This is a genomic window from Prosthecobacter debontii (genome assembly GCF_900167535.1).
Lineage (GTDB): Bacteria > Verrucomicrobiota > Verrucomicrobiia > Verrucomicrobiales > Verrucomicrobiaceae > Prosthecobacter > Prosthecobacter debontii.
Map to the genome: position 1 here is coordinate 114,584 of NZ_FUYE01000010.1, position 57,671 is coordinate 172,254.

39 protein-coding genes (1 of these 39 cut by a window edge) are annotated in these 57,671 nt (G+C 56.1%); 19 read left to right on the forward strand and 20 right to left on the reverse strand.

Annotation, left to right across the window (positions count from 1 at the left end):
* The first annotated feature begins 520 nt into the window (after positions 1-520).
* Positions 521-1,045 (forward strand): hypothetical protein, encoded by a 525-nt coding sequence (locus tag B5D61_RS15600; RefSeq protein ID WP_078814339.1) that lies wholly within the window; start codon positions 521-523, stop codon positions 1,043-1,045.
* Between the two features lie 526 nt (positions 1,046-1,571).
* Here B5D61_RS15600 and B5D61_RS15605 read toward each other — a convergent pair.
* Entirely contained in the window at positions 1,572-2,810 is a 1,239-nt protein-coding gene (locus tag B5D61_RS15605) for a nucleoside permease (protein ID WP_078814340.1), read from the reverse strand.
* A gap of 216 nt (positions 2,811-3,026) precedes the next feature.
* Here B5D61_RS15605 and B5D61_RS15610 point away from each other — a divergent pair, with 216 nt between their 5' ends.
* The gene (locus tag B5D61_RS15610) at positions 3,027-4,154 is read left to right on the forward strand and encodes an Lrp/AsnC family transcriptional regulator (RefSeq protein ID WP_078814401.1); all 1,128 of its coding nucleotides are present in this window, start codon (positions 3,027-3,029) and stop codon (positions 4,152-4,154) included.
* Positions 4,155-4,279: 125 nt separating this feature from the next.
* Here the strand turns inward: B5D61_RS15610 and B5D61_RS15615 are convergent, their stop codons facing one another.
* Together B5D61_RS15615 and B5D61_RS15620 are read right to left on the reverse strand one after the other, a co-directional pair.
* A complete protein-coding gene (locus B5D61_RS15615; protein ID WP_078814341.1) occupies positions 4,280-6,121 on the reverse strand; it encodes a VWA domain-containing protein in 1,842 nt (613 codons plus the stop codon).
* Between the two features lie 20 nt (positions 6,122-6,141).
* Positions 6,142-7,056, reverse strand: coding sequence for a DUF58 domain-containing protein (locus B5D61_RS15620; protein ID WP_078814342.1), 915 nt, complete (start codon positions 7,054-7,056; stop codon positions 6,142-6,144).
* A gap of 223 nt (positions 7,057-7,279) precedes the next feature.
* Here B5D61_RS15620 and B5D61_RS15625 point away from each other — a divergent pair, with 223 nt between their 5' ends.
* The 9 genes from B5D61_RS15625 (at position 7,280) to B5D61_RS15675 (ending at position 21,985) form a co-directional block, all read left to right on the forward strand.
* Positions 7,280-11,326 (forward strand): beta strand repeat-containing protein, encoded by a 4,047-nt coding sequence (locus B5D61_RS15625; protein WP_078814343.1) that lies wholly within the window; start codon positions 7,280-7,282, stop codon positions 11,324-11,326.
* A 78-nt stretch (positions 11,327-11,404) separates the two neighbouring features.
* The gene (locus B5D61_RS15630) at positions 11,405-13,417 is read left to right on the forward strand and encodes an ATP-dependent helicase (protein ID WP_078814344.1); all 2,013 of its coding nucleotides are present in this window, start codon (positions 11,405-11,407) and stop codon (positions 13,415-13,417) included.
* Positions 13,418-14,392: 975 nt separating this feature from the next.
* Entirely contained in the window at positions 14,393-14,824 is a 432-nt protein-coding gene (locus B5D61_RS15635; RefSeq protein WP_078814345.1) for a DUF3806 domain-containing protein, read from the forward strand.
* A gap of 161 nt (positions 14,825-14,985) precedes the next feature.
* Positions 14,986-15,675: a leucine-rich repeat domain-containing protein gene (locus B5D61_RS15640; protein WP_078814346.1), complete on the forward strand. Its 690-nt coding sequence runs from the start codon at positions 14,986-14,988 to the stop codon at positions 15,673-15,675.
* Positions 15,676-16,351: 676 nt separating this feature from the next.
* Positions 16,352-16,855, forward strand: coding sequence for a hypothetical protein (locus B5D61_RS15650; RefSeq protein WP_139373293.1), 504 nt, complete (start codon positions 16,352-16,354; stop codon positions 16,853-16,855).
* A gap of 762 nt (positions 16,856-17,617) precedes the next feature.
* On the forward strand, positions 17,618-17,974 hold the full coding sequence (locus B5D61_RS15660) for a hypothetical protein (RefSeq protein WP_139373294.1): 357 nt from the start codon (positions 17,618-17,620) through the stop codon (positions 17,972-17,974).
* Positions 17,975-18,113: 139 nt separating this feature from the next.
* A complete protein-coding gene (gene rsmA, locus B5D61_RS26830) occupies positions 18,114-19,457 on the forward strand; it encodes a 16S rRNA (adenine(1518)-N(6)/adenine(1519)-N(6))-dimethyltransferase RsmA (RefSeq protein ID WP_078814351.1) in 1,344 nt (447 codons plus the stop codon).
* Positions 19,458-19,635: 178 nt separating this feature from the next.
* The gene (locus B5D61_RS15670) at positions 19,636-20,457 is read left to right on the forward strand and encodes a sugar phosphate isomerase/epimerase family protein (protein ID WP_078814352.1); all 822 of its coding nucleotides are present in this window, start codon (positions 19,636-19,638) and stop codon (positions 20,455-20,457) included.
* A 28-nt stretch (positions 20,458-20,485) separates the two neighbouring features.
* On the forward strand, positions 20,486-21,985 hold the full coding sequence (locus B5D61_RS15675; RefSeq protein WP_078814353.1) for an arylsulfatase: 1,500 nt from the start codon (positions 20,486-20,488) through the stop codon (positions 21,983-21,985).
* Positions 21,986-21,995: 10 nt separating this feature from the next.
* Here B5D61_RS15675 and B5D61_RS15680 read toward each other — a convergent pair whose 3' ends face one another.
* The 4 genes from B5D61_RS15680 to B5D61_RS15695 all read right to left on the reverse strand — a co-directional run bounded on the left by B5D61_RS15680 (position 21,996) and on the right by B5D61_RS15695 (position 28,351).
* A complete protein-coding gene (locus B5D61_RS15680) occupies positions 21,996-22,724 on the reverse strand; it encodes a 3-keto-alpha-glucoside-1,2-lyase-like domain-containing protein (protein ID WP_078814354.1) in 729 nt (242 codons plus the stop codon).
* A 59-nt stretch (positions 22,725-22,783) separates the two neighbouring features.
* Complete coding sequence (locus B5D61_RS15685) at positions 22,784-24,172, reverse strand: sulfatase (RefSeq protein WP_078814355.1); 1,389 nt, start codon at positions 24,170-24,172, stop codon at positions 22,784-22,786.
* Positions 24,173-24,235: 63 nt separating this feature from the next.
* The gene (locus B5D61_RS15690; RefSeq protein WP_078814402.1) at positions 24,236-26,566 is read right to left on the reverse strand and encodes a prolyl oligopeptidase family serine peptidase; all 2,331 of its coding nucleotides are present in this window, start codon (positions 26,564-26,566) and stop codon (positions 24,236-24,238) included.
* A gap of 66 nt (positions 26,567-26,632) precedes the next feature.
* Positions 26,633-28,351: a hypothetical protein gene (locus B5D61_RS15695; protein WP_078814356.1), complete on the reverse strand. Its 1,719-nt coding sequence runs from the start codon at positions 28,349-28,351 to the stop codon at positions 26,633-26,635.
* 166 nt (positions 28,352-28,517) lie between these two features.
* Between B5D61_RS15695 and B5D61_RS15700 the strand changes: the two genes are divergently transcribed.
* The 6 genes from B5D61_RS15700 to B5D61_RS15725 all read left to right on the forward strand — a co-directional run bounded on the left by B5D61_RS15700 (position 28,518) and on the right by B5D61_RS15725 (position 36,875).
* Positions 28,518-29,387, forward strand: a complete 870-nt coding sequence (locus B5D61_RS15700; protein ID WP_078814357.1) for an MYG1 family protein — start codon at positions 28,518-28,520, stop codon at positions 29,385-29,387.
* Positions 29,388-29,639: 252 nt separating this feature from the next.
* Positions 29,640-30,833 (forward strand): MFS transporter, encoded by a 1,194-nt coding sequence (locus B5D61_RS15705; RefSeq protein WP_078814358.1) that lies wholly within the window; start codon positions 29,640-29,642, stop codon positions 30,831-30,833.
* 190 nt (positions 30,834-31,023) lie between these two features.
* Positions 31,024-32,397 carry a glycosyltransferase gene (locus tag B5D61_RS15710; RefSeq protein ID WP_078814359.1) on the forward strand — a complete coding sequence of 458 codons (1,374 nt, stop codon included), beginning with the start codon at positions 31,024-31,026 and terminating at the stop codon, positions 32,395-32,397.
* Positions 32,398-32,436: 39 nt separating this feature from the next.
* The gene (locus B5D61_RS15715) at positions 32,437-34,509 is read left to right on the forward strand and encodes an HAD-IIB family hydrolase (RefSeq protein ID WP_078814360.1); all 2,073 of its coding nucleotides are present in this window, start codon (positions 32,437-32,439) and stop codon (positions 34,507-34,509) included.
* A gap of 240 nt (positions 34,510-34,749) precedes the next feature.
* Positions 34,750-35,364, forward strand: coding sequence for an N-acetylmuramoyl-L-alanine amidase family protein (locus B5D61_RS15720; RefSeq protein ID WP_078814361.1), 615 nt, complete (start codon positions 34,750-34,752; stop codon positions 35,362-35,364).
* A 17-nt stretch (positions 35,365-35,381) separates the two neighbouring features.
* Positions 35,382-36,875: an NAD(P)H-hydrate dehydratase gene (locus B5D61_RS15725; protein WP_078814362.1), complete on the forward strand. Its 1,494-nt coding sequence runs from the start codon at positions 35,382-35,384 to the stop codon at positions 36,873-36,875.
* A 16-nt stretch (positions 36,876-36,891) separates the two neighbouring features.
* Here the strand turns inward: B5D61_RS15725 and B5D61_RS15730 are convergent, their stop codons facing one another.
* The 5 genes from B5D61_RS15730 to B5D61_RS15745 form a co-directional block, all read right to left on the reverse strand.
* Complete coding sequence (locus B5D61_RS15730; protein ID WP_078814403.1) at positions 36,892-37,404, reverse strand: FmdB family zinc ribbon protein; 513 nt, start codon at positions 37,402-37,404, stop codon at positions 36,892-36,894.
* Between the two features lie 56 nt (positions 37,405-37,460).
* Positions 37,461-39,194, reverse strand: coding sequence for a tetratricopeptide repeat protein (locus tag B5D61_RS15735; protein ID WP_176159468.1), 1,734 nt, complete (start codon positions 39,192-39,194; stop codon positions 37,461-37,463).
* A 71-nt stretch (positions 39,195-39,265) separates the two neighbouring features.
* Entirely contained in the window at positions 39,266-39,370 is a 105-nt protein-coding gene (locus B5D61_RS27085) for an AURKAIP1/COX24 domain-containing protein (protein ID WP_133796641.1), read from the reverse strand.
* A gap of 32 nt (positions 39,371-39,402) precedes the next feature.
* Positions 39,403-40,293, reverse strand: coding sequence for an ATP phosphoribosyltransferase (gene hisG / locus B5D61_RS15740; RefSeq protein WP_078814364.1), 891 nt, complete (start codon positions 40,291-40,293; stop codon positions 39,403-39,405).
* 154 nt (positions 40,294-40,447) lie between these two features.
* Complete coding sequence (locus B5D61_RS15745) at positions 40,448-41,989, reverse strand: sulfatase (RefSeq protein ID WP_078814365.1); 1,542 nt, start codon at positions 41,987-41,989, stop codon at positions 40,448-40,450.
* A 259-nt stretch (positions 41,990-42,248) separates the two neighbouring features.
* On the opposite strand from B5D61_RS15745, the gene B5D61_RS15750 reads away from it, so the two are divergent.
* A complete protein-coding gene (locus B5D61_RS15750) occupies positions 42,249-45,176 on the forward strand; it encodes a serine/threonine-protein kinase (protein WP_217698992.1) in 2,928 nt (975 codons plus the stop codon).
* Between the two features lie 49 nt (positions 45,177-45,225).
* Positions 45,226-45,957 (forward strand): RNA polymerase sigma factor, encoded by a 732-nt coding sequence (locus tag B5D61_RS15755; RefSeq protein WP_078814367.1) that lies wholly within the window; start codon positions 45,226-45,228, stop codon positions 45,955-45,957.
* Between the two features lie 28 nt (positions 45,958-45,985).
* On the opposite strand, the gene B5D61_RS15760 is transcribed toward B5D61_RS15755, so the two are convergent.
* The 8 genes from B5D61_RS15760 to B5D61_RS15795 form a co-directional block, all read right to left on the reverse strand.
* A complete protein-coding gene (locus B5D61_RS15760; protein WP_078814368.1) occupies positions 45,986-46,444 on the reverse strand; it encodes a NanQ anomerase/TabA/YiaL family protein in 459 nt (152 codons plus the stop codon).
* Positions 46,445-46,568: 124 nt separating this feature from the next.
* On the reverse strand, positions 46,569-47,558 hold the full coding sequence (locus B5D61_RS15765) for a L,D-transpeptidase (protein WP_078814369.1): 990 nt from the start codon (positions 47,556-47,558) through the stop codon (positions 46,569-46,571).
* A gap of 73 nt (positions 47,559-47,631) precedes the next feature.
* The gene (locus B5D61_RS15770; protein WP_078814370.1) at positions 47,632-48,066 is read right to left on the reverse strand and encodes a YciI family protein; all 435 of its coding nucleotides are present in this window, start codon (positions 48,064-48,066) and stop codon (positions 47,632-47,634) included.
* A 180-nt stretch (positions 48,067-48,246) separates the two neighbouring features.
* Positions 48,247-50,475: an NADP-dependent isocitrate dehydrogenase gene (locus B5D61_RS15775; protein WP_078814371.1), complete on the reverse strand. Its 2,229-nt coding sequence runs from the start codon at positions 50,473-50,475 to the stop codon at positions 48,247-48,249.
* Positions 50,476-50,602: 127 nt separating this feature from the next.
* A complete protein-coding gene (locus B5D61_RS15780; RefSeq protein WP_078814404.1) occupies positions 50,603-52,054 on the reverse strand; it encodes a sulfatase family protein in 1,452 nt (483 codons plus the stop codon).
* A 21-nt stretch (positions 52,055-52,075) separates the two neighbouring features.
* A complete protein-coding gene (locus B5D61_RS15785) occupies positions 52,076-54,058 on the reverse strand; it encodes a metallophosphoesterase family protein (protein ID WP_139373295.1) in 1,983 nt (660 codons plus the stop codon).
* Positions 54,059-54,125: 67 nt separating this feature from the next.
* Positions 54,126-55,004 (reverse strand): cation diffusion facilitator family transporter, encoded by an 879-nt coding sequence (locus B5D61_RS15790; protein ID WP_078814406.1) that lies wholly within the window; start codon positions 55,002-55,004, stop codon positions 54,126-54,128.
* A 155-nt stretch (positions 55,005-55,159) separates the two neighbouring features.
* A protein-coding gene (locus tag B5D61_RS15795) for a beta strand repeat-containing protein (protein WP_078814372.1) crosses the window boundary here: on the reverse strand, positions 55,160-57,671 show its 3' portion. 356 nt of this gene lie beyond the right edge of the window; only the last 2,512 of its 2,868 coding nucleotides appear in the window; its start codon lies beyond the right edge, outside the window — the gene reads right to left on this strand; it ends in the stop codon at positions 55,160-55,162.

A 57,671-nucleotide genomic window follows, 5' to 3' on the forward strand; every position in this document is an offset into this window, starting at 1 on the left:
CGCTGAGTGACGGCAGCACATCAGGCAGTCCCCAGGAGCTACTTGAGTCGCTAGATGCCGACTGGTTGACCACGCAGATCACCGAATATCGAGGGGATGCCGATGGCAGTCACTACACCGTGACGAGGAAGAGGCTATTTGGGACTAAGAGCCGAACGTTCACTCCCATATGGCACCAGGAGCGGCACGGTTGGACGGACTCGGGTGTTGGCAGCAAGGCCGTTCACTATTTTGTCCCTCGCTCGTGGATTGTTAATCCGCCATACACGTCGGAGGGAATGCTCATCTCATTGTGTAAGAAGGCTTGGATAAGTAATGGCTTGCCCTTTTACCCGGTTGATCCCCGACGGACGTTTTGCCGAGTTTGCACATCACACCATGAAAGTTGGAACAACCAACAGACCTAACACAAAGGCGAACAAAACAGATGTAGTCAATGACTCGTATGGCACCGGTCGTGTCATCGACGTTTCGCCGCTCGCTGTCGTCTGCCCTCGATCATCAAACACCTCACCCACCCATGCATTGGCGTGAGCCCATAGAAACCATCCAAGCCCGAGAACGGTTTTGGAACCAGCCCAGAATCACCGCCCCGATCATGCTGGCGGTGACGGCCTTGGGCGCATTCGGTGGAGCACTCCTCGGCACCCTTGCCATCCGCGTCCTGACCGGCGGTTGGCACTGGCCGACAGCGCCCTTGCTGGGCACCATTTTCGGAGGGTTCTTCGGATTGGCCGTCTCCTATCCCCAACGTCTTCAGGTTTCGACGCAGGAGATTGAACTTCGTTCCGATGACTTTTCGGTGCGGGATGAGACCCAAGAGCGTCAACTGCGCTATGACCAACTCCGTGGCTACTCGCTCATGGAGTCCCTGAGCGACGGCCATCGTCTCCGCCTGCTGGTGCTTTATCCGCAATCTGGACGCGCCCTGTCGATAGGCCTCCCGGAGAGTGTGACGGACGCACAGATTCACGCTTACCTGAGTGACCATGCACCCTTCGTGACCATCATTGATGATGAAGCCCTCCAATGCCCCGCGTCATGATGCCAGATGTCTGGCATCCTGGCTCGTTTTGGCGGGGTTGGGCAGGTTTTTCCGGCCATGGGCATGCTTTCCTGGAATCAGGGCCCGTTGTCTGAAATCCAGGCTAGTTTTTGCCAGACATGGCTAGTTTTTTCAGAAACTAGCGTGCTTTTCTGAAATCATGGCTAGTTGTTCCGAAAGGTAGCCATGGTTCGAAAAAAACTAGCGATGGCCAAGAAAAACTAGCGTGACTTCAGCCTGTTTGATTCGGGTTTCGCTCTTCGGTGATGTCTTCAAACTCTTCAATGATTTACAACCATCCAGGAAGCGCATGGAGAGGAGCGCGGACACTTTGTCCGCCATCTCCAAATGGCGGCGAAGCCGCGAAGAAGATGGTGCGGGCAGGAGTGCCCACGCTCCTCTCGCGGTAAGTCGGCTTCCTTGCCGAACACGACCGAGCGTGCGTTGCTCGATACCACGGGCTGAAAAAGAAAAACCGGTGGCCTAGAACCACCGGTTTTCAAAAGTCAGGTCCGTGCGCAGGGCATCAGTGCGACACCTCCGCCGGAGCATCCAGATCCTTCGGCGGCCAGAAGGCGAACAGAAGGAGCAGTGCTGCGGCCAGAGACATGCCAGTGGGCCACAAGAAAAGCTCTTTGTAGTTCACCACACCGTCCGTAGTCAGATGGCCCTGAAGAGGAATGAAAACCAATTTGGCAGCGAGATCGCCCACACCGAGCACCAGCAGGTTGAAGAGTCCTTGAGCACTGGAGCGAACGTCTTTCGGGAACGCGGCATCAATGAAGATGTAGAGGGTGGCAAAAAAGAACGCGTAGCAGATTCCGTGTAAGACCTGAACGGCGATGATCATGGTCTGATTCTGGGGCATGAAGGCAAAGACGGCGAAGCGTGCGGCATGACCGAGAACGCCTAAGATCATGGTCGTTTTCCAGCCCATGCGGGAAAGGAACCAGCCCAACATCGCCATCGTCAAGATTTCAGCCACCTGCCCGATGCTCATCACCGGCATGATCCACTTGGCCTCAATGCCGACCGTCGAACTGCCCAGGAAACCTCCAGCCATCAAGAAGTAACCGTTGTGAATCGTCGAGTCGATAAAGGTGACGATGAACAACACCAGGATAAACGGCTTCTTCAGAAAAGTAACTGCACGCAACCAAGCGAAGCTGCCTTCACCCTTCGCCGCAGGCTTCGGTGGAGTGTGAGGCAAGCCCAGGCTGTAAACCGCCAGCACTAAAGACGCGATCCCTGAGACGAGGAAAATGTTGCGGCTCGCCGCGACGGCCTCAGCTCCAGCTTTTCCCTCAAGCACAAAATAGAGCGGCCAAGCTGCGAGCATCCATCCGATCGTCCCCCCCATTCTGACCAGGCCGAACTCTTTCTGAGCATCCTTCAGGTGAGTGAAGGCAATGGAGTTAGAAACCGAAATGGTCGGCACGTAGAGAATCGAATGCAAAAGCATCAATCCAAAGAAGGTGGGGAAATCCTTCACCCAATACATGCCTAAAATCGCCAGGCCACCGACCAGATGGCTAAACGCCATGAACTTCTCCGCAGCGAAATTCCGGTCGGCAAATTGGTTGCTGAAGAAGATTCCCAAAAACGAGGCAATCACGAAGGCAGTTCCAACCCAGGTGATTTGAGTTTCTGAAAAAGCCAAACCATCCTTGCCCATGTAGCCCCAAATCAGCGGCAACCACGCCCCCCAGATGAAGAACTCCAGGACCATCATGACGAATAGCTTCTTGGCAGCGGGGGATTTCATAGAATAAGGAGGGAAAGCGCAGCAGAGTAGGAAGCTGAACCAACGCTGGCAAGACAGGATTCCTGGCAAAGCATTTCCGTTTTCATTGCCGTCACCCTTGGACCAGTTTGGCAAAGAGCACGCCGCTCTTGTCATTCCCGCACTCCGGGCTAACAGTCGCGCCCCACCTGCGTATTGTCTGACCGATACGCCATGCTTTCCGATCCTTTTTTAAACATGACCGCCGAAACTACCCCCATCGAACATACCGAGGAAATCAATGCCCGCATCCTGGCGGTCAGTGAGGACCGGGTGAAAGGATTTCACCGGCACCCGTTCCAGTTCATTGCCGAGGAAAGCGGCGTGCCCTTCGAAACGGTCGTCGAACGCATCCGCGCCATGCTGAAAGGCGGCGTGATCCGTCGCGTCCGCCAGACTTTGCTGGCCAACAAGCTGGCTGAAGGTGCCTTGGTGGCCTGGAAAGTGCCGAACGACAAGCTGGATGCGGCCTTTGACTTCATGTTCAAGCAGGACCCCTTCAGTGGTCACGTGGTGCTGCGCTCCACCGACCGTGAGGTCAGTGGCAGTGACTACAAACTCTGGACCACTCTGAAGACCCCCCAAGGCACCGACATGCGTGAGCATGCCGATGTGCTCAAACGCCTCACAGGTGCGGAAGAATACCTGCTCATGCCTGCCCACGGCATCTTTGCCCTCGGCGTCGGTCACGTGCGCCGTAAGACGATGGAGCCCGGCGAAAAAGCGGATGAACCCGCCAAGATGATGACCACTAACATCGCCGATATGGATGAAGAGGAGTGGAACGTGCTTCTGCATCTCAAAGGCGAACTCTCGGCGGAAGAAGTCGGCCCTGAACCTTGGGCAGGTCGTGCGGAAGCGGCAGGCACCACGCTGGAGCGCTTCTGTGAAGTGGCCAAGAACCTCGATAAGAAAGGCGTCATCGGTCGCTTCTCCACCTTCCTGGAACACGTCAAGCCCAGCCAGGCCGGCGTGCGGGTGACCCGCTTCAACGGCCTTTTCCACTGGAAAGTGCCCGATGGCATGCAGGAGCGTGGCGGTGGCGAAGTAGGCCGCCATACCATCATGACCCACTGCTACTGGCGCGAGGGAGGTCCTCGTTTTGGCAACGTCAATATCATGGGCGTGGTGCACGGCACCGACAAAGACCTGATCATGAAACACAAGGAAGCCATTGATGCCCACCTGGCCTCCATCGGCATCCCAGTGGAATACACCAACGTCTTCTGGGGCGGTCGCAGTGAGATCAAGCCCAGCGAGATCAGCCCCATCGTCTATCGCGAATGGCACCAGAAGTGGGCTGGCGTGGAAGGACCTGTGGTCTAGTCCTGCACTGACATTGATTGAGCAATCCTCGTTACATCCCTTTCTCCCTCTGTGGTGAAAGGGATGTTTGCTAATGCGCTCTTTCTAACAAAAAATCCTCGCGAGATTTCATTGTCAGGCACCGCTCAAAACACCGCCTTGCGATGAAATAAAAAGCTCTCGAGAAGCAAGGTGCCGAGCAGACCCCAGATCAGGAATCGCGGCCAATTGCTCACACCGCCAGAGCCCTTGAGCTTGGGCAGAGAACCGGTCACGGCATCCTTGGATCGAGCTGGCAAATTGGTTTCTTGAGCTGAGGCCAGCAGACTGGTTCCCACACGGCCATCGGCGGTTTGCCAAGCGCCAAGCCGATGAATGGGTAGCAGCCCCGCAGGAATGGATTCGGAAGTCTCCGTGAACTGCACGCCATCCCATTCGGTCCACTGGACCAAGCCGGTTTCTTCCAGCAAATCCCCAGGGTGCAGCACCGTCAGCCCCAAGGTCGAGCTGCGCTCCTCAGCGGCCCAATAAAGAGCATTCCCCAGCATCAGGGGAAAGGCAGGCAGAAGTGCCAATTGCTCGGATCGCGACGGGGAAAAAGCCGACACCACCACTCGCTGGCCATTCACCTCTCCGGCAGCGAGCACGGGCTCTGCTCCCGCCATCCACAGAGGTTCAAACGAGGTCTCCAGATTCAGAAGTGAAGTTTGGGTGACGGCTAGGCGCGTGGGCGACACACGATACAGCACGGGATGATCTGGCATCACACTGCGCACGCTGTCATGCGGCAACCCCAGGCCAGGCAGCGGCTTTAGCTTGATCGGCCCTGCGCTTTTCACCGGGTTGAGAGCAATCACAGGGCGCTCCGTCGGCCATGTGTCGGGCAACCAGTGCTCAAAGACATAGACATCCGGCTGATCCTTCATGGGCCAAGAAGATGGCGTGCCGCGCAGCATCTCGATGCGCCCCGCCTCAATCATCGAGGTCAAAGCCAGTTCGGTAAACGGATCAGGCTTCTCAGCCACCCACGCCACCACCAGTGGGCGAGCCTTCGGCAGAGGTGCCGCCACGGCATCATCCCAGCCGAGTTGATCACCTGGAGTCTTCAGACGGATTTCCACCCGCTGACCACGAATCCCCTCCAATGGCAACATGAGCGCACTTGCCTCACCGGGCTTCAGCTCCAGTTCACGGAGTTGCGCTAAACGTCCCGCGACTGTGATCTCCATCGTCGTTGTGACCACCGCAGGATTAGCGGTCGCCGCAGACACCTTCAGGAAGCCCTCATAACGGTCATGCGAGAGCGGTGCCTGTCGGATCTGAAAGCTGGTGATGCCGACATTCACCACCTCAGGCAAAGCGACATTGATGAACTCATAGTTAAGCCCTTCGGTATCGGACCACGCGGTATCCCCCACATGCCAGACCTGGGTTTCCTTTTCCAGAGCAGCCAATCGTCGCACGACCGTGACGGCTTCATCCGCATGCTCTTCCATCGGTTGCGGCTGGATCTCTGCCAATAACCTCAGGCACTCTCGGCGATTCCGGTTTCGTGAAAGCACCACCTGGGCCTTGGCATCGTAAGCCACCAGAGAGATCACCACCTGCTCAGGCAACTGCCTCAGCCGCTGAGCCATGACCTTCTGCGCCTCCTCCACCCGCGTCTGTCCTGCCCCATCTTGAGCATCCATGGAAGCGGAGCGATCCACCACGACAATGACCGCACCAGGGGAATCCGCATCCCCCTGCTCTACCGGACGCGATAGAGCCAGCACCGCCAGCAGGACCACCAACAATGTCAGCGCTAACGACAGCCACTTCTTCACCTTGCGGAGCCAAGCCGACTCCTGATGCTCGCGAGATAACGAGCGGAAAAAGAGTAACGTGGACACCGGAACCCGCCGCGCCTTCTTGCGAAAGAGATACAACGCCAGCGGGATCAACGCGAGCCAAGCCAGATGCAGCAGTTGGGGAGAAAGGAAGTGCATGGGTCAGATCAAACTCCTTTTTACACTCCACCCGCCAAGGCCGACCCATGGTTCAACAGATCGAGGAACCGATCTTCAAACGGTTCCTCGGCACCACACTGCACGAAATCTATGCGATGACTGGCACATTCCCGGGCTAGCTCATCACAAAAAGCATCGAAGGTCTCCACGTAGCGTTGCACGTCGCGTCGAGTTAGCCAGAAACGTCGCCGTTCTCCAGTCTCGACCTCTGCCAGTTCCACTTCTCCTTCCAGACTGGGCTGCCGCTCCTCGGGATGCAAGATCTGAACAAAGTGACATTCCCCAGGCCAAGCCGCGGCGCGCTTCACCGCCTCTGAAGCCGTGTTTACATCTCGTCCAAAGAAGTCAGAAATCACAAAGATCACCCCATAGCGCTGCCGCGTGGGGCGAAACTCGGTAAAACTCCGCTCCAGGTCCGTGAGTCCGCCATATTGCAAGCGGGTAGCCGCCTGGATCACCTTATCGATGTTTCCCTGTCCTCGCAAAGGAGGCAGCTGCTGATGGACCGTATCCCCGATGGAATAAAAGCTCACCCGCTGCTGCCCCGCGAGGCCCAGGTAAGCCAGAGCCACCGCAAAACGCAGAGCCTGCCTCCTCTTCTCGCCATAAGGCTCTGCCATGGAGCCGCTCGTATCCACCAGGATGTGCAGATTCAGCTCCTGCGTCTCTTCATAAAGCCGCACGAAGAGCTTATCGAGCCGTGCATACAAGCGCCAATCAATGGCCCGATAATCCTCACGGGGCGTGTAGTGGCGGTAATCCTTGAACTCTCGGGTGAAACCCGTAGCCGGGGTCGATTGCGCTCCTCTACGGCTTAGCATCCGCCGCTTGCGGAGACGAACGGCCAAAGACCGTAACCGATCCAGAAACACCGCATCAAACAGATCATCGCGGGCGAGAGTTTCAGGGGTCATGGAGAGTGCTTTATAGCTTTGGCTGGGCCGTGTTCAATCAAATACCAGTCCCCCGCAGCCCCCGACTCAAAGGCTGCGACATAAAGATAATATTTAGCAGGTGATAATCCACGATCAGAAATACGAATGAAATGGGGGTATTCTAGGGCTTTCTCCTTTCCAATCGGCATTGTTGCGGTAGGGGCAAGGACTCCTCCCCCCAACCCGCTGGTGCCCCTCCGCCATGTACAAACGCCTCTGGAAACTTTTCCCTCTCGTCCTCTTCGCTCTGACGGCGAGAACTGCGACCGCTCAGCTCTATTGGGATGTGAATGGAACCACCGTTTACTCCGGGAATGCAGGTGGTCTTTGGGATGGTGCGTTCTGGAGTTCCGATGTGAATGGTCTTGCGACTCCCTCAGGTTATGTTGCCAATAGCTTCGTGAACTTTGCCGCCGGCACGGATGGTCTCGGCACCTACACGGTCACGCTACCTGGTAACCAGACGGTCTCGGGTATTAACTTTCTCAGCGGACATGTCACCATCGCTCCGGAGACGACCTCTCCCATTGCCAGCGTGCAGATCCTGACTCTGAGTGGCACGGCTCCCACAGTCAATGTCCAGAACATGGACTCCACGATCAGTTCCCGAGTCACTTCGAGCGGTCTGACGAAAACCGGTTATGGCAAGTTGTCCCTGAATTTCGGAGCCATTGCGTCCAGCGGCTATTTTATCTTCACCGGAGCACCCATCACCGTGAACTCCGGTACTTTAGAACTGACAGGCACTGGCGGCAGTGCTGACCAAATGACGACGAACGGCAGCATCGTCATCAACAATGGAGGCACCTTCCTCTGGGGAGGCAATGCCAACAACATCAGCAACAGCACCCGCTTCACGATCAATGTCGGCGGGACCATGATTGCCAAGATCAGCGACAACGTAGGCTCGATTGAAGGTGCGGGGCATCTATCCTTGCAAGGAGGCACGCTCAATCTGTCCCAGGGGTCTGCTAACACCACCTTTTCAGGTTTAATCACGGGTGGCGGAAACATCTATGCCTCCAGTGGCACGGGCATCCTCACCTTGGCGAATGCTAACACCTTCACGGGAGCCATCGGCAGCGTCAATACCAATACAAATACCGGAGGCATTCGACTCGCGCACAACCGAGCAGCTCAATACGCCACCCTCACGCTCAACAACTTCGACACGTCCAAGATCAACGTGAGCTTTGCTAGCGATATCGGCACCTTCGTTACCGGAGGTTTGACGGGCATCAGTAAACTCACGCTCGAAGATGTCTCGGGGGCACCCATTGACCTACAGGTCGGGAACAATGACGCCTCCACGACCTATCGCGGCTCCCTGAGTGGGTCCGGCGGCCTAACCAAAATTGGCATCGGCATCCTGACGCTCACCGGTGAATACTTGACGGTTACCAACACCACATCGAACACCGTCATCACGACCGCAGGCACAAGCTCACATACCTACACCGGTGACACGACCATCCTCTCCGGCACTCACACCAATGCAGGGATCAGCGGCAACAACAGCAGCAATAATCTCAGCACCCTGAAGCTGGACTTTAACGCCCAATCCACGTCCACCACCGTCAGCGGCAATACCTACACCATGGTGGGCACAGCCCCCACCAGCAACATCATCAGTTCCGCCAGTCGTCTTGTGCTCGGCGGCGGCAGACTCTGGGTGGCGGGCAACAATGCAGGAACAGCCGTCAGCCAGACCTTCAACAATACCCTCATCAAGTCGGGCCGTAACTTTGTCACGGTTACGCAAGGCAGCACGCCCGGCAATACGGTGGTGAACCTTGGAAACATCACCCGTGAGAACGCCGCAACCTTAGAGTTCTTCCTCCCCAATGGCGCAATCAGTCTGAGCAATGGTATCACCACCACCACACCGAATGATGCCAGCGGTATCCTCGGTGCTTGGGCCATCGTCGGCAGTGACTGGGCCATCAAGAATACGGCCGGAAACACCCTCGGCAATGTCGTCGCAGCCGGGTCTGAACTTTACACCGCTTACACCAGCGGCGACATCGTCAGCACGGGCACGACCAATCTCCTGATCAACAACACCGAGGCCACCATCAGCACCGGCGCTGGGGTTACGGACATCAACACGCTCATGCTGCGGGATGCGGGATCAGCGACCCCACGTCTCATTGATATCGGCAGTGGCGAGACCCTTCGCTTCGGTGCCAATGGCGGCCTTTGGAACCAAGGAAGCCTAGCCAACACACTCACCATCGGCAGCACCGTCAATGTCGGCAGTATCACCGCAGGTGGAGCAGATAACACCGATGGTGAACTGGTCATCAATCACTCGGGTAGCGGTGACATGACCCTTCGCTCCTCCATTCGCGACAATGGCACTGGCGTTGTCACGGTGATCCGGACAGGCAACAGCCCAGTCATCCTTTCAGGCACCAACTACCACACAGGTGGCACCATCTTCACCCAAGGCCGCACCCGGGCGGACAGCATCGGTGCCCTGAGCACAGGGTCAGTGACGGTTGTCGCTGGCGGTCAACTTTGGGTCAATGCCTCCGGTGTTTTTAACAATGACTTCTACCTCGCTGGCACGGGTTATGGTGAAGGCACCATCCCTGGAGCTATCCGCATGCGTGGTGGAGAAACGCTCGGCACTTCAGCCAAAACCATCACGCTAACCGGTGACACCCGCCTCGGTGCCGTGAACAGTTCATCGCCGAGCACCCTGGCAGGCAAGATCACGGGTGACTATGCTCTGGACCTCGCGGGAGGTGCCGGTGGCACCAACATCATCGTGCTCAGCCACACCGGCAACGACTTCACCGGCAATCTCTCCATCAACACCAACCTCAACAGTACCTCCGCCTTCAATCTCAGCGCTTTGGTCACTGTGCGGTTAGGCGCTTCCGAGGTCATTCCCCATGGCTTAGGGAAAGGCAATGTCATCATCTCAGGCGGCACGGGCACCGTCTCCACCAACAGCGCCACATTGGACCTCTTCGGTTTTAATGAGACCATCAACAGCCTGATCTCCTATGGCAATCATGCCAATGTCTTCGTGACGAACAGCAAGGCGTCCACCACTTCGACCCTGACCTTGGGAGGCAACGATAACAGCACCTCCACAAGCACTTCGGCCACTTACAACACCTTCTACGGTGGCACGCTTCAAGATGGGGCTGGCGTCCTTGCCCTCACCAAGATTGGCAAAGGCACTCAAACCTTGAGTGGCACGAGCACCTATTCAGGAGCCACCTTGATCCAAGAAGGCACGCTGCAAACTGGAGCCGCTAATGCCTTATCCCCAAACTCCGATATCACCATCAGCGAAGGCAGTTCAAACATCCTCTCGCTGAGCAACGGCCTCGCGGATTACTCGCAAACCATCAAGTCCCTCTCCGGCGGTGGCGTGGTGATTCTCGGCACGGTCGCTGCCGCCGATACAGCCGCCGCTCCTGGGGTTCGTCTCACCACAGGCAGCACGGCCGACACCCTCTATTCGGGTTTGATCGTCGGTGGGGGCGGGCTGGTCAAACAAGGCAGCGGACGCTTCACCCTCACAGGGCCCAACACCTATGTCGGCACCACCACTGTGAATGCGGGCAACCTCCAAATCGGCGTGGCGGGTGTGGGGCAAAGCGGCAGTGGCGCTGTAGATATCACGAGCAGTGGTACCCTTTCTGGCACCGGCACCGTTCGTGGAGCTACCACGGTTTCCGGTCTCCTCAGCCCAGGCGACAATGGCGGCGCTTCTATTGGTCAACTGGTCTTTAGCGATCTCACCGCCAGCAGCCTCACCCTTTCCGGTGGCGGCAGCGCTTCGGCACCACGCCTCCTTTTCACCCTCAATGGCGCCACTGGCAACGTCTCCGACTTGACCGGTGGGATCACGAATCCCAGCCTGCTGGATGGCACCTTTGGTCAGCATGACGCGCTCGAAGTCCAAGGCACCCTCAACCTCACCAGCGGCAGCACCATCAAGATCGAATTGGCCGATGGCTACTCGCCGACTTTGGGGGACGTCTTCAACCTCATGGACTGGGGCACCATCTCGGGCACTCTCAATGCGGGCGGCTTCAACGCCGCCTCCGTCGGTGGCGACCTCGACCTGGAACTCAGCAACGACATGCTGACCAATGGCTGGATCTGGAACACCAGCCAGTTTTTGTCCTCTGGCATCATCTATGTCGCCGCTGTGCCTGAGCCTAGCCGGGTGACCTTCCTGCTCCTGGCCCTTGGCCTCCTCATCATGCGCCGCCGCCGGAATTAAGCCTTTCGCGATTTTGTAGATCCTTGATTTTCCATTGACTCCACGCGTGGCTTTGTGGACGAAGGGGGTTTCCCATCCATGGCTCGCAATTACACCCTGCACACGGCCACTGCCGCCGCGCCCCGCATTGATTATCAGGCGGAGCTGAATGAGCAGCAGTATGCCGCCGTCACCGCACCGCCAGGGCAGACCCTCGTCATCGCAGGAGCTGGTTCGGGCAAAACCCGCACGCTGACGTATCGCGTTGCCTGGTTGCTGGACAATGGCGTGCTGCCCGAGCAGATCCTGCTGCTGACCTTCACCAACAAAGCCGCCCGCGAGATGCTGGAGCGGGTCGCCTCCCTCGTCACGGCCGATACCACCCGTATGTGGGGCGGCACCTTCCACAGCATCGGGAATAAATTCCTGCGCTGGAATGCTGAGCGCCTGGGCTATCGCAAAGGCTTCTCCATCATGGATCGTGAGGATCAGAAGGACCTCATGGAAACCGTGATCAACAGCAGCGGCATCGACACCGCAGGCTTTAAGTTTCCTAAACCCGAGGTCATTGGCGACATCTTTTCTCTCGCCGATAACACCTGCACTTCGGTGGAAGAGATCTTGAAGACACGCTACCCTTACTTCGAGAAAATCGCGGAACAGATCGTGCGCATCCGCAAGCTCTACCAGGACAAAAAGGTGGAGACCAACTGCATGGACTTCGACGATCTGCTGACGCAATCCGTGCGTCTGCTCAAGGAGCATGAAGACCTGCGTGAGCGTTATCAGCGGCAGTTTGAGTTCGTCCTCGTCGATGAGTATCAGGACACCAACAGCCTCCAGTGCGAGTTCGTCGAAATGATCACCGGTCGCGATGGCAACCTCATGGTCGTTGGCGATGACGCCCAGTCCATCTACTCCTGGCGTGGGGCGGATGTGGGAAACATCCTGCAATTCCACGAATACTGGCCGCGAGCCACCGTGCATAAGATCGAGGTGAACTACCGTAGCGTGCCGGAGGTCCTCAGCCTCGCGAATGCCTCCATCGCCAACAACAAAAGCCAGATCCAAAAACAGCTCCAGCCCGCCCGCGAGGCCAAAGGCCAGCTCCCTGCCCTGGTGCCTCTGGACAGCGGCAGCGCCCAGGCCCAGTTCATTGCCCAGCGCATCCTCGAGCTTCAGGATGAAGGCACCGAGCTTAACGAGATCGCCATCCTCTACCGTGCTCATTTCCACAGCATGGAAATCCAGATGGAGCTGACGGCGCGGGGCATTCCTTTCCAGATCACCAGCGGCCTGCGCTTCTTTGAGCAAGCCCATGTCAAAGACGTGGCCGCCTTCATGAAGTTCGCCATCAACCGGCGGGATGAAGTCAGCTTCATGCGCATGGTCAAACTCATCCCTGGAGTCGGCGGAGCCAGTGCGCTGAAGCTGTGGAATGCCTGGCTGAAAACGGACGCCTCCCAGGCCGATGTGATGACCGGCAAATTCTCCGATCTGCTCATCCCCATGAGCGTGCCGAAGAAAGCTCGCGAGACCTGGGATCAATTCGCCTACACTCTGGATGAGCTCATCATCGATGGCGTGCCCCAGCCACCGCCCGCCATGATCCGCAGCATCTATGAGGGTGTGTATGAGGAATACATGAAGTCGAAATTCAAAAACGCCGAGCAGCGCCAGCAGGATCTGGAGCAGCTCAGCAACTACAGTTCTCGCTTCACCGATCCCCTGGAGTTCCTCAGTCAACTCTCCCTGCTCAGTGGTGTGGACACCGACAACAAACCCGATGCTCAGCCCGAGGATCGCGACGCCGTCACCCTCACCACCGCGCATCAGGCCAAAGGCCTGGAGTGGCACACCGTCTTCGCCGTCTGGATGGCCGATGGCATGTTTCCCCATGCCCGTGCCGTGGAGGAAAGCGATGCCGGTCTGGAGGAAGAACGCCGCCTCTTCTACGTCACCATCACCCGCGCCAAGGACGAGCTCTACCTCACCTACCCACTCATCAATCACCAAGCCCGCGATGGCGACATTCTCATGCGACCCAGCCGCTTCATCACCGAGCTGTCCATGGACCTCATGGAGAAATGGAACGTGAGAAGTGGGTGGTGACGCCACTTTGTCTTGGGCCAGAGCAGCACCTGTTGCCTCACTGGGAGTGGAGGCAGCTCGCCTCCACTCGTGCGCAACTCGATCTGATCCAGCCTCGGCCATGAAAAGTCAGGGGCGGGCCGCCCCGACTCCTTGGTGGCGCCACGCATCTTCGAATGATGCGGGCACTCCTGCCCGCAACTCCGGGCCTTGCCAAAACGTACCGATTTCTTCGTCTCCACCCAGGTCGTTAAGTTTTGTCGATAGCCTGAAACACGTTGTTGGTTAACCCTCATCCACCGACCGGATGAATTAACTGCCACAAAAGCAAGCGACAAGTCGTGCTAACAGCCCTGACTCTGATCAGAGGCTGTCTGAAAAGTCCCACGCAAAGAGCGTGACTTGCCAAAGTCACGGCTTGGGGAATGCCGCATTCTCCCGGTTCACCGCGTTCGACGGCACTTGGCAAGTGCCGCTCCTTGAAATGGGACGCACTGACAGGCTTTTTTCAGACAGCCTCTCAGGCGGCAAGTGGTCGGCATACTCCATATGCGGGATACCACGCCGAAGTCTAGTCAGGTCGGCATCCCCTCACATCCTGAAGTCTGCCCGATCCAACTCCCAGCCAAACCACCGCATCGTCATACGGATTGAGAGCGCCCTTCGGAGCCGCCGCCCTCGCACGCCTCCGGGAAGGAGCACTCGATGTGTAGCGCCTCTTTACGTGAGCAATTCTCTCTTACGCGGATCACTCACAATCCCTGCCCTTCACTCACGCCGCCCCATCGCACCAGATAGCCGTGGACACAGGGTCCCTGAGAACCGCATTCAAGAACATCCGCTCAAAGCAACCCCACCTTTGTCCTAATGAAATATTTGGAAAGCCTTAAAATATTGATACTGTATTGGACGATATCGATCACTATGATATCGATATTGTAGCACACTAATTACACTGTTCGGCCAAAGAAAACAGTCCACGCCCCCTACAACACCATGGAGCAGCGAGTCGAAGCACCAAATGATGAGGATTTAGCTCGCATTGAACGCCAGCGAGAATGGGTTCGAGGCCACTTCGAGCCTGCGAGTCAGCCACTCTATGAGGAGTATGATCAGAAGCTGCGCTTACTTGATGCAATCCTTCAGAACGGATGGATTGAGCCATCGGAGACTTGGAAGCTGCAAAGTCTTGGCATCACATTGGGTGACGCATTCGTTCAGCGGTGCGGCTTCGAGTGGGTCAGCGTCGAGGATGAGTATGGACGTGACCCGGCACTAAGGCTTCCTGGAACAACCATAATTCTCTATCCTCTGACCATGATCTCGAAGCGCGTTGAGAGGGGCGAGTCTGTTGATGTTTATTCTCTGATCGACGGAGTCGCCCAGAAAGCTGACGAGTTGAGAGCAAGTTTGCAGCAGCCAACATGAAGCTGCACCACGAACAACCAAGGCCGAACAAGGCGCGGCTGGACAACTGCTGGGGCTGCTCTGTCGGCCATGCTTCCGTAACTTTAACCCGCCTTCCTGTCTCGGAGCGCCACCCCGCCCCGGCGTTCGGCACAGCTTAGAAGTTAGGTCTCACCAGCACAATGATCAATCATATCCCTGAACGTAGCGCGCTGGTGATTCTGGCTGAGCAGGAGCCTTGCGACCTGCGCGTGGCGCTCAGGCGCTATCCCGTCAAGCAACTGACGATTTACGGCACCCCGGAGAATCTGAGCGCACTGAGCGATTATCCAGACATCGAGGAAGTCTCCCTACGCAAGTGCAGGATTGCCGATCTGCGGGCCTTGCGGGGTTTGTCCCGCCTGCGCCGGTTGGAGGTAGCTTTCGGGTCATTGTCGAGCGTGGACGTGGATTTTTGCAGCGGCACCTTGGAATCGTTCGCGCTCTGCCGACTGCGGCACCTCAAGGATCTGAGTACGTTGCCGTTTCTGCCGAAGCTCGAGTATCTGGAGCTGAGCCATCTCCATGGGTTTCGGCCCCCAGATTTCCTCTCGTTCTCGAATGTCCGTCATCTGTCGATCTGGAACACGGATTGGTCCACGCTCGGCTGGATCGAGCATCTGCCGATGCTGGATGCGCTGCACATCTCGCAAAGCAAGATCGAGGATCAGGACTGGCGCCCGATTCTGCGGCTCAAGCGGCTGCGTTACCTCCACGGCATGAAGGATGTCTTCAAAAGCGCGGCGACCAAGGAATTCATGCGGCTCCGACCCGAAGTGCGAGTGGACAAGGGAATTCCCGCAGGCTTAGAAAGACATCCAGAGATGAAGTAATACCAGCGATTTTGGGAGCGGCCCCTTGGTGAGTGCCTAACAAGGCGATAGCGCCCCCACCGCAATAACCTACCTGATGCGTTTTTCCCGTTCGTTTTAGCAACGGCCTCAGCCTCCACCGAACTGCCCAAAGCTGGGGGGAAGTTTGCCTTGGGGGGTTTATGCTGGGGAGTCTGTTGGCTTGCGTCGTGCTGGTGTCGAGTTTGGTCCTACGCCGTCGCTCGGCTTGGTTCCTCCAGACGGCATGGGTTGCGATGATCTTGGCTTCGGGCGCATTGGCCTTTGCAGCTCATGCTTATCAGATCGATTACACCCGATTTCATGATGAGGAGGATGCGGGTTCCTCTCAACGATTCGTGGGCAAATCAGCAGGCCCCCATCAACGGCCCACTAAGATCCTGTGCCAGCCGTGGTAAAAGGCAGAAGGCTATCCACGATTGGCATTGCGTAGGCCAGCAAACACAGCCAATCTCTTAGTCCTAACGATCTAACTTTACCACAATTTCACCCAAGCCGAACATCCATTTTAATGCGCGCCTGTTTCATTTTTTCGATCGTTTGCTTACTGAGTCTGGCTCTTTGCCAATGCACGACCAGCCGATTCAAAGGTGGTGCTTATCAGAGTGCAGACCGCAAGCTTACCTGCCGACTACCCTCGCATAACACTGCCTGGACGATGAAAAAAGAAAGTGGACCCGGTAGCCAAGCGGTGACTTGGTGGGACGATTTCACGGGGGAACTCTACAAAGTCGAGATCCTTGATGCCTCCATGCTGCCTTCCGAGTTTTTGGCCTTACCCAAGCGTGAGCAGATGATGACCAATCTAACGATCGTTTTAAATAACCTCCGATCCGTTTCCGCGCAGTCTCGCCTGATCAGCCAGCGATACCTGGCGGATATCCAAGGAGGTGCGTCTTACGGCTTTTATAATGCCCCAGGAACCTCTCCCATTGTGACAACCCGAGGTACGCCTAACGGCCCCTATCATTCTTCTCGGGCCAATGTCACCCGGGCCGTCATGAGCTTTCGTTCCCAACGCCATCTCGTGATCGTCACCCACATCAACGAACACTTGGGTGCCATCATCAATCCTGAAGCTCCCATCTCCTTCGTAAAAAATGAGGAGCAAAGCCTGCCCAAATTACTTGCATTCGTTCGCTCCATTCAACTGTCTGACTGACGAATGTAAGAGGCCTAACTATGAAGACCGTGTGCCGCAACATCTGCATCATCCTTGGTGGACCCCCAGAGGCCTTGAAGAATCGCCTTGATCGTGTGACGCCCTTCCCAAGCAGCCGGAATGTGCAGATTCATTTGGGAGAAAGAGGCTCCGACTTGATCCTTCTGATCCATGGGTGGACCACTTGAATCTAGCCCGACCAACTCGACCTCGGGTAATTTTCTCGAAGAGCGATATCGCTTCGCCCCCGCCTTTCCAGCTGCCAGTCCTTCCCCATCCGAGCGTTAGTCCTCGTCAGGCCTCTCATGAACGAACCATCACCATCCAAACCCAAAGTGCCCGTAGGGTCGCTCCTTCTCATTGTATGCATGTATGTTCCTTGGTTGTTCCACTTCTTTGGTCCACGCACACTTGCCAACGACGATGCGGGATTGGAATTTCCATTTAGCATCATCATCGCCTTTCTGACTCTCGGATATCTGGTTCTCATCATTGTCTTACCGATTCGTCTTTACCGGCACCGAACGGCATCCCTCGCACATAGAGTCGCCTTTTATGCTGTCATCGGCATCTTCGTCTTGTTTGGCTTTTCCTTTTTTTGGAGTTTCCTAACTTCCTCATTCGCTAGTACCCCTGCACCTAACCATTGATCTCTCTCAATGAGACCTCCATCAGAACCTCATGATGATTTTCAGTGACATCGATAAGCCCCTTTTCCAACGGCCATGCATGCCATCCAATCCTCAACAGAAAAGTTAAGCCATGGATACTAGGCCATCACTTTTCCAGCTCTTCGTGGGGACGGTTATATACAAGATGCCGTATCGCGAATCTCGACGATGTCTGGATCTGATCGCCAACCACGGCCTTCCGATCACCTATCTGGAACTTTCGGCCCATCACCTCGCTGGCGGTCGAATCGGCTCTTGGATCGAGGGCTTGATCTATGCACAAAATCACGGGATCAAAATGAGCGTCACGAATGCAGCCGCACGCGATTTGATCGAAGTCTATGGCTCCAAGCTCACCTTGCTTAACCATATTCAGGCGTTTGAGCGGCTCGGTGTTAAAGATTTGGATTCTGCACCGCTCGATCTCGATAAGATCAAGGAGGTCTAATTAGACGCCATCAGTTGCGATGCCGCATTTTTGCAAACTTTCAAGATCAGTGGCGTCCGTCTTCCGTGTACATCTTCCCGTGAACCCCATCCTTTCCACTTGGCAGCCCTTCCTCATCCATGCGATGGGATGAGGCATCATGAGATCGAAAGGCCTAGGACATCGTCAACCACGCATCATCAGCGGTCAGGAAGTGACCCCACGCAAGAGCATGGGGCAGAACTTCCTGGTGGATGAGGAGATCGCGCGTTGGATCGCGGATCAGATCGAGCCGGATAACGCGGGCTTCGTGGTGGAGCCGGGACCGGGTCTGGGGGCGATGACACAACATCTGGTGGGTCGTCCGCAGAAGCTGCTGCTGATCGAGAAGGACAATCAACTGGCCCCGGAGTTGGTGAAGAAATACGGCCCGCAGGGGGTGGAGGTGCAGCATGCGGATGCCACCCAGGTGGATCTGCGTGAGTGGTATCGCCATGGCGATGTGCGGGTGATCGGGAACTTGCCGTATTCGGTGGGCGGGGAGATTTTGAAGCACATGCTGACGCCGCCGACACCGGTGAAGAGCGCGGTCTTCATGCTGCAAAAGGAGGTGTGCCAGCGGCTGGCTGCCAAGCTGGGAGAGGATTCTTACGGGGGGCTCTCGGTGCTGGTCCAGCGGGACTGGGATGTGGAGCTGCTGCGCATCATCCCGCCGGAAGCGTTTAACCCGAAACCGAAGGTGGACAGCGCCATCGTGCGGATGACGCCGCGCGATCCACGGACGCTGCCGGTGTATGATCGCAAGCTGTTCGAAAAACTGGTGCGGATGGGTTTCAGCCAGCGGCGCAAGCAGCTCAAGAATCTGCTGCCCCCTGCTCCCGGCAGTTGGGAGGGCTTAACGGAGTCGCTGGGCATGCCCGTGACGATGCGGGCGGAGGAACTGTCTGTGCTGCAATGGGTAAACCTAGCCCGCTGGTATGAGGAGCGCCAAACGGCGGATGCTGGGCAAAAGGCGAGCGAGATCTTTGACGTGGTGAATGAGCGTAATGAGGTGATCGGCCAAAAGACGCGCGGCGAGGTGCATGCGCAGGGTCTGCTGCACCGAGCGGTGCACGTGTTTCTGATCAACAAGCGTGGCGATGTCTTCCTGCAAATGCGCTCGCACCTGAAGGATGTGTCCCCTTTGAAATGGGACAGCAGCGCAGCGGGGCATCTGGATGTGGGCGAAAGTTATGCCGCCTGTGCCATCCGCGAGGTGCATGAAGAGGTGGGGATCGAGATCACCGGAACCGAACTGGCCGCGCAACTACCCGCCGGTGAGCATACTGACCATGAATTTGTGGAACTGCACATCGCCCGCCACAACGGCCCGGTGCGCTGCCTGCCCGAGGAGGTGCCCTATGGCGAGTGGTTCAGCCCCGAACAGATCACCGCCTGGGTGACCAAGCGGCCGCAGGACTTTGCCAAAGGCTTCGTGACCTGCTGGAAGGCGTATGTGAAGTGAGGGGGCTATGAAGTAGTAAGCTTTTACGAGGCTCCGACAGCCTCAAGGTCGCACGACTTCGCGTCCCAGACAAACCTCTCTCGTCTGAGGCAAGGTAAGCATCTTTTCGAGCCATCCTCTTCTTAACATCAACTCTCACAGAGTTCACTGGACAAACCCGCTCGCCCCAGGCTTCATCATGGATATGGAACGTCTCTGCATCCACACCATCACCACCAAGCATTGGACCACGGAAGAATGCATCACTCGCTATTCAGCGGCAGGCGTGACGGGGATTACTTTTTGGCGTTACAACCTTGAGGGTCGAGATGTGACTGCGGTAGGCCGTCGTGCGCGGGAAGCTGGGATGAAGGTGGTGAGTCTGTGCCGGGGTGGTTTTTTCCCCAGCAAAACCGCGGAAGGACGCCAAAAAGCCCTGGATGATAACCGCCGGTGCATTGAGCAGGCTCGAGAGCTGGAAGCGCCGATGATCGTCCTGGTGTGTGGTGCGGTGCCTGGGCAATCGCTGGAGGAATCACGAAAACAGATTACGGACGGGATCGCCGCCGTGCTGCCCGAGGCAGAAGCGGCGGGGGTGAAGCTGGCCATCGAACCCCTGCACCCGATGTATGCCGACGACCGCAGCGCGGTGAATACCATGCGCCAGGCCAATGACATCTGCGATGCGTTAGGCTCGCCTGAGAATGTGGGCATCGCAGCGGATGTGTATCACATCTGGTGGGACCCGGAGCTGAAGCATCAGATCGAATTCACGTCCGCACAGAAGCGCCTGTTTGCCTTTCATATCTGTGACTGGAAGACCCCCACGGCCGATCTCCTGAATGATCGGGGACTCATGGGAGAGGGCTGCATCCCCATCCGTCAGATCTCCGATTGGGTGGATGCCACGGGTTTTACCGGGCATCGTGAGGTGGAGATTTTTTCCAATCTCTACTGGGCCATGGATCAGGCAGAGTATCTGAAAAAGATCAAGGAAGCGTATCGCCATCTTTACGTGTGATTGGCTCCGCTGACGACGTTGAAGGGGGATGCAAGCACGACGATTCCTTCTCGCTTTGGGTCTCACCGGTCTGCTGCTGAGCAGCCAAACGGTACAGGCCCGCCCGCTGAATGTGGTCTTTATCTTAGCTGATGATCTCGGCTGGGGGGAAGTGGGCTGTTTTGGCCAAGAGAAGATTCCAACCCCAAATCTGGATGCCTTGGCGGCTGAAGGCACACGTTTGACCCAGCACTACTCCGGCGCGCCGGTTTGTGCCCCTTCCCGCTGTGTGCTCATGACGGGCAAGCATCTGGGGCATGCGGAGATTCGGGGAAATCTACAGGCGAAGAAGCATTTCCCGCAATTCAACGAAGGTCAGCACCCGATTTCTGAAAAGGCCCTGACCATGGCCCAGGTCTTCCAAAAAGCAGGGTATGCCACAGGAGCGATGGGCAAATGGGGACTCGGCCCCGTGGGCAGCACGGGCGAGCCTAACAAAAAGGGCTTTGACCTCTTTTTTGGCTACAACTGCCAAGCCGTCGCCCACAGCTACTATCCGCCCTATCTCTGGCGAAACCGTGAGCAAATCACCATCAATACCCACCCCATTCCCGGCCATGCCAAGCAGCCCGAAGGCGATGTAAAGATGGAAGACTGGATCGGCGAAACCTATGCACCGAAGCTGATGATCCAGGAGGCGGAGAAGTTCATCCAAGATCAGGCGGAGAAGCCTTTCTTTCTCTACCTCGCTTTTATCGAGCCGCATGTCTCCATGCATCCCCCCAAAGCTTCCGTGGAGAAGTTTCCTGCCGAATGGGATACCGAGCCCTACCGAGGTGAAAACGGCTACGTGCCGCATCCTCGTCCACATGCCGGTTATGCAGCCATGATCTCAGATCTGGATGGCTATGTGGGACGCGTGATGGCCGCCCTGAAAAAGGCTGGCGTGGCGGATGAAACCTTGGTCATTTTCACCAGTGACAACGGTGCCACACATGCGCGTTCGCCCAAGTCCCCTTTCCATGTCGGTGGGGCAGATCCTAAATTCTTCCACAGCACGGCGGATCTTCGTGGCTACAAAGGTAGCGTCTATGAAGGCGGCATCCGAGTGCCGACCATTGCTCGTCTGCCAGGGAAGATCCCTTCTGGAGCTAGCAATGACACCGCAGGCTTCTTTGCCGACTGGTTCCCCACGCTTTGTGAGGCCACAGGTGTTGCCGCCCCCACAGGATTGGATGGCCAGAGTCTCTGGCCTGCGCTGACTCAAGGCAAGAAGCAGGAGCGCACGCAACCGCTGCTTTGGGTCTTTCCCGAGTATAATGGTCAAGTGGCCGTGCGGATGGGAGATTACAAAGCCGTGCGTCAAAATCTAAAAACCAAGAAGCCCGGTTCCTGGGAGCTGTATGACCTCTCCCAAGACCGGGCTGAAGCCCATGACATCGCAGCGGCCCACCCCGACTTCATCCAGAAAGCGGAGACCATCCTGAAGCAGGAAGTCAGTGAAAACTCCACCTTCCCACTCGTCATCCCCGGAGTCACTGGAGAGTAAAGATCTTGTTTCAATCCGCCAGTGACCACACCTGCACATCATCCACCTCAGCGCTTTTATTGACGGCCAACGTGATCATGCGCTTGGTGGGATGCGCAATACCTTCCGACTTGAATTGGCCGATCTCCAGGCCATCCAGCGTAAAGCGCATCACGTCCCCTTGCACAACGATGAGCATCTCATGCCAAGCCTCGGGGTCCATCTTCAAAGGGAACCCTGCGGATTTGCTCTTCAGCAATTGAGCGAGTTCAGGTGAGTTACCCTCCTTTTCCCGGCGCTCCTTAATCTTCAGATCCATCGCTCCGGTCTTCGAGTCCCGGAGCGTCACATTCTTCGAAGTCACCTGAGCCACGCAAAGATGGCCCGCATGCACGGTCTTGCATTCTCGATCCACAAAATCCACGCCTAGGTCTCCCTCAGTGCCCAGCTTAAACTTCAGCTTCACCGCACCATCACGAAAAGCTACGTCGTGGAAGATGGCTACACCGTGATTCGCCACGGGAAGCCGAGTCACCACCATGTGGCCTTCATTCAAGTCCACCTGCTTTTGTCCCTGCGCACGCCAAGCACTGTTGGTCGTCCAGCCGTTGCCGATGTCTTCCTTATCCGGGGTCGCTTCATCGCGCTCAAAGTCATCGCTGAATAGCAGACGACCTTGTTTCTGCACCAAAGCCTCATCGGCAGAGGCAGCCCAAGCAGCGGAAGACAGCAGGGAGAGAAAGAGAAGAGGACGAATCATAGGCCGCTGAAACGTCGTTCAGAGGACCAGCTATCAGGCGGAATGAAAGGGCGGTTGCATCAGTCTCCCCCACCCTTCTTGCCCTTCCCTCCCAACTCCGTGGCTCGTGCAGGATCATAATCAGGATTTGGCACCGGCATCTGCGCCTGGACTCTCTCACGCCACTCCGCCAAGGCAGCGCGCAGTTCGGCCGCTTTCTCCGGCAGTTTCTCAGCCAGATTGGTGCTCTCGCTCAGATCTGTCGCCAGGTCATAAAGCTCGACGTGCTGATCTTCATAAAACTCAATGAGCTTCATATCTCCCTGACGAATGGCACTGGCAGGCGTGCTGTGATGGTAATGAGGCAGATGCCAATACAGCGTATCACGAGCAATCTTGGCCTTCGGATCGCGCAAAAGAGCCGCTAAGCTCACGCCATCTTGCGGCTGCTGCATCGGTGTCTGCACGCCGCCGAGTTCACTGAACGTGGGGTAAACATCCAGGGTGATCGCCGGTGTGGGGCACTCACTGCCTGCAGGCACCCGACCCGGCCAACGCGCAATCGCGGGAATGCGAATGCCCCCTTCATACAGCGTGCCTTTCTCTCCATGCAACGGAGCATTGGAAGTCACCACACGCCCGCTTTGTTCATGCGCAAGCCCACCATTATCGGATAGGAACAGAATGAATGTCTTTTCACTCAGCCCCGCTTGATCCACAGCCTGCATGATGCGGCCCACACTCTGGTCCAACTCTTCCAACAATCCCGCATAAATAGGATTGCTGGGATACCCCGGCATGGGTGGGCGCTGCTCATATTTCTTTTGCAACTCGGGTGTCGTGGAGAGCTGGATGTGCACCGCATAATGAGACACCTGGAGAACAAAGGGCTTGGTCTTATGAGCTTCGATGAAAGCCACTGCTTTATCCGTGAGAAACTCGGCCGTGCGTTTCGGCTCCGCTAATCCCGTAACAGACGGCGGCTGTGTATGCCCCTGACACTCCAGAGCATCCTGCCAGCCTTGATCCGCCGGGCCGAATCCCTGCTTACCCAGATGCCACTTGCCGTAATAACCCGAAGCATAACCAGAAGTGCGGAGTCTCTCAGCGTAGGTCTCCACCTCCAAGGGTAGTTGCAGAGGCACCACGGGATCTTTGAGCTTCGCATACGGTCGCCGATGTCCAGGGATGTGCTGCGTGATGCCAAACCTAGCCTGGTCCTGACCACTTTGCAGATTGGCCCGAGTCGGCGAACAGACGGGACCTGCATAGAACTGGGTGAAGCGCATGCCTTCGCGAGCCAGTCGATCAATGTTCGGTGTTTGATTGAAGGTATTGCCATAACACCCTAGATCTGCCCAGCCGAGATCATCGGCCAGGATGACGATAAAACTCGGCAGATCTGGAGCCGCCCGCAGTGAGCTTGCTCCCGTGAGAGCGACGATCAAAAAACAAAGAAGCGCCTTCATGGTGGTGCCTCTTCGAACGTGCTTTCGCTGCCCACATTTCGGCAAAAGCTCTGCGGATCTGTTTTAGTTACCGCTCGGGTTCAAGTGTTTGACCAGGAACTCCATTCTCGCACGCGATCCCTGAAGGGTCTCCGCTGCGCTGTGGCCTGTGTCGACGAGAGGCAAGTAGTCGAAAGGCTTTTGAGCCTCTTGCAGTGCCTTCACGACTTCATAGGTGCTGGCGGGGTCCACATTGGAGTCCATCTCACCCACAATCAAGAGTAGAGGTCCAACGAGCTTAGCCGCATCGACCTTATTGGAACTGCGTTCATAACTCTCATCCACCGGCCAGCCCATCCACTGCTCGTTCCACCAGATCTTGTCCATGCGATTGTCATGACAGCCACAGTCTGCCACAGCCACCTTGTAAAAAGCCGAGTGGTCTAACAAGGCCCGCATCGCGCTCTGCCCCCCCGCACTGCCTCCGTAGATGCCGATGCGATTCAGATCCATCCACGGGCGCTCCTTTGCCGCCGCTTGGATCCAAGCGATGCGATCTGGAAAGCCTGCGTCCTTGAGATTCTTCCAGGCAACATCGTGGAATTTTTTACCGCGATGATTGGTCCCCATGCCGTCTGACTGCACGACGATGAATCCCATCTCGGCCATCTGCTTTTGACGACCAAAGACACCGAACTCATGAGGAGCAAAAGAACCATGAGGACCCGCATAGACCTGCTCGACCACCGGATAGCTTTTGGCGGGGTCAAAGTGTGAGGGCTTAAAGATGACGCCATGAATGATCGTCTGGCCATCACGTCCAGGTGCGGAAAAGCGGTCCGGCATCTGCCAGCCGGTGCTGAGCAATGCGGAGATATCAGCTTTTTCCAAAACGCAAATCAGAGCCCCATCCGTGCTGCGGCGTAATTCTGTGACCGGCGGTGAATTGACCCGGGACCAGGTATCGAGGAAATAGCTGTGATCCGGGGAAAACTGAATGCGATGGTTACCATCGGCCGATGTCAGGAGGGTCAATCCTTTGCCGTCCAGATTCACACGACACAGGTGTTGATGATAAGGGGCTTCATTGGCACGGCCGCCTGCCATCATGAACCAGATCTGGCGCTTCGTTTCATCCACATGCAGCACCTCACGCACCACCCAGGCCCCTTGAGTGATGGGATTCTTCGGACGCCCCATGCGAGCATCATAAAGATCCAGGTGACACCATCCCGTGCGTTCACTCATCCAGATAAGCTCTCCCGTAGCGAGCCAGTGACGCCATGTCTTCTGGGTGTAATCGATGAAGGTCGGGCTCTTCTCCTGGACCACCACTCTCACCGCGCCAGTTCGGGCCTGAATACTCAAGATCTGGTAGAGTTGGTGGCCGCGTTGGTTGTAATCAAAACTGACTTCCTGACTATCCGGCGTCCAGCGGAAATCAAAGTGATGTTTCTGAATGAAGGGATTCGGAAACAGAGTCCGATCCACTTGAACCACCTGAGGCGTTCCGTTGCCGACATGCACAATCCAGGGTTGCGGCTTGGGGAGCTCATCTCCCGGCTTGACGTAATCGATGACTTTCGTCTTCGGCTTCTCCGTATTCCCCGAGTGAGGGCTGACCAAGGTGATCTGCCGTTTTGACACGCGTTCCGCGACACACACCGCGAACTTGGCGGAATCGGGTGCCCAATGAATGCCTTCAATGACGGGCTTAGTGATGTCTGCAGGAGTCGCCACGGTGTCAGTCTTACCCGTGGCGATCTCAGTCACCTGCAATTGATCTGACTTCACCTCAGCCAGCCAACGACCATCTGGAGATGGCGCTCGGCCGACCCCGGATTTCCCTCTCGCATTGATTTCCTCCGCCACGCGCGAGTAGCCATCGATCAGTACATCCAGTTCCTGAGTTTTTGACACCACCACCGCCACCAAGTTCTGCTTGGGGTCATCGAGTCTCCAAACATGTCCGACCGAGGTGTTCTGACTGAGGGCGTCTCCCGGTTTAATCAGCCCGTAGTCCTTGGCGCGGCCTGTGGTGTCGATCCAGAAGAGCTGGACGGGATCCTTCCATTGATTGCGGAAGGTGATTCGGGTGGCCGGTCCATTGCGCGAAGATTGGGGTGCCTCATCACTCAGACTGGTCTTGACGGTCAGCACCGTGGGAATGCCCAGCGAAGCCAAGTCCGCTCCGACCTTCCGCTTTCCCGTGGTCGCATCAATGAGGACGACCTCAGTCGCCTGAGGGCCGGTTCTTACACGATACCAAAACTGCTGCTCAGATAGCCATACCGGCCTGATTTCATCCCGATATATTTTGTTATTCCAAGCTTTATCAACGACCAGCGCCTCGTCGACGGTCACCGCGTGAAGTGAGGCGCAAAAGAGGGTCAGTGTACATAGCCAAGCTTTCATGAAGAGATTCACTCTTCAACGCATCACCTGCCCTTTTATTGGTGCTTTTTCAATCCCGCTCGCCATTCATCGAAACACCACATCCACGCCCATGGCGCTCTTAGAGGCGAATCCGGGGATCCAATGTGGACGTCGAGCAGCAATCACACGATAGATCAAAGACAACGCACTCAGAATGATCAGCCGATCCACCATGCGATAGCCGCGCTGCCGACGCATGAGAAACTGCACCGCCCAACCCAGATGCCGCGGATTCAGCAGCAGTGGTTTAAAGTCCGTCTTGACCCGATAACGTGCTCGCAGTCCTCGCTTATTGTATTTGGCTTTGTAGGCTTGTTTCGCCGCGGCAATGCGCTCCTCGATCTCCACGGCGTCATCGGCAAAGTAGTATTCCCGCGCCAACGCCAGCAGCTGGAAGGTATCGTGCATGTAGTCGATATCCGCCACAGGCACACCAGCTCGCTCAGCCAGACCTTTCATTCGGGCCAGATTATCCATGCAGCGCTGAGCACTGCGCAGGGCACCATCCGCATCCCGCACAAAGTAACGCAACAGTTTGCGAATGCTGTGACTGACAAAAATGTTTCCCCAATAAACCGTCAGCACCGGCGGGATACGTACTCGTCGGAAGAACAACTTCTGCTGAGCAAACTCCTCCACATACAAGAGCTCACGTACACATTCGTCGGAGAGCCGCAGCAGTTCCAGCAGCGCATCCGCATCACCGAGGCGACGCTCCTTGGCAAAAGATCTCACCGCATCCTCGACCAAAACCCCTTCCTTCACCACGCGGATCGTGACGTAGGTATTGAGATCGTTCCACAGGGCCTCAGGATCAATGAACGCCAAACGGCGAAATGGCACCCAGCCTCCGGTTTGACACCACACCATACAGCCAATCACATTCTGAGCCTGTTTCAGCTCCCGAGCATAACGCTCATACAACCAACCGACGAAGCTGGGATACTCTCCACAGCCTTCATACTCACGGCGAGTTTGCAGTTCGACAATCTTGGCCAGCGGCGTTCGGAAGAAGTTTCGGTTCAGAGGTAAATAGCGGAAGAAGTCCGTCTCCCCATACTTCATGGAGACCACTAGGTTCGGGCTGGTGATTCCCTTGAAGGTTTCCGCGAAGGTATCCCGATGCCACATCAGATCTCCAATCGGATACGCCCCCACCGTCCAGGTGCGGAAGATCAAACGCTTCCCATGCTTTTCAAAAACGGGTAACAAACTTTGCAACATCTCCCGAGCATCGGCTGGAGTTTTGATCACGAGCTGACTGCGGAAATCATCATGCACGTCCTTTCCATCAGACTCGCCGATACGCACGATCACACCCGCCACATCAGGAAAATCCATCAGGAACTGATCCAGCAGCCCGACCAGATAGTCATTCACTTTCATCTGCTCCAGAGCTAACCTCTTCAGCAGTCCCGGCGTCGCGGAGAAGACATCCATCGTCACATGCACCGCCAGTCCGGCCCGGGCCAACACTTGAAAGCAATTCCGCATTTCCGAGCGATAACGAGCGATACGCCGCCTCACCTCGGGCTCGATCCAGGCATGGTCGGCCAAATGCGCCACATCATCGATAGACGCCGCATTGAATCCCCAACTCACTGCCTGCCGTGCAATCACATTCAGTTCCCGGCACACCGTCTCCCACCATGCGCCTCCTTGCCTCCCCGCATAATCCCAAGGGATTTTCGACCAGTTGATCACACGGCGATCATAGCCGCGGAAAAAGGGTCCAATGGTATCAATGAGGAGCAGGTCGGTCACAGCCTCTGCTCCATCCAGATTACCGGTTCCCGCAAGACCATCCGTGTGACGATTTGTTCACCCTGTGACTACAGATAAAGTGACCGCATTCCGAGCCAATACCTCAACGAACTTAAAATTTTCAGCTTTCCCATGCCCTCATTTCCGCTTTGCTTCCCCTTTCTTCATGTCCGTTTCCCTCACTCGCATCCTCACGCACCCCGGTGGCAGTCACAAAGACGAACTTCTTGCCTGTAGTCTCCTGACCGCCGTCCACCGAGTGCCCATTGAGCGACGCGAGCCGACCGAAGCCGATCTGGCCGATCCCACTATCGCTGTCGTCGATGTAGGCGGTGAGCATGCCCCGGAGCGGCATAACTTCGATCACCATCAGTTCCCCGCCGATCACCCGCCCATCTGCGCCCTCAGCCTCGTGCTCCAGCATCTCGGCGTCTATGAAGACGCCCGCCAGTTCTGCGATTGGCTGGAGCCCGCCGAGTGGTTCGATACCCGCGGCCCCAACACCACCGCCAAGTGGCTCGGTATCGGCCGCGATGCCCTCAGCCGCCTCTCCTCCCCCATCGACATCACTCTCCTCCGCCGTTTCGCTCAAGCCCGTCTCCTCCAGCCCGGCGAGCCCCTCTGGGAAATCCTCACCTACATCGGCCAAGACCTCCTCGATTACCTGCGCGATCTCCGCAGCCGGCTCGACTTCATCGCCCAAAACGCCACTTTCTGGTCGCTCCCGGGCAGCGATCTCAAAGTCCTCTTCCTTCCCCGCACCGATCCCCTGCCCGACGATCCCTCTGCCGGCATCGGTCGTTATTTGGAAAGCATCGGCAAGAGCGACACCGTCGCAGCCCTCGTCTATCCCGACCGCCGAGGGGCCGGTTACGGCCTCACCCGCCACAACGACTCCCCCCTCTACGACTTCACCCGCATCAGCACCCAGCCCGACGTCCACTTCGCCCACGCTCGCGGCTTCGTCGCCAAAACCTCCGCGGTTGATCAAAGTCGTCTTCGAGAGCTTCTGCACCTGAGCCTTTTCGACGGCTAAGTCATTCCGCGTGCCTTGAAGCGGCCTCTTTGGAATTTTTCCCTGCGGGTAGGTCAAGCAAAAGGGGATCGAAGTAGTGGTGCCAGAGTCGTTGAAAGTTGGGTCTGTCGGAACCAGGTCACATGCATATTACCAAGCGCTTCATCAAACTGCCATCAGTGTAGAATTCGCTTCGGTAGTAGAAATGGTTTATTCAGGCTAGCCTTGCCAAGTCACCAAAATCGCGATTACTGAATCACTCGCTTTCGATTTGTGACCACCCGCCCTGCCAGCCGTTTAACCCTTGCGCTGCTCTTCTTTTGCACCTGTTTACCCATGGGCATGTGGAACGTGCCGCTAGCCAATATCTACACGGCTTATGGGAAGGGACATCTGGTGCCTTGGGTATTGGCGACGACGGCGATTGCTGCCTTCATCGCCCCGCTTTTTGTCGGAGCTTTAGCAGATCAAAAGACCTCCCCGACTCTGTTGCTTCGCTGGCTGGCATTGGCCACTTCTGCAACCCTCGGCTTGACGTGCCTCTCACTCGCCAAGGGCTGGAGTGATGGCATGGTGCTGCTCTGCGCCCAGATTCAGGCCCTTGTGGCGACTCCCGTATGGAGCATTGCCAACAGCATTATTTTCTCTCAGCTTCATACGCCCACTAAACAATTCGGCCCTTTGAGAGCCTGTGCAACCCTGGGGTGGATGGCGGGCTGCTGGATTGTGAGTCTGGTGCTGCATGCGGATGCTTCTTTGACGGCCGGTTATGCGGCCTCGATGTTCTGGCTGCTTGTCATGGGCCTGTCCTGGATGCTCCCGGTGATTCAGCCTGGCGATGTCCAGGAGAAACGCAGCTTCAAGCAGATTCTAGGACTTGATGCGCTGGATATCCTCAAGCACCGAGATCACCGAGTCGTCTTCATCACCGCAGCACTCTACAGCATCCCGCTGGCAGCATTCTATCCTTATACAGCCAAGCATCTGCGGGATCTCGGCGTCGAAAATATCTCGGCGGCTATCTCGCTGGCCCAAGTCTCCGAAATCCTGACGATGCTACTGCTGGCAGGCGTACTGGCTCGATTTCGTCTCAAGTGGGTCTTCCTAGCCGGCATTGCCATCTGCACTTTTCGTTACGGCCTGAACGCTTTGAACACTCAAAGTTGGGTGCTTCTGGGCACTTCGCTTCATGGCTTCGCTTATACGCTGTATTTCATCACGACGCAGATCTATTTGGAGGACCGCATCGAGCATCGCTTGCGGGCTCGATCACAAGCCTTGCTCTATCTATTGATGAGCGGCGTCGGCAACCTCATCGGCTACCTCGGAGGTGGTTGGTGGCATAGCTTTTGCACCGTCTCCGGGCAGACAAACTGGAATCAATTTTGGTTAGGCGAAACCATTCTCACAGCGGCTGTGTGCCTATCTTTTGCAGTTACTTACCGTGGAGCCAGAGGATGTAAGTAATTGGCTTGCATGCTAATAAAGGCTCGGGTTCAACATGAATAAAGATACGGAAAACTGATACCCGGAAAAGGCATTTTCAGTTGGCCATTCAAGATCCCGTCCGTAGCAAAAAGAGAGCCGCGTTTGCGAGAGCCTGGACCTTCAAAAGGTCGCCATCAGGCTTCGTGCGGTGTGACCTCAGCTTTCTAGAATGAGCACCCTCACAGCAAAACTCCCCCCCTCTCCACGCCGTCGGCAGCGCCGCCGGATCGCCATGATCTCCACCCACGGTTACGTGGCAGCCTCCCCTCCTCTGGGCGCTCCAGACACCGGAGGCCAGGTGGTTTTCGTGATCGAACTGTCCAAACAATTGGCTAGGCTCGGTTACAAGGTGGATATTTGGACCCGGCGATTCGATAAGCAGCCGGAATCCGAGGTGGTGGATGAGAATGTGAACATCCTGCGCGTGCCATGTGGCGGAAAGGATTTCATCCCCAAGGAACAGCTCTACCGAAATATCCCAGAGTGGGTGGAGAACGCCCTGCGCCTGATCAAGAAGCAGGGCCTTGCTTACTATTTCATCAATAGCCATTACTGGGATGCGGGCCTAGCAGGTCAATCCCTGGCCAATGCCCTGAACATTCCTCATCTGCACACACCACATTCTTTAGGCTCCTGGAAAAAGCGTCAGATGGAAGATGCCGCTCCTGAAGACAAACAGAAATTGGAGGCCCAATTCAATTTTAGCGCACGGGTGCATCATGAGCAGAGGCTCTTTCAGGAATGTGACATGGTGATCGCTACGACACCGCCGCAATCCGACTTCATCGCAGCCGATTACGGAGTGCCGACGGGTAAAATCCGCATGATCCCTCCCGGCTATGATGACAATCGCTTCTTCCCTGTCAGCGAGGCCTCGCGGCAAGGTATGCGGACTGAGTTTGGCTATCATGGTCCGGTGATCGCATCCATTGGTAGGCTGGCGCGCAACAAGGGTTTTGACCTGCTAATCAAAGCCTTTGCCATCGTCGCTGAGCGCCTCCCCGAAGCCAAATTACGTCTAGCGGTGAGCATGCAGTCATCAGACCCGGGTGACTCACGTATGCTGGAGGAACTGCATGAACTGGTGCGTGAGCATCACTTGGAAACCAAGGTCATTATCTCCGACTCGCTTCCTGACGAGCAAATGGCCGATTATTACCGTGCGGCGGATGTTTTTGCTTTGTCCAGCCGCTATGAGCCCTTCGGCATGACCGCCATTGAGGCACTGGCTTGCGGCACCCCCACAGTCGTTACCACCCGAGGTGGACTGTATCGTGCTCTCGATTTCGGTGTGCATGCTCTCTACACGGATACGGAAGACATTCAGGAGTTTGGCATCAGCCTCCTACAGGCATTGAAGTATCAGCGATTGCGCTCACGCCTGTCACATCAAGGCAGCATGCGAGTCCGTGCCCTCTTTGCCTGGAGCGGCATCGCCCAGCAGCTGCTGAGAGCGGTGGAGGACCGGCTGCACACGGATGTTGCTGCCCCGGAAACAGCAGACTGGAGCAGCACGATGTGGCGACAGAACGTGGAGATTTAAAGCCGCACCTACCCTTCGATTTACTAGGCCCCCTTTGCTATGACTTCGACCATCAAGCTTTTTTGTGCCGATCTCGATGGCACTCTTCTCGGCAAGCCGGATTCCACCCTGCTTTTCAAACAGATTTGGGAGACCATTCCCGAAGCCACCCGACCGGTTTTGGTTTACAATACCGGGCGTCTGCTTCAGGACGCTCTGCGCACCATTCAGCGCTCTGACCTCCCGCTCCCTCAATATCTCATCTGCGGTGTCGGCACCACCATTTACGATATGCAGAAGCGTAGCGTGATGCGGGAGTTTGCCGAAATCATGAGCGAGAACTGGGACCGCGAGCGGGCAGAGCAGGTTGTGCTCGGCATCACCAACGCCGTGCGCCAACCCGGCCAGTTTCAAAATGCCTTCAAGTCCAGCTGGTATCTTCATCAGGCTCCCGTAGAGCAGATCACCCTCCTGGAGAAAAATCTGGTGGATGCCGGTCTGGAAGTCGTCGTCGTTTACTCCAGCAGTCGTGACTTGGATATCCTGCCCAAATACGCCAACAAGGGCAATGCTCTGGAATGGCTGCTGAGGCATCTAGCACTGGCAGGCCATGAGGCCCTCGTCGCCGGTGACTCGGGAAATGACAGTGCCATGTTTCAGATTCCCGGTGTGCGAGGCATCGTGGTCGAAAATGCCCAACCCGAGTTGGTGGAGGCAACGCTCGGCCAGGAATGCTTCCGTGCCCAACGCATCTGTGCCGATGGAGTGCTGGAAGGCCTGTTCCATTATGGCGTCATTCCGAATGTCTGCTCGCTCGAAGCGACCCATGAACCCCGGCATCGACACTTCGAGCCAGAGATCCGCCAACTGCTCAATGAAGCATCTCCGGAGGCACTGACGCCGGAAGATCGTGCCTATCTTCAGACCGCCTACCAGAAAGCCATCGCCGCGCTGAAGAAGAATATTACGCCCATGGGTTTCTCGGCCTGTTCGCTGGATGACAACGAGACTCGCGGCACGGATGCCAACTATCGCAGCGTCTGGGCCCGCGATGGGGCCATCACCATCATCGCCTCATTGAGCCTTGATGATCCTGACATCCGTAACTGCCAGCGGCAGACTCTGCGCACGCTTCTTTCTCAAGCCTCCCCGCACGGTCAAATCCCCGCCAACGTGCGAATCGCCGACGGTGCGCCGGACTACTCAGGCGTCGGCGGCATCTGCTCCATCGATGGCGGGTTATGGGTCATCATCGCGGCTTATGAATACTATCGCGTCACCCGTGAGACCTCCTTCATCCGCGAGCACTTGCCCATCCTGCAGCGTGCCATGGACTGGCTGACCGCCCATGATTCAAACTACGATGCCCTTCTCGAGATCCCCGAAGCAGGTGATTGGACCGATCTGTTTGGACGGTCTTACAACGTCTTGGTGGATCAGATCATCTGGTATCGCGCCAACATCGCCTTTGGCCGCCTGCTAGAGTCCTTGGGGCAAAGCAAACGCGCTGGGGAATACCTGCGCTGGTCACAGAGCATCAAGATGGCCATCCTCCAGAGATTCTGGCCGACTACTGCCCTGAGCCCCAATAGCACGCGCACCTTTGCCGACATGCAGTTTAGCCTGGGAGACACCGCCTATCTGTTGGCCCAAGTTACCCCCTTCGACTTCAACTGGCGCTGCGATGTCTATGGCAACATCCTGGCCTTCCTATTCAACGTCCTCGATGTAGAACGTGCCCGCCATGCCTTCCGTTTCATGTGGGGGGTCGGGGTGAATGAACCGTTCCCAGTGACCAATCTCTATCCCGTGGTAGCGCCAGGCGATCCCGACTGGAAGCCCTACTACGCCGTCAATCTGCTGAATCTACCCAACCACTACCACAACGGGGGCATTTGGCCATTCATCGGGGCCAAGTGGGTGCAATTCATCGTCCGTCTTGGAATGCGCCCCCTGGCCCTGCAAGAACTCCTGAAACTGGCGCGCCTGAACCAGCGTGGCGTGCAAGGCGAGTGGGAGTTCAATGAATGGGCCCACGCACGCACTGGCAACCCCATGGGGAAAGCCTATCAGGCGTGGTCTGCCGCCGAGTTCATTCTGGCCTGTCATGAGGCCGGTCTGGATGAGAATTGACGGCAAATCCCTCCCACTTTGGATTGCAGACTCCAGAGTCTTTTTTTACACCGTAGGAAGCGCTCCAATGAGAAGCTAGTCCATGGCACGGAATTTGCCTCTTTTCTGACAAGCCAAACTGCTTGACCGGTTCCTCGGAAACGGGCTTACTGATCACGTTAGAAATGGCCCGCCCGTTCTTTTCTAGCGTGTCATTCGCGTCTGCTGCGAATCCCTTTCAGTTTGCTTTCCCATTTCTGCATGAATGTTTTTTCCCCCCGGTCCTTTCTTCTCAAGCTCATCCTGGGTGCGGCTTTCCTTCTGGCACCACTGGTTCAAGCCTTCGATACGGTGATTCTCGATCCGGGTCATGGTGATTTCGACCGCGGAGCCGCCATCGGTTATGTCTATGAAAAGCATTTGGCCTTGGATACAGCACGCCGGGTGGAGCAGCTTCTGAGAAAAGCTGGTCTGAAGGTCATCATGACTCGGAGCCGTGACGTCTTTATTCCGCTACAAGACCGCTCCGCAGCCGGGAATCGCTACGGCAATGCGATCTTCGTCAGCATTCATTACAATTATAACCGAGGAGGCAGTGGAAGTGGCGTGGAAACGTTCTACCACCATTCCAAAGGCTACACGCTGGCCGCTTATATCCAGGCCTATCTGGTGCAGCGCACCCACATGAGCAATCGGGGCGTCAAACACGCCAGTTTCCATGTCATCCGAAAAACTGAGCGCAATCCCGCAGTGCTGGTGGAATGTGGCTTCGTTAGCAATCCCACGGAACGAGCTCGCATGATGACTGGAGAATTTCGCTCTAAAATTGCCGAGGGCATCGCCCAGGGGATTGTCGCCTACCGCAAGGCCAAATAACTTTTTCAACGACCGCCATGCTGGTGACTTGCCGCCAGATGCAGGAGATGGAGAGCCGAGCTTTTGCCTCTGGCCTTGATGCTGCTGACCTTATGGAGCAAGCCGGGCAGGGCATTGCCAGGGTTGTGCACCAGTTTTTTCCCGCGGCCGGCACTTTGATCCTCTATCTAGGCTCTGGCAACAATGCCGGTGACGCACTGGTGGCCGCGCGTGAATTGCAGGGCGATGGCTGGGACGTAAAGATCCGGGCCAGTGTCCCCCTGGATGAGATGAAGCCTTTGCCGAAGAAGCACTGGCGGAGCTTAGGGCGTGCCGAGGTCCTGGAATCTGCGCCCACGGCAATGAGCAGGACACCCATCGTGCTATTGGATGGTCTGGTAGGCATCGGAGCCCGAGGGCCTCTTCGCCCCAGACTGCGTGAACTGGCCGCCGAGATGAACTCGCTACGCCCACGATCAGGTGCACAAACCGTCGCGATAGACATCCCTTCGGGGCTCGATGGCGATGCAGGGATTCCTGAAGCGGACTGTGTTATGGCTGATATCACGGCCACGATCGCCGTGCCCAAGCTGGGTCTCTTGGCAGACTCAGCCATTCGGCATGTAGGGCGGCTCGCTCTGGTCCCTCTACCTTCGCTTGTGGCTTTTGCTGAAGGCGAATCTTTAGACAGCTCAGACCTGATTACGCCTTCACAATTGAGGCCCTGGCTGCCACGTCGGGCCTTTGATATGCATAAAGGCCAAGCGGGGCGCGTGGGCATCATGGCAGGTTCTCGAGGTTATTTCGGGGCGGCTCAACTTGCCTGCCACGCAGCACTCAGAGCAGGAGCCGGGCTGGTAACATTGCTGGTGAAACCTGATGCTTATGACATCCTCGCTCAACGTGTGCCTGCGGAAGTGATGGTCAAACCGGTGAAAGACTATCGGGAAGCACTGGACCTACGTTTTGATGCCCTAGCCATCGGCCCTGGGCTAGGCCTGACCTATCAGGACGAATATCTGGACGTGATTCAGCAGAGCACGGTGCCGATGCTGCTGGATGCGGATGCGCTGACAGCGTTGGCCTCTCATCCGGAGATTCTTTCCAAGGTCCAAGCGCCGTGCCTGTTAACCCCGCATCCAGGAGAAATGGCTCGGCTCATGCCTGAGGGCGGCGTTCTCAGCCGCGCTGACCAAGCCGAAACTTGGGCTCAAGCCCACCTTCAGCAAACCCTGCTTCTGAAAGGTTCTCGCACCGTCATCGCCCATGCCGGCGAACACACACGGTTCAACACCACAGGTCATCCAGGCATGGCCACGGGAGGTATGGGGGATGTGCTGACGGGTGTTTGCGCCGCCCTGCTGGGACAGGGCCTAACCACCTATCACACGGCAGCGCTGGGCGCTTGGTTGTGTGGTAGAGCGGCAGAGATTCATGCCCTTTCGCAGGCCCAGGAAAGCACCCTGCCCACCGATGTCATTCAATGCTTGGGTCAAGCTTGGCAGGGTATTGTGACAGGAGAGGTCTTTTAAGTCGAAGACAGACTCATTATGTCCATTCACTCATTTCGTAGAGCGTGGGATTGCGGACTGGCTGGCGATTGCCTGACATGATCTTTTTCACCTGTGCAAAGAGTACATCCCCCTCGGCTCCAGCCATGTCTCCGAAGGTGGCCTCCAGTTTTTCAGGGTCTTCACCCGCCTCGAGCCGCTTCACCATTTCACGGAGTTCTGAAGGTGTTTTATCACCCATGATATCCGTCATTTTTCTCATGAAATGCCCAAGCTGCTTAGGATCGGGATTCTCGGCATCAAGCACTCCCATTTCAACCTCCATATCCGCCATCAGGGCATCCATCTTGGCATCATCTAGGCCTGCAAAGGGGTCCCCCTCAGTTGCCTCCTGGGCATTGCCGACAATGGCGAAGCGAGAGACTTGCTTCACCATCTGAAACGCCGGGTTGTCAGGACACTTGGGCACCTTGCTGCGATAAGCTAAGCTGCGGGCCAAAAACTGATACACCGTGTGGTTTTCCGGGCAGTAAAACTCGTAGATCGGCATGGCTTCAGGAAAGATCGCGGTTAACCGATAAAGCGGACCTGCCCATCTGGCAACGATCACTCAGTCGCTTTGAGGCCGTCCTCAATTCGAGAGCGTACTTTTTCATCAGCAGGCTGAAGATCACGGGCTTTTTCAAAGTATTCACGTGCCTTGGTCGGCTCATGCATTTTCAGATACACTTGGCCGATGTGTTCAATGATTTCAGCATCCTCAGGCTGGAGTTCTTTGATCAATCCCACTGCCCGCTGCAACTCCGTCAAAGCACGTGGATATTGACCTGTCTTGTAAAGCCACCAGCCAAGACTATCCACATACGCAGGATTATCAGGCATGAGGTCATTGGCATGCCGAATCAACTCGCCTGCTTTTTCCAGATGACGGTCCAGCTCCAGCCACATGTAGCCGAGATAGTTCATCGTATTGGCCGCGGCTTCGACATCATCTTTGGGCGTCAACGTGATGGATTTCTCAAAGATCTTGCCCGCGTCTTCGTGACGGCCTCCGCGCTCGAGAGTCATGCCATACTGAAAGTAGAAGCGATGATTGATGAGCTCGCCCTGGCTGTTGGAAGCGAGGCTATCAGCCTTCTCGAAGGATTGTATCGCCTTGTCCCATTGCTGAAGGGAACGTAGCGCTAAGGCCGCCTGCACATGAAACATGGCTTGGTCAGGGAAAAGCTTGATGCTGCGCTGAGACAACTGCACCACTTTTTCAAAGAGTTGGGCGCGCAGCATCAACTCCCCGAGATAAAGGTAATCATCCCCTTCTCCTCCCCCGAGCTGAATGGCGGCTTCATAATAGGTCGAGGCCTTGTCAAACTGATCTCGTGCCTCATAAGCGCTAGCCAACAGGCGTAACTGCTCGACATCATGCGGATCGGTCTGCACCACGGCTTCGAGTTCAGCCAATGCTTTGTCTTTATCACCGAAAGCATCGTGCAACCGATAGAGGAGCTTGCGGGCCTGGAGATTACCGTTTTGAGCCACCATCTTTTCACACAGGGCTCTAGCTTCCTCCAGTTGGTTGCTCAGAAGGTAGTATTGAGCCACCTCCATCTGAACAGCTTCATTTTTTACGCCTGGAGCACTTCTCAGCGCCTTTGCATAGAAAGCATTGACCCGCTTAGCGTGTTCTTCACGCATCTCCGTCTGCCCCAAAGGCCAAACCTGCTGAGCCGCTCGCCCTAAAGTGAGCCAAAAATCTGCCTTGGAGACCGTCTGACCCAATGCCTTGTCCAGAATGGCCATGGCGGCATCACGGTCGCCCTGCGTGAGATAGGTCACGGCAGCAAAGCCGTAAACCTGAGCATTTTGGGGAAACTTTTGCAGCGCTGTTTCCAGGGTCTGACGAGCTCGATCATTCTCGAAAGGATCGTCGGGGGCGTAAGTTGCACAAAAACGCGCCAGATTGAGATAGGGCTCCGGGATACCCGGGCTGATTTCTACGGCTTTTTGTAGAATCACCAAGGCCTCTTGGCGTCCACGGAAGCTATACGCCAACTCAGCCGTATGCATGGCTAAATCAGGATTGGCTGGATCAACAGCCAGGGCCGCCAGATAATGATCCAAGGCCTCCCGAAGCTTTCCGGTATTTTCAAACTGAAGCGCACTGGAATAATGCGCCAGAGCCGCCGCCACACGCTCACCTCCCGGCTGGAGCTGGAACGCCTGCGGGCTTGAAAGGGGTGGAAAAGACAAATCCGCCTGCTCCATGGACTGACGTGCACCTCCACAGAGGGGCAACATTAGGCCGAGCAGGCAGACTCGAAGCGGGTAAAAACCGCCAGACATGGCACCCCCGTTAGCGAATCGAACAGTTCTCTTCGCGAAACGGAGGCACATCATGTGACCGAGGTTAGCGCTTAGGACTTATAGCGCAAACGCTTCTTGTGGCGGTTCGCACGCATGCGCTTCTTACGCTTGTGCTTATTGATTTTAGTCTTTCTGCGCTTTTTCAGCGATCCCATGTCTGTGTTCTCCTGTTTTCTTGTGGTATCCCTTAAGGGATGACTTTGTTCAGCGGGTATTCCACGATGCCCTCGGCACCGAGAGATTTGAGTTGCGGGATGATCTCCCGCACGACGGTTTCCGCAATCACCGTCTCAACGGCAACCCAGTCCGTGTTGGCGAGCTGGGAAATGGTAGGTGAGCGCTCCGAAGGGAGCACCTTCAAAACTTCAGCCAGCACAGAGGCGGGCACGTTCATTTTGAGTCCGACTTTTTCGCGAGCCTCAAGTGCGCCGCGAAGCAGCATCACCAGAGTCTCCATTTTCTTCCGCTTCCATTCATCCTGGTAAGCGGCCTTACTGGAAACAAACTGCGGATAGCTGACCGTGAGCGTATCCACAATGCGCAGCTTATTGGCCCGCAGGGAACTCCCGGTTTCGGTGATATCCACGATGGCATCCACCAGTTCAGGCACCTTCACTTCGGTGGCACCCCAACTGAATTCCACCTCAGCCTTCACTCCGTTTTTCTTCAGATACTCCTGCGTAAGACCAACGGCCTCCGTAGCGATCCGCTTACCTTCCAAGTCTTTGACGGACTGAATGGGGGAATTCTCTGGAACGACGAGTACCCAGCGAGTGGGCTGCTTAGTTGCGCGGCTGTAGTTAAACTCAGCCAAGACTTCAACGACGGCTTTGTTTTCCTCGATCCAGTCTTTGCCTGTGATTCCGCAGTCGAGGAATCCATGATCGACATATCGGCCCATTTCTTGAGCGCGCAGCAGGCGCAGTTCCAGTTCAGGATCATCCACGGCAGGACGATAGGAGCGGGAGGAAACAACGATGTTGAACCCCGCCCGCTTGAAGAGCTCAAGCGTCGGCTCCTGCAGACTGCCACTTGGCAGGCCGAGGCGCAGAATATTTTTTGGCGGTTCAGATTCCATTTGGTCGGGGAAAAGGGCGCGCAAGGTAGCGGGGTTTGGCGGGGTGCAAAGGATTATTTAACTGAGATGGAAGATCGCGTCCCATCTCAGCCATTTTTTTCGCAAAAAACCGCTTCAAATACCCCACAAACGCCCTTTTTCGCCACTCCCTGGGTCAGGGAATGACGGGTTTGAGCGGAGTCATCGTACCTTTTTCCAAAGGAAACAAAGCCTGGTGTTTGATCAGAGCCTCATCCAAGGACAGCATCATCCGCTTCAGTACCTGTGGTTCAGCCGCGGCCAGATTCTTTTGTTCAAAGGGGTCTTCGCTCAAATGGAACAGCTGATAATGAGAACCCTCTGAAACTTCGGTGGGGAAATAATGATAAACCACCTTCCACTCGCCTTCCCGGTAGGACGTAAAATAGTCTGTTCGGTGTGGGGAGTGAGGGTAGTGCATCAAAAACGCTTCCGGCCTTGAGTCGTCATGGGCACCCGTCAGAAGCTGATCCAAAGAACGACCGTCGACGGTGTAGCTAGCGGGGATTTCCTGCCCCGCGAGCTTCAAAACGGTGGGAAATATGTCAATCACCGCTGCCTGTTGATCCTGGATTCCATTGCCCTTGATCGGCAACTGCTTCTGGCACGATTGGCTCGCATCCGGTTTCGCCCAAGCTGCGATGAATGGGACCCGCATGCCGCCCTCATAATGGGAGCCTTTTTTACCCCGCAGCGGCGCGGCACAGGCCACAGCGTGCTGGTCGCCTAAAGGCGCATCCGATCCATTATCTCCAAGGAAGAGGATCAGGGTATTCTCTGCGATGCCCAGTTTTTCGAGGTGGTCCATCATGTCGCCGAGGGACTTATCCATTCCTTCGACCAGGGTAGCGAAGGCCTGGGCTTGCTCGGACTTATCCGAGTTTTTGTAATGCTCAGCAAACCGGGGATCGGAATTGAAGGGGGCATGCACCGCATAATGGGCAAAATAAAGGAAAAAGGGCTTCTCCTCCTTCACCGCTTCAGCCACCTGAGCCTTGGCTTCCAGAGTTAAGGCTTCGCTCAAAAAGATGTCCTGACCGTGGTATTTCTCTAATCCAGGCACCGCATTACCTTTCTTGTCACCGTTACCTTTAGCCTTAGCTTTATTCACTTTCAGCCAGCCAAAGCCTTCCGTGCCATAATAGCTGGCCGGCGCACCGATCGGCCCCCCTGCCACATTCACATCAAATCCGATATTCAGCGGATCAGCACCATCCGAATCCCTGGGACCAAAATGGCCTTTCCCCACGTGGATGGTCTTATAACCCTTGGCCTTCATCAGGGCAGGAAGCGTCACGTCACCCGTTTTCAAGCCTTTCCAATTCCACTCAGGCGGTCCTTGAGGGCCTGCATTGTCTCTATCGGGGTTGATCCAATTCGTGGTGTGATGTCGGGCGGCATTTTGCCCCGTCATGATGGAAATGCGCGTCGGCGAACACACACTCATGGCGCAAAATTGGTTAAACCGAATCCCACGTTCAGCCAATCGCTCCATATTCGGCGTACGATACCAGCCATTCAGCGGGTAGCGCTGGGGCTTTCCTTCAGCATCCGTGAGGAATGGCAGGGAGGTATCCATGACGCCCATGTCATCGACTAAAAAAACCATCACATTGGGTTGAGCCGCGTGAAGGCATGCAGCCGCAGCCAAGGACAAAAAGAGAGCGAGATGTTTCATGGTGCTAACAATCCTGAAAAGCAAAGGTGAGTCAGGGATGGGTGGTAACGCAGATCAAGGCCGGGTGTTACAAAGTCTCGTCAGCAACCTGGTTTAGAGGTGTAACAAAAGATTGGCAAAGCCGCATGAATACGGGATGAAATCATGTCTTGATCGTCACCTCAGCCACTCTTGATTTCCCGATCCGCTGATGTCCGCCCAGAATCCTCGAACCTGCCCAATCTGCGAAACCGCCATACCGGTAAGTTTCCCCGCAGGAATGTGTCCAAAATGCCTGCTCAACAGCGCCGCATCTTCGGACAAGAGGAATCCTAAAAGCGCGGACGCACCGGATTCCACACACACCGGTATTCCGACCCTGGAAACCCTTCGGCGCTATTTTCCCGACCTGGAGATCATCGAATCCCTTGGGACTGGGGGCATGGGAGCTGTTTACAAGGCACGACAACCGCGTCTGGCTCGCCTAGTCGCGCTGAAGATCATGACCTACAAGCCCGGTCATGAAGTGGACTTTGCCCTCCGTTTTGAACGTGAAGCGCAGGTCTTGGCACGACTCACCCATCCGCACATCGTCATTATTTATGACTTCGGTGAGTTGGACGAGACTCGCACGGGTGGAGATCCCCTTTTCTACTTCCTCATGGAATATGTGGATGGCACGGACCTCGCCCAACTCATCCGTGCAGGTGAAATGAAGGCTCCGCAGGCATTGGCTATCGTGCCGCAGATCTGTGAAGCTCTTCAATATGCGCATGATCAAGGGATTACTCACCGGGACATCAAACCCGCCAATATTCTCATAGATCAAAGAGGCACGGTGAAAATTGCCGACTTTGGGCTGGCCAAAATGGCTCACCATCATGAGCCCTATCTTCACACGGGTCTGACTCAAACCGGCATGGCACTTGGGACCCCCCACTACATGGCGCCGGAGCAGTGGGAAAATCCAGATCTGGTGGATCACAGAGCTGACATCTATGCCTTAGGCGTAGTTTTCTACGAGATGCTAACAGGTGAGCGGCCCGCAGGTGTCTTCGAGCCGCCCTCCAAGAAAAGCGCCGTGGATAAGAAGCTGGATGGTGTGGTTCTCCGCGCCATGGAGCGCAATCCCGACCGCCGCTACCAGCAAGCCAGTGAGATCAAAAGCGATGTGACCCGCATCTCAGGGCGACAGCGCCAAGATCCCCACAATCCCACAAATAAAGCCAGCCCGAGTGGGTTCAAAAAGATCTATGGCCTTGGCCTGGGTGCCATCATCCTAACGGGTAGTTGGCTGTATTTTCAGGGCCCATTGAGACAAGATTCAGACCAGAAGCTTTTCTCTACCCGCTTAGCGACAGCCTCAACGAATACGCTCCGTCCAGGCCGACTCCGAGCAGCAGGCGTGACCTATGGCGGCCAACCGCATGACCTGTCTAAGTTTGCGCCTTATGACGACTACATCGACGTGGCAGGTGGCTGGCATCAATGGGTCGCGCTACGAGCCAATGGCGAAACCCTCTCTTCGAATGGAAAGAGTGATCTCACGGGCATCCGACGCATTGTACGAGGGCTTTTGGAAACCTACGCCTTCATCAATGAGAGTAACCACCTGATCGTGCCCACGCATTTACCGATATCTCTTCCAGAGCCGCTGTTGAAGACAGCCATCGTGGATGCCACCTTTGGCCGAGATCATGGCATCCTGCTCACCACGGAGGGCACCGCCATTCCTTATGGCAAGCGATACGAAGAAACCATCGGCGACTGGAAAGATCCGACCCAGTGGGATACCCCGCGCTGGCCTCCCCCTCCGGGAAAAGCCCTGCGTGACGTCATCGACATCGCCGTCACCGCCACCCATGCGGCCACTCTGAATCACAAGGGTGAAGTCACCCTCTGGGGCTGGGATGGCGTGACCACATGGGCACCCGAGCCTAACATCAAGCACGTCACCAACATCGAATCTGATGATGATACCTTGTGGCTACTGGATGAGGCGGGGCAGGTCTGGAGTCTCTATCTACCACGAAGTCCCTCGGCTCACAAAGTGGTCTTCTTCGATCACAAGCTCAAATTCGCTGCGGCTAATGTGGTCCAACAACGACAACGCTTCTGGTGCTACAAGGACGGCACTTGGCGGAGCAACCGCTCCGAACCAAACCTCAACCTGTCTGATTTACCACTGAAGCCTGACGGCGCTTTTTCGGTGAGTTCGGGGGCATTCAATGGCAAGGTTCTCAGTTCCGCACTTTGGATTGAGCCCGAAGCTCAACATCCCCTTGTTACTCCAACCTTCACAGCCAAACCCGGCAAACTAACCTCCCTCGGCAGCCTCCGCGCAGGCAGGCCGATTGACCTCCGTAAAGCCGAAGGCATCACCGATTTCACCCAAGTTGTTCTGCATGACAAAGGCTGGGTGGCTCTTCGAGCCAATGGTCAAACCGTCTCTAGCGACGGCCGAGGCGAACGTCAAAATATTGTCAACATCTGTCCAGGGATCGACACCGTCTTCACCCTGATTGATACTCATAATCACGTCGAGGTCTTTGCCCGCCTTGAAAGCTCGGAAGATCTCAACACGATCCTGCCATCGGATATCCAGAAGATCGGCGTGACCAACCTTCTCTCAGATGGTCAGCAGTCCTTAGCCTTGCTCAAAGATGGCACGGCTCGTGTGTGGGGAAACCGTTATGACAACCCCAGCGCTGTGCCTGAATGGATGGGGCGAGAAGCCTGGGAACGCCCCCCAACAGGAGCTCTCGTGAATGTTAAATCCATTGCCATCACGTCCCTATCCGCTTCCACAGTCACTGCGGATGGACGCCTTTGGACTTGGGGCAAAGCCGCATCGGGTGAGCTTCCCGAGAATGCAGCCGCTTTGCAGGGGCAGTATGCGTCTCTGGTCTCCAGCAACAGTGGGCTCTACGATGCCCTTGCTCAAGATGGCCGCCGCATTAGCTTCAACCTCAGCACGCGTGAGGCCCAAGTGGGTGCGCCCGGGATCGTGGCAAGTGCTTACGGGGGCTATCGTCCGCTTCACCAACGCGCTGAAGGGTATTGGAGCACCGCTTGGAATCGCTCTGAGTTCCAGCCCTATTTCGATGCGATCCGTCGGCGTCCAGCTTCTACCTTTTCACTCATGTTCTTCCATGAAGGCGATGAGCGTGTCAGTGTCGGTTTATTAAAAATCGATTCGATCGAGTAGCATTTTATGGCTTGGCAAATAGCGCCACAGCGCCTAAACCAGCCCTGACATGGATGAAGGGAAAAGTCAGGCTAAGCCATTTCCGACGACCCAATGGACATTGATCTACCGGGTCGCCCATGAAGACCCCCAAGTTCGCGAGCATGCACTGTCTGAGATCTGTGAGCTTTATTGGCCTCCAGTCTATGCCTTCATTCGCTCGCGTGGTTACGCACCTCATGATGCAGAGGATCTGACCCAAGGCTTTTTCGCCAAAATTCTGACCCGAAATGACTTGGCACGGGCAGATATGCAAACGGGGAAGCTGCGGTCCTATCTGCTCACCGCCATCAAAAACCACCTCAACACCGAATACCGTCGTGATGAGTCACTGAAACGTGGAGGTGGCAAAATCATCCTTTCTCTCAATCGCGAAGCCGCGGAATCTCGCTGCCTCATTCCTGAGCCCATCGACGAACTGAATCCCGAGAAGGTCTTTGAGCGCCAATGGACCATCACCATCATGGAGAGTGTGGTCACCTCTCTGGAGGCTCTGTATGCCTCAAAGAATCAGACCCAACTCTTCGAGGCGCTCAAGCCCTACATCATCACCAGCACTGAACAACCACCTCAGGCGGAGATCGCCCACAGGCTAGGCATGACCGAATCCGCCATTCGAGTCTCCATCCATCGCATGCGTCAGCGATATGCTGAGCTACTTCGTCAGATCGTTCATTCTACCCTGGAACAAGGCGAAGATGTGGACGCTGAGATCAGCCACATGATGGCGTCTTTTCAGTGAGATCTCGGGCGTGCCCCCGAAGATCAACTCAGTTAACGGCCACTTTCACCACTACCTTAAAAACCTCACTGGGCTTTTCCCAATCAATGCACGGAGCATGCGCATCTTCAGGGTAAAGGATGGAAAAGTGACCTGGGTTCATGTGCAGGGCTGTCATGTCAGGCACCAGCTTCCAGAGCGCGGCATCTTTCTCATCGCTGTAAGCCATGGTTTCTTCCGCCATCTTTGTTAGAGGTGCCCATAGAATGGTTTCACGACCCGATTGAATGAACTGTACATCAATGTATTTCCTGTGGGCTTCAAACAGCGCCTTTTCCTGCGGTTTCGTCGTGTAAGTCTGAACGATGGCAAAGACCTCATCCCCGACGATATCCACCCGTCCGAGTTCCTGAGTGCCATCCACACCACGAAGGTATTCGAAGGCCTTGGCAAAGTGTGGATGCAACGCTTCGTAGCGTGAGGAATTCTCCAGGGTGTCTTGGATCATGAGTGCTGATGGAATGTGAAGCGGCTCTTTTATCTGCGAGGTGGCAGCTACGCAAGGCAGGAATAGGCTCCGGCCGGATTCAGCAAATTCCCTTTTAGTTAGGTCCACCTCGGAGTGTAACGAGCTACTGAATCGTCACCGGCATGCCCTTAGCGACGAGCGTGTAAAACACCGCCGCATCCCAGTTGGCTAAGCGGATGCAGCCATGACTACCAGAGCGACCTATCGTCTCGGGTGAAGAGGTGCCATGAATGCCTACCCCAGGCCGATTGAGACCGGTCCAAAGAATTCCCACGGGGCTATTCGGCCCGGGTGGCAGATTGAAGAAAGTCTCCGTGCGTTCCCCTCGCTTCAGGACACCTTCATCATAACGATACCAAGGCCAGGGCACCGCACCTGCAATCTTCCATTCCCCGAGGGGAGCCGGATGTTCTGAGGAACCTGGCGTCAGCGGAAAGGCGGCCAGTAACTTCTCTCCATCCATCACCCTGAGCATGCGCAATCGGGTATCCACAATCACGCGCCGGTGAGTAGCGACAGCCGTAGATGCACGCGGATACGATGACGGGTAAGCATCCACCAAGAAAGGCTGTTGAATATTCGGCACTCGCACCCATTCCCCTGCCTGCAAACCATTCAAATCACGACCAGGATTGAGCTCACGCAGAAAGGCCATCGTGGTGTGAAACTTCTCCGCCAGCAACTCCGTCAAACTGGTGTAAGGCAGGCTTTTTTGTTGGGCTAAATCAGCAGGCTCGGATGCCATACTCCCGAGTCGCGCCAGATCTTCTGACCTCACCGCATAATTCGTATAAGGCTGAATGTAAGCCACCTCAGGAGTTACGTTTTCAGGCAATCCCTGTGATTCTCGATAAAGCGACAACGCCTTGCTGGTGAACTCCCCTGGATAGCCATCCACAACCCCAGGTCCGAAGTGCTGACTATCCAGAAAGATCTGCAACTGCACCGTGCGATCTCGCGACATGGCGTCCACCACGGGATCAGGCGTATGTCGGCGTGTCTCACAAGACATGAGCCCCCATAAACTCAAAGTCAGGAGACACAAACCAGTGACGCGGAAACGCTGGAAGCGCGGGTCGGGGGAGGATTCCATGAAGGTAAGAGGCCCCCAAGCCCAGCTTATTGCATCCACCCTGGCTTTTTGTCCAAATTCCTTACCGAGAGAGCTATACAGCCTGCTGGCGCGCCAACTCCGATTGCAGACGAATCTCCTGCTCACGCAGTTCTGGGGTCAACTCCTCGCCGAAATCTTCCATTTCGTAAAAGGGCCGCAACTCGACTTCGGCGTCCTCTCCAGGCATCGGGTGCGGACAGCGTTTCATCCATTCGAGAGCTTCGTCCATGGATCCGACCTTCCAGATCCAAAAACCGGCGACCAGCTTTTCCGCCACCGGAAAAGGGCCATCCACGACTTCCTGTTTGTCGCCTACAAACAGCACACGCTTCCCGTGCTTGCTCGGCTTCAGCCCGTCGCCTGCCTGCATGACTCCGGCAGCGATCAGCGCTTCATTGAACTTACCCATCGCTGCAAACATCTCCTCGCTCGGCATGGCTCCGGATTCCGAGAGCTTCGTTGCTTTGATAATGATCATGACTCTCATTGTGCGGTGTCTTTCTTTTGGAGTTAAGGGTGATCGAGGTCGCCATCTGCACCTCATTTCAAAGCCATGACGAATGGAGTCGGAGGCAAAGGACAGAGCGGACTCACTTTTCCACACGTCACACAAAAAATCCCGTCGCCTGGACAGACGACGGGATCTTCGAAGGGATTGCAGCCGATCTTACAGCTTCGCGAGAGCTGCGTTCAGCGTCGCGCTTGGACGCAGGGCTTCGGAGGCTTTGGTATCGCAAGGCTTGTAGTAGCCTCCGACATCCACGGCTTTGCCCTGAACAGCGAGGAGTTCCTCGACGATCTTGGCTTCGTTAGCGGTGAGTTCTTCGGCGATGGGCTTGAAGGCTGCCTGCAGTTCTGCATCGGCGGTCTGCTCGGCCAGGGCCTGAGCCCAGTAAAGAGCGAGGTAGAAGTGGCTGCCGCGGTTGTCGATGGTGCCCAGCTTGCGGCCAGGGGAGCGATCGTTCTCCAGGAACTTACCCGTGGCCGTGTCCAGCGTATCAGCCAGGCTTTTGGCCTTGGCGTTCTTGAAGGTATCAGACAGATGCTCAAAGGAAGCGGCCAGGGCAAAGAACTCGCCCAGGGAATCCCAGCGCAGGTAGTTTTCTTCCAGGAACTGCTGCACGTGCTTCGGAGCTGAACCGCCCGCACCCGTTTCGAAGAGGCCGCCACCGTTCATCAGAGGCACGATGGAAAGCATCTTGGCACTGGTGCCCACTTCCAGGATCGGGAAGAGGTCGGTCAGGTAGTCACGCAACACGTTGCCCGTCACTGAGATGGTGTCTTCGCCTTTGACGATGCGCTCCAGGCTGTATTTGCAGGCTTCAGCAGGTGGCAGGATTTCGATGGTCAGGCCGCTGGTGTCGTGATCTTTGAGATACTTCTCCACCTTGGCAATGATCTGGGCATCGTGAGCACGGGCCTTATCCAGCCAGAAGACGGCAGGAACGCCCGTGGCGCGAGCACGATTAACGGCCAGCTTCACCCAATCCTGGACAGGAGCGTCCTTGGTCTGGCAGGCACGCCAGATATCGCCCTGCTCCACCTCATGAGAGAAGAGTACATTGCCGTCTTTATCCGTGACTTTGACGGTCCCTTTGCCAGGGATTTCGAAGGTTTTGTTGTGGGAGCCGTATTCCTCAGCAGCCTGAGCCATCAGACCCACGTTTGGCACAGACCCCATGGTCTTCGGATCCAGAGCGCCATTGGCTCTGCAGAACTCGATCACGGCCTGATAAACACCCGCATAGCTACTATCGGGGATAACAGCCAGTGTGTCACCCGTGTTCCCCTTGGCATCCCAGACCTTGCCACCTGCGCGGATCATCGCTGGCATGGAAGCATCCACGATCACATCGCTCGGCACGTGCAGATTGGTGATGCCTTTGTCGCTATTCACCATGGAGAGCGCAGGGCCATTGGCATAAGCAGCCTGAATATCGGCTTCGATCTCAGCTTTCTTGTCTTCGGGAAGCTTGCTGATCTTGCTGACGAGGTCACCGAAACCATTGCGGAAATCCACGCCCAATTCTCTCAGAGTCGCAGCGTGCTTGGCGATCAAGTCCTGGAAGAACACCTCGACAGCATGTCCGAAGATGATTGGGTCCGAGACCTTCATCATCGTGGCCTTCATGTGCAGGGAGAAAAGCACGCCGTCCTTCTTGGCTTCAGCGATCTGATCGGCCAGGAAGTTTACCAAGGCAGCCTTGCTCATGAAAGTGCCGTCCAGGATTTCTCCGGCCTTCAGCGGGGTGCTTTCCTTCAGCACCTTGGTGGTGCCGTCAGCAGCCACAAATTCGATCTTCACATCCGTAGCGGCTGGCACCGTCACAGACTTCTCATTGGAGAAGAAATCGCCCTTGCCCCCCATCGTGCCAACGCGGGTCTTGGAGTCAGCAGACCACTTGCCCATGGAGTGCGGATGCTTCTTCGCATAGTCCTTCACTGCCTTCGGAGCACGACGGTCGGAGTTACCTTCACGCAGGACTGGGTTCACCGCGCTGCCCATCACCTTAGCATAGCGGGTTTTGATCTCTTTTTCCGCATCGTTCTGCGGGTTTTCAGGATAGTCCGGCAGCTTATATCCCTTTGCCTGGAGCTCTGCCACAGCGGCTTTGAGCTGAGGCACGGAAGCGGAGATGTTGGGGAGCTTGATGATGTTTGTCGTCGGCTCCAAGCAGAGCTTACCGAGATAGCTGAGGTCATCGTTGATGCGCTGCTCTTCGGTCAAGACTTCGGGGAAATTGGCAATGATGCGGCCTGCCAAGGAGATATCACGCGTTTCCACAGCGACACCTGCCGGTTTCGTAAAAGCCTGCACGATCGGCAGCAACGAATAGGTGGCCAGGAGAGGAGCTTCGTCCGTGAAGGTGTAGATAATGGTGGGCTGTGCAGACATATCGCAAGGTTAAGTATCTCAGACCTAGACGCACCCATGCAGCAACGCAACGGCCAAGCACCCCGAAAATCGCATGTCCAGCCCGGAAAGAGGTGCGAACGTAGCCTCTTTCCGCAGAACCAGGGATTTAATCTTCCTTTTTTGCTTTCTTCCCCTTTCCTTTGGGAGAGCCATTCAGGTAGCTCTGATATTCCCAGCGGTTTTTCCAGCCCTCGATGTAGGGGCGATAAGCTTCGGACTCATACCAAGCGAGAGATTCAGGATCAGGAGGAGAAACCCGGCCTTCAGGGTAATCCTTCCCGGCAAAGCTGGCATCCGCAGCTTCATTCCACTTCAAGAAAGCAGCCTTCATGGCGGCGAAACGCTCGGGTGTCTCGGCACTCAGATCGTGGGTTTCCTGCGGATCTTGTTTCAGATCATACAGCATGAATTGATCCTTTTTGAGGTCCTCCGTCACCAATTTATAATCGTCATCCACCCAAGCGGCTTTCGAGCCATACCGAAAGGGCAGCGCCTGCTGGCGAGGACCCATCTCCTGTGTCAGGAGTGGCTTGAGGCTCTTACCATCCACCGGTTGCACCATCACCTCCCTAGGCAGTCCGAGAATGTCTGCCACCGTGGGAAAAAGATCCATCGTGCAGGCTGGGTAAGATGTCACGCGGGGTTGAATGACCGCAGGCCATTCCATGATGGCGGGGACACGAATGCCCCCCTCAAAGGTCGTGCCTTTAAATCCGCGCAATCCTCCCACGGTTTCAGGCTGGATCTTGGGCAAACCACCATTGTCACTATTGAACATCACCAGGGTGTTATCCGCGATCCCCCATTCACGCAGTTTTGCGCGTAAAACGCCCACGCTGCGGTCCAGAGCGACTAACTCGCCATAATGATCTGCCGAGGCCGCATCCAAAGCTGCAAAGGCGGCCTTATCTTCCGGAAGGGCACGGAATGGACTGTGGGGGGTGCCATACCAGATCACCGTGAAGACCGGCTGATCTCCGGCACAATGCTTCTCAATGAACTTCAGCGCCTCATCCACAACGATATCCGACGAATCGCCCTTGAACTCCGTGATTTCTCCCTGACGAGACATCAAGGGATTTTGGTCGTAGAAGTTCGTCACAGAAACCCATTCATCGAAACCGAAAGTGCCTGGGCTCATCGGATCATCCCGCAAGATCGGAGCACCTGGCCCACGATAGCCATTGAGATGCCATTTACCGAAGTGGCCGGTGACATAGCCAGCGGTCTTTAAAGCCTGGGCAATCGTCTTTTCCTGCCGCCGCAGAGCATCGCCGTGAGTCAATACCCCGGTGCGATCCGGGGAGCGCCCTGTCAGCACGCTCGCCCGAGTGGGAGAGCACACGGGGGAACCTGCGTAAAACCGATCAAAGCGAAGCCCATTCGCTGCCATAGCGTCCAGGTTCGGAGTCTTGAGCACTGGATGACCACGATACCCCGTCTGGCCCCACCCCATATCATCAGCCATAACAAAAATGATGTTAGGCCGTTTCTCGGCCGCTCGAGCGAGTGTCGTGGCAAGCAGGATAGATGTAAGAATGAGAAAGAGGGGCTTCATGGGCATAGAGAAGATGGTGGATTAGACCTTGAGCGTTTTCTGCCCCGCTTGTTCTTTAGCATGGGGCTCCAGACCGGTCAGCAGGTCCTTTTCAGGCTGATCCTTCCCCGCACGGACAGTGTATTGCCCCCCCTCATAGACCCGAGGTTGGAAGCGCCCCCCCTGGACACGAATGGTGTAGAGGATCTCACCATCCTTTTCCTTCACCACCTGCACCACCGGATTACTGTCGTCTTCGAAGACAAGTTCTGGCAGGTAGCCGACAATCTTACGTCCATCGTTAGCTTCCATATCGACGGTGATCGGCCAGCCTGCAAATTGCCCCTTATCGCCATCCTTCACATCGGAGAACCGAGGCCAGCATTCGAATACAATCTTACGTGACTTCTTGTTAAACCGAACCACACCATATCCATCGGCGCGTTGCTTTTCGTCCGTGATGTCGGGCGGATTGGCATAGGCCATGATGCTGATCTTGTTACCCAAGCCATCATGGAAATCTCCGGTCCAGGGCAGCGGGCTATTGGCGATCGGATTGGGTCCTGGTTTTTCATCCTCCGGATGCCACCAGCGTCCATAGATGGTATTGACCAAAGCCGGGCTGGTGAAAGCATAAGGTCCATCACCAAACTCTTTGATGCCTTGCTTGACCGTCACGGCGAGGTGTTGGTCCCCACATAGATGCACTGCCCAGGCACGGCGGATTTCTTCCAGAGCACGGTCACGAGGAGTTTGCGGCCAGCCATTGCAATCCAGATCGGCTAACAACCTTTCATTCTCCTTGCCATGCATGTGGACGGCTCCGCAGAAGGCCGTCTGGGAAAGCACTGCCTTCATTTCAGTGCCCGTCCAGTCCTGTGTCCATTGTGCGAGGAAGCGCTCTTGGCGTTCACCAAGCAATTGCAGACCCGGCAGGTCGATCGTCTTGGGATCGTAAGATGGATCATTGATGTGATCCGGACGTGGCCCCATCTGCGGAATCTTCCCAGCGGGACCGCTCTTAAACTTGCGGTCTTCAAGGATCGCAAAGTCCACTCCCCCCACAGTGAGGCGTGTGAAGTAAACTGTGATACCCCGCTCCACAGGCGCGGGGTCCACCGGATCGGGCAGGTTCCAGGACTGCTGACGCTGGACCTGGTTCACATACTCCACCGGATACATGTAGCCACCATCGGCATTGCCCGGAATGACAGAGAGTTTACCGTTTTCTCCCCACAGGTTGGGGTGCCCCACATCGTGGTCATCGGGGATGCAGATCGTTGGACGATCGCGCATGATCTCACGGAATTGCAGACCGAACTCGATCCATCCCGCCGTATGCTCGGTGTGACGATAGGTCTGGTCTCCGGCAAAGAAAAGCAGATCGGGATTCTGGGCCTTGAGATTGTCAATGATCTCGGGGCGGAGACCGGTCGTGCGGCTGGAATTGCAGGACATATTGGCCACCACAATCTCCTCTTTGTCCTTGGGGTCCTTGCGGATGAGGCCTTCAAACATGGCGTTTTCCCCATGCCGCACACGATACGGGACATCCTGACTCGCGTCCCAATTCTCCAGACGAAAGTGAACATCCCAGCCCGGGTAGATGACATCCGCTTTCGCCACCTCTTTCCACTCTCCATCTCGCTGGATTTCCAACCGTGCTTCCCGTGACTCACCGGGCTTCAAGGGGTAAAGCTGGCCGGTCATTTTCAAAACACCGTTTTGATGGGTGTAGATGGCAAAGGCCACCACGTCTTCACGCGGCACATCCATGGCAGGTGGTGCGGAGGGGCCTTTTCCCTTCCCTTTGCCTTTACCCTTACCCTTGGCTCCCGCTGCCGCCCCGCCCTTGGCCCACCACTCCCCCGTCGCTAGCGAGTCGAGCATGGGGAACTCAGCGCCAAATGGAGTGGCAGCCTCCTGCGCCACCATCTTTATCGGATCGAGCGCCAGCGCCCCCAGTCCAGCAGCAGTCAGTTTCAAGGCATCACGTCGGGAGAGAGCAGAGCGGTCTTTCTTCATGGACCCCTCGTAACGTCTCCAAGGACGCTAGATTTCATGGAACCCCGGATTCTTTTGCGCCGCCGACTCAATCCGCATGGCCAAAGGGCTCCACATGCACGATGATATCGAGAAACCGCCGATCCGAAGCTTTCAAGGCATCCTGGACGTCATGGCCAATCCGATGCCCCTCTGCCACGGATAAGGAACCTTCCACCTGCACATGGATATCCATGTGGTAACCGAGACCAGACTTCTTCATGCGCAGTTTTTCGATCATTTTGACACCTGGCACAGTCGCACCGATGTCCCGTGCTTCCTGATAAAGCTCCTCGGTCGCTGCGCCATCCATGTTTTCGTGCAGCGCCGTCTTCAGCATAAAGAACCCATTGAGGAAAATGATGAAGCAGCCCACCAGCGCCGCCACATCATCAGCCATCTCGTAGCCATCTCCACCCAGCAAAGCCACACTGATGCCTAGCAACGCTGCGCCAGAAGTAATGGCATCCGCGCGATGATGCCAAGCATCGCCTTTGAGAGCGGTGCTAGTCGTCTCATCGCTCTTCCGCATCGCATAGCGTGAGAGTCCTTCTTTCACGATAATCACCACGACCAAGATCGGCAGGGTAAACCATTCGGGCGAAGTATGCCGATGCATGATGTTGTGCACGCTCTGCCAGGCAATGGTGCCCCCGGCAGCCAGCAATGAAAGGGCAGAAAATAATCCAGCCAGCTGCTCCGCGCGGCCATGGCCATAGGGATGATCATCATCTGGAGGCTTTTCAGCCACCTTCAGCCCGACCCAAACCATCAATGAGGCGAAGATGTCATTCACGGACTCAATGCCGTCGGCGATCAAAGCATAGGAATGACCTAGAATCCCAGCCGTAACTTTCACCACCGCCAGACCGGCATTGAGCACAATGCTCCATAGAACAGCACGAGCGGCGACTTGATTGTGACTCATGAGGAAGACAAACCGAGAAGGAGGAGGGCGTGGCTGAGCGATCCACAGAATCACTCGGAGCAGGCTTGGGGGCCAAGACTATCCCGAGTCTCAGAGAAAAAGTCAACCCCAGGCACTGACCTTAGGCTTGTGCTGATCGGAGAACCTGCCTTTTTTCAGCATCGACGTCGGCGCAGAAACACCAAGCCCAGCCCAGACACTAAAAATAAGACACGAGTAGGCTCAGGAACCGCAACGACATTCCAGCTGATGCTGCCGCCATTGAGCCCTGTTGATAGGAATTCACTGAAATCCCAGGTTCCAACATTCGCTCCATAATCAAGGTTCAAGAAACGCAGGTCCCCACTGGCACCATTACCCACGGTAAAGCCGGAAGACACGAGATTGGCCCAGTCGAAGAGGTCCAGGGTGAAATTACTGGAAAAGTTGGACGAACTGAAACCCGTGAAGTCCACATTGACGATGCCATCCAGCGTGACGGTGTCGGTCACAACCACCTTATCATGATCACTGAGTGAAGCGACTTCGAGCTGTGTCGTGGCAGCACTACCGAGTGTCAGACTGCCACTGATCGTCAGAGTATCACGCGTGTCGGTCAGAGTGGTATCGCCAGGGCTAAGCCGCCCATTGACGGTGACCAGAGTGCTGCCAGTGCCCACTCGTCCGAAGCCGCCTAAAGTGCCTGCTGCAGCCACCGTGACTGGCCCGACTCCCGTCGAAGAAGCTGTCGTAACAGTCCCAGTGTAGTTCGCCAACAACGTGCCACCGTTGACACTGGTGATGCGGGCGTAAGTATTGGCTCCGGTCAAGGTGAGCAGGCCCATGCCCTCTTTTCGCAACCCCGAAGTCGCGCCACTGATGGCACCGGAAAGCACTGCGTAATCCCCCCCGACGCCTGAGTTAACCGTGACAACGCGGTCACTGTTGGATGAGTTGAGATTAATATCGCTGGTGAGCTCCACCTTGCTGTCGGCAGTCGGTGAACCAAAGATGAAATTGGTGCCAAAAATATAGAGAGCCGTATTCAGGCCGATACTGCTGCCCAGATTGAGGGTAAGATCGCCACCTCGCGCTGCAAAGCCACCGGTTTGGCCAGACAGCTGCCCTGCGGTCGGGGTCGCGTTGGAACTAAACGTGCGATTCAAAGTGCCGTTCCCTTGCAGAATGGCACTGTTCGTAAAGGTTAAACCTCCACTGCCAAGGTTGGTCATCGGGCCAATATCCAGAATGCCCCCTGTGATGTTGTTTTGCCCGGTATGCAACATCGCTCCAGTCAGGGTCAAAGTGCCGGCACCACTTTTGGTAAGCCCTCCTGTGGTCGCTGTGGTGCTGCCAGTGATCGTCAGATTCGTGGCAGCTGTTGTGACTTCAATCGTCGCCGTTTTGGCTGCATTGATGGTGAAACTGCGATCCGTGCTGGCCGTGGCACCGGTATAACGAAGGGTGCCACCATCGAAAACCAGATTGCTCGCTGCATTGCTGGACGCGCCGAGGTTACTCACCACACCGCCATCAGCAATGGAGTCGATGCTCAGAGTGCCTGCGGCGATCTGGGTGACACCGGTATAGGTGTTGGCGGCACTCAGGATGAGCAGGCCCGTGCCGCTCTTGGTAATGCCGGAAGGTGACAATCCCACGCCGCCATTGGAGAGGACACCGCGCAACTCAGCAGAGTCTCCACCTACCCCCGAGATGACCGTGATGTTACGGCGTCCGGCACTGTTGATCACAATGGGATTCAGAACGACCACTTTATTATCTGCCGTGGCCGAACCAAAACGGAAGTCATTGCCAAAGATATAGCCGGAACCATTGAGAGCGATGCTGGAAGGCGTGGCATTACCACCGAAGTTCAAGATCAACTCCCCACCACGCGCTGCAAAACCGCCGTTTTGACCTGCGACTTGATTGGTGCCGGGAGTAACATTGCTGCTGAACGAGCGGGTAAAGGTTCCATAACCTTGGAGAGTGCCATTGCCATTGATCAGAAGACCGCCTGATCCGAGAGAACCATTGCTGAGATTCCCCACATCCAGCACGCCATTATTGATCACCGTCATGCCCGTGTAGCTATTGCTACCGGTGAGATAAACCGTATTGGCCCCCGTCTTCGTCAACGTCGAGGCTCCACCACTGTTGTTAGCAATGTTTCCAGTGAGAGTGATGTCCCCCGTAGCCGCATGCAAGGTGAGATCGCGTGAACCACCGATGACTACGTTGCCACTGAAAGAAAGCGCTCCGGTGCCAGCATTCAAGATCCCTTTGGCAGAGAAGTCACCCGTCACACTTGCCGCAGCACCGATGTAACGAACGGTGTTAAACGAAGCTCCTGCTCCCAAGGCTCCACCCGCCGCAAGATCATAATTTACCGTGCCCGTGGCATCGGTGATCAGGTTAGCCGTAGCGGCCGCAGTGCCTGCCGTGTAAGCGATAATATGGTTGGATCCATCCACCGTCGCGTAACGAATGGAAGCACCAGTGCCCATCGTGACCCAAGGGCCTATGATGCCTTGGACATTGGAGATATTCGTCGTCGTGATGGTGCCTGTGCCTTGGATATTCAAAGTAGCTCCTGTGCCTCGAGTGAACGTTCCGTCGCTCAAGGTAAGCGTGCGGCCAGATGCGATATTCCAACTCTGAGAGGAACCACTGAGCAAAGTCAGTCCA

Excerpts from the sequence above, each read along its gene's own strand:
- B5D61_RS15680 (WP_078814354.1), bottom strand. The coding sequence starts at position 22,724 with ATGATTCGTCCTCTTCTCTTTCTCTCCCTGCTGTCTTCCGCTGCTTGG.
- B5D61_RS15700 (WP_078814357.1), top strand. The coding sequence starts at position 28,518 with ATGTCCGTTTCCCTCACTCGCATCCTCACGCACCCCGGTGGCAGTCAC.
- B5D61_RS15710 (WP_078814359.1), top strand. The coding sequence starts at position 31,024 with ATGAGCACCCTCACAGCAAAACTCCCCCCCTCTCCACGCCGTCGGCAG.
- B5D61_RS15600 (WP_078814339.1), top strand. The coding sequence starts at position 521 with ATGCATTGGCGTGAGCCCATAGAAACCATCCAAGCCCGAGAACGGTTT.
- B5D61_RS15780 (WP_078814404.1), bottom strand. The coding sequence starts at position 52,054 with ATGAAGCCCCTCTTTCTCATTCTTACATCTATCCTGCTTGCCACGACA.
- B5D61_RS15785 (WP_139373295.1), bottom strand. The coding sequence starts at position 54,058 with ATGAAGAAAGACCGCTCTGCTCTCTCCCGACGTGATGCCTTGAAACTG.
- hisG (WP_078814364.1), bottom strand. The coding sequence starts at position 40,293 with ATGGAATCTGAACCGCCAAAAAATATTCTGCGCCTCGGCCTGCCAAGT.
- B5D61_RS15685 (WP_078814355.1), bottom strand. The coding sequence starts at position 24,172 with ATGAAGGCGCTTCTTTGTTTTTTGATCGTCGCTCTCACGGGAGCAAGC.
- B5D61_RS15720 (WP_078814361.1), top strand. The coding sequence starts at position 34,750 with ATGAATGTTTTTTCCCCCCGGTCCTTTCTTCTCAAGCTCATCCTGGGT.
- B5D61_RS15650 (WP_139373293.1), top strand. The coding sequence starts at position 16,352 with ATGAAAAAAGAAAGTGGACCCGGTAGCCAAGCGGTGACTTGGTGGGAC.
- B5D61_RS15760 (WP_078814368.1), bottom strand. The coding sequence starts at position 46,444 with ATGATCCAAGACACCCTGGAGAATTCCTCACGCTACGAAGCGTTGCAT.
- B5D61_RS15745 (WP_078814365.1), bottom strand. The coding sequence starts at position 41,989 with ATGAAACATCTCGCTCTCTTTTTGTCCTTGGCTGCGGCTGCATGCCTT.
- B5D61_RS15690 (WP_078814402.1), bottom strand. The coding sequence starts at position 26,566 with ATGAAAGCTTGGCTATGTACACTGACCCTCTTTTGCGCCTCACTTCAC.
- B5D61_RS15635 (WP_078814345.1), top strand. The coding sequence starts at position 14,393 with ATGGAGCAGCGAGTCGAAGCACCAAATGATGAGGATTTAGCTCGCATT.
- B5D61_RS15675 (WP_078814353.1), top strand. The coding sequence starts at position 20,486 with ATGCAAGCACGACGATTCCTTCTCGCTTTGGGTCTCACCGGTCTGCTG.
- B5D61_RS15605 (WP_078814340.1), bottom strand. The coding sequence starts at position 2,810 with ATGAAATCCCCCGCTGCCAAGAAGCTATTCGTCATGATGGTCCTGGAG.
- B5D61_RS15790 (WP_078814406.1), bottom strand. The coding sequence starts at position 55,004 with ATGAGTCACAATCAAGTCGCCGCTCGTGCTGTTCTATGGAGCATTGTG.
- B5D61_RS27085 (WP_133796641.1), bottom strand. The coding sequence starts at position 39,370 with ATGGGATCGCTGAAAAAGCGCAGAAAGACTAAAATCAATAAGCACAAG.
- B5D61_RS15770 (WP_078814370.1), bottom strand. The coding sequence starts at position 48,066 with ATGAGAGTCATGATCATTATCAAAGCAACGAAGCTCTCGGAATCCGGA.
- B5D61_RS15775 (WP_078814371.1), bottom strand. The coding sequence starts at position 50,475 with ATGTCTGCACAGCCCACCATTATCTACACCTTCACGGACGAAGCTCCT.
- B5D61_RS15750 (WP_217698992.1), top strand. The coding sequence starts at position 42,249 with ATGTGTCCAAAATGCCTGCTCAACAGCGCCGCATCTTCGGACAAGAGG.
- B5D61_RS15725 (WP_078814362.1), top strand. The coding sequence starts at position 35,382 with ATGCTGGTGACTTGCCGCCAGATGCAGGAGATGGAGAGCCGAGCTTTT.
- B5D61_RS15610 (WP_078814401.1), top strand. The coding sequence starts at position 3,027 with ATGACCGCCGAAACTACCCCCATCGAACATACCGAGGAAATCAATGCC.
- B5D61_RS15735 (WP_176159468.1), bottom strand. The coding sequence starts at position 39,194 with ATGTCTGGCGGTTTTTACCCGCTTCGAGTCTGCCTGCTCGGCCTAATG.
- B5D61_RS15625 (WP_078814343.1), top strand. The coding sequence starts at position 7,280 with ATGTACAAACGCCTCTGGAAACTTTTCCCTCTCGTCCTCTTCGCTCTG.
- B5D61_RS15755 (WP_078814367.1), top strand. The coding sequence starts at position 45,226 with ATGGATGAAGGGAAAAGTCAGGCTAAGCCATTTCCGACGACCCAATGG.
- B5D61_RS15615 (WP_078814341.1), bottom strand. The coding sequence starts at position 6,121 with ATGCACTTCCTTTCTCCCCAACTGCTGCATCTGGCTTGGCTCGCGTTG.
- B5D61_RS15730 (WP_078814403.1), bottom strand. The coding sequence starts at position 37,404 with ATGCCGATCTACGAGTTTTACTGCCCGGAAAACCACACGGTGTATCAG.
- rsmA (WP_078814351.1), top strand. The coding sequence starts at position 18,114 with ATGAGATCGAAAGGCCTAGGACATCGTCAACCACGCATCATCAGCGGT.
- B5D61_RS15620 (WP_078814342.1), bottom strand. The coding sequence starts at position 7,056 with ATGACCCCTGAAACTCTCGCCCGCGATGATCTGTTTGATGCGGTGTTT.
- B5D61_RS15630 (WP_078814344.1), top strand. The coding sequence starts at position 11,405 with ATGGCTCGCAATTACACCCTGCACACGGCCACTGCCGCCGCGCCCCGC.
- B5D61_RS15660 (WP_139373294.1), top strand. The coding sequence starts at position 17,618 with ATGGATACTAGGCCATCACTTTTCCAGCTCTTCGTGGGGACGGTTATA.
- B5D61_RS15670 (WP_078814352.1), top strand. The coding sequence starts at position 19,636 with ATGGATATGGAACGTCTCTGCATCCACACCATCACCACCAAGCATTGG.
- B5D61_RS15765 (WP_078814369.1), bottom strand. The coding sequence starts at position 47,558 with ATGGAATCCTCCCCCGACCCGCGCTTCCAGCGTTTCCGCGTCACTGGT.
- B5D61_RS15640 (WP_078814346.1), top strand. The coding sequence starts at position 14,986 with ATGATCAATCATATCCCTGAACGTAGCGCGCTGGTGATTCTGGCTGAG.
- B5D61_RS15715 (WP_078814360.1), top strand. The coding sequence starts at position 32,437 with ATGACTTCGACCATCAAGCTTTTTTGTGCCGATCTCGATGGCACTCTT.